The organism is Acinetobacter johnsonii CIP 64.6 (assembly GCF_000368045.1).
Taxonomy (GTDB): domain Bacteria; phylum Pseudomonadota; class Gammaproteobacteria; order Pseudomonadales; family Moraxellaceae; genus Acinetobacter; species Acinetobacter johnsonii.
This window is the reverse complement of record NZ_KB849229.1, coordinates 149824-206923: the sequence shown is the minus strand read 5'-3', so window position 1 is coordinate 206923 and position 57100 is coordinate 149824. Positions and strand designations below refer to the sequence as shown.

Below are 57100 nucleotides of genomic sequence, written 5' to 3'. Positions count from 1 at the left end.
GGCTCCCACTGCTTGTATGCATGCGGTTTCAGGATCTATTTCACTCCCCTCACAGGGGTTCTTTTCGCCTTTCCCTCACGGTACTGGTTCACTATCGGTCAGTCAGGAGTATTTAGCCTTGGAGGATGGTCCCCCCATATTCAGACAAGGTTTCACGTGCCCCGCCCTACTCGACATCATCATATAAGCCCTTTCGTGTACAGGACTATCACCCACTATGGTTGCACTTCCCAGAGCATTCCACTAGAACTTATATGACTTAATGGGCTTTTCCCCGTTCGCTCGCCGCTACTGAGGGAATCTCAATTGATTTCTTTTCCTAAGGGTACTGAGATGTTTCACTTCCCCTCGTTCGCCTCGTATGACTATGTATTCATCATACGATACCTGCCTTATGACAGGTGGGTTTCCCCATTCAGAAATCTCCGGATCACAGGATATTTGCCGCCTCCCCGGAGCTTATCGCAGGCTATTACGTCTTTCATCGCCTCTGACTGCCAAGGCATCCACCACATGCACTTAATTACTTGACTATACAACCCCAAACAGTCGTTAATCCCTACAAGTAGGATTAAGACAGTCTATGATGATTTCTCATCACTTCCTTACAGTTTGTTGTTCTGTGTACTTAAACACTGTACAGCTTCAATTCAATTCACATACCAAAACGCTTGATTCAGTTAATTTCGCTAGTAACTCATTTCTTCAACCTTCATCAATCAGTAATAAATCACTGTTAATGTCGATCTTAAAAACGAGTATGAACAAATTATTTCAACTCAAATATATTCTGTTAATGATTTTTCCAGCCTTCGTCAGGTCAGGAAACTGTGATAAATCACAGAAGTTAATAAAATGTAAACCAATATCTACTTCTTACTAATTTCTGTAATCCAACCTATCTGCGCGAAGCATAGCTTCTTGCTTAAATTTCAAGGAAAAACATTGTTTTTCTATTCTTGAAATTTGGTGGAGACTAGGAGAGTCGAACTCCTGACCTCCTGCGTGCAAAGCAGGCGCTCTACCAACTAAGCTAAGTCCCCAGCTTATCAATAAGTCAATGTCTCTGTTTTTCTGTATTCAGCATTTAACAATGCTTGTTAGTCAGATTTGGTGGGTCTGACAAGACTTGAACTTGTGACCCCACGCTTATCAAGCGTGTGCTCTAACCAACTGAGCTACAGACCCTCAGATACATCGTCATGAAGAACAACTTGTTGTGGATTCTTACCAATCGTCAATCTTTCGTTAAGGAGGTGATCCAGCCGCAGGTTCCCCTACGGCTACCTTGTTACGACTTCACCCCAGTCATCGGCCACACCGTGGTAAGCGTCCTCCTTGCGGTTAGACTACCTACTTCTGGTGCAACAAATTCCCATGGTGTGACGGGCGGTGTGTACAAGGCCCGGGAACGTATTCACCGCGGCATTCTGATCCGCGATTACTAGCGATTCCGACTTCATGGAGTCGAGTTGCAGACTCCAATCCGGACTACGATCGGCTTTTTGAGATTAGCATCCTATCGCTAGGTAGCAACCCTTTGTACCGACCATTGTAGCACGTGTGTAGCCCTGGTCGTAAGGGCCATGATGACTTGACGTCGTCCCCGCCTTCCTCCAGTTTGTCACTGGCAGTATCCTTAAAGTTCCCGGCTTAACCCGCTGGCAAATAAGGAAAAGGGTTGCGCTCGTTGCGGGACTTAACCCAACATCTCACGACACGAGCTGACGACAGCCATGCAGCACCTGTATGTAAGTTCCCGAAGGCACCAATCCATCTCTGGAAAGTTCTTACTATGTCAAGACCAGGTAAGGTTCTTCGCGTTGCATCGAATTAAACCACATGCTCCACCGCTTGTGCGGGCCCCCGTCAATTCATTTGAGTTTTAGTCTTGCGACCGTACTCCCCAGGCGGTCTACTTATCGCGTTAGCTGCGCCACTAAAGCCTCAAAGGCCCCAACGGCTAGTAGACATCGTTTACGGCATGGACTACCAGGGTATCTAATCCTGTTTGCTCCCCATGCTTTCGTACCTCAGCGTCAGTATTAGGCCAGATGGCTGCCTTCGCCATCGGTATTCCTCCAGATCTCTACGCATTTCACCGCTACACCTGGAATTCTACCATCCTCTCCCATACTCTAGCTTCCCAGTATCGAATGCAATTCCTAAGTTAAGCTCAGGGATTTCACATCCGACTTAAAAAGCCGCCTACGCACGCTTTACGCCCAGTAAATCCGATTAACGCTCGCACCCTCTGTATTACCGCGGCTGCTGGCACAGAGTTAGCCGGTGCTTATTCTGCGAGTAACGTCCACTATCCTAGAGTATTAACCCCGGTAGCCTCCTCCTCGCTTAAAGTGCTTTACAACCAAAAGGCCTTCTTCACACACGCGGCATGGCTGGATCAGGCTTTCGCCCATTGTCCAATATTCCCCACTGCTGCCTCCCGTAGGAGTCTGGGCCGTGTCTCAGTCCCAGTGTGGCGGATCATCCTCTCAGACCCGCTACAGATCGTCGCCTTGGTAGGCCTTTACCCCACCAACTAGCTAATCTGACTTAGGCTCATCTATTAGCGCAAGGTCCGAAGATCCCCTGCTTTCCCCCGTAGGGCGTATGCGGTATTAGCATTCCTTTCGGAATGTTGTCCCCCACTAATAGGCAGATTCCTAAGCATTACTCACCCGTCCGCCGCTAGGTTAGGTAGCAAGCTACCTTTCCCCGCTCGACTTGCATGTGTTAAGCCTGCCGCCAGCGTTCAATCTGAGCCATGATCAAACTCTTCAGTTAAAAATCATTAGTAGCTTATGGCTACAAATCTTGGCTCATCAATTTTCTGACAAATATTTCTCAAATAAACTTCGAGTAATTTCTACCATCAATCAATGAAATATTTTCGATCGATCAATCAGTAAAAATCCACACAAGTTGTTCTTCATAATCTCTTAATGATCTTCTTGCTGATTCGTCATCAGCAAGCTAGGTCGGCTATACTACTCTCTCTCCAGAGAAAGTCAACTGGTTTTGTTAATTATTTTAAACTTACTCAAGACTCTCAGATTCTACCGCTTGGGCTAAATCCTTGTTTATCAACAAGTTTTAATCAACATCACCGCCGATGGATGTGCATTCTACAGTATTTCTAATCCCTTGCAACACCTTTTCTCAATAAATATTTCTGCATGTTTATTTTTCAAACTCATAAAGATATAAGTATTTGTTATTTATGTAAAATATTTTTTAATAAATTTACCTACTTCCTAGTTAGCGCCATAAACCGCACCATCACATTCGCACAAATTAAACTTAATATATTGTTTTAATTAATTTAAATAAAAATATATCGAAATAATATTTAAATATTTTATTTAAATCGCTGTTTCTTTCTACTTTTTATGGTGAATATCCACTCACAATGCTGTTTTCTCAGTCAATTTCTATCTTAGAACCCAAAATAGCCATTCTATTTCTAGAATAGCTGTTTCCAATCACCAGAATATATTTAGAACTTCATACTGATACGCGCCCAATAATTACGTCCAATATTGTTGAATTGTTCTGTTGCAGCATAACCAAAGCCTGAACTTCCAAGTTTATTCAAATGCTCGGCATAGTTTTTATTCAGCACATTATCTATTCCGACTGAAAGGTCTAGATCTTTTTGGATATTATAAGTCCCATTTAAAGACAAAGTTCCAAAACCTTTACTGTCTTCTAAATCGTATCCAATGATATTGCCTTCTCGATAGCTGGTACGATCTTGTGCTGCCACCACACGCCATAACAAACCGAGATTATATTTCTCTTGCACATAGCGTAGATTGAAACGCCCTTCTAATGGTGCAATTTGCGGTAAAGCGGTGTGATCCGTTATATTTTCACCCCACGCATACATGGCACTGATGTCCGCTTGAATTTGATCCGTCAACTGGTAAGCCACACCTGCTTCAGCACCTGCAATGGTTGCATCGACATTTCGGCTTTTGGCTTCCAACCGCCCCATTGAACCTGTCGGAGTATATGCCACCAATATATAGTCTTGAATCAAACCTGCATAAACTGAAGCCCATGATTTAAATGCACCCTGTTCATATTGATAACCTGCATCAAACTGCGCGGTTTTTTCATTCTCTAAATCAGCAAAGGTCGTACCTGTACTTTGATGGTATTTGGTACTAAACAATTCCCAATAATCAGGCACACGCTCTACATAACCCAAACCTGCGTAAGTTTTAACATGTTCCGCAAGTTCACTTTCAATTCGAACAAAACCACTTGGCAGGGTTTCTTTACGTTCTGTATCAGTGGCTAAGTTATCGATCTTCGCTTGATCGACGCGTGCACCTGTCACCAGTTTATGCTGATCATTGAATGCATAACTCAGCTCACCGAAAGCCCCATAAGACTCAAATTCCATATTGGTTTTAAAGGGAGAATTCATACTCGGCATAGCATACATAATCATATTGCCGCCATGTTTATTGCTCTGCGAGTCTATTCCTGTCATCAGGCTGACTTTGTCCCATTCAGAAGTCATTGCAGCGCGTGCATTCAAAGTACGGCGCGTTACTTCCATTTCCATCTTATTCGGCACAGTCATCTGCATACCATGCATCGTCATGGTCGTTGTCGGTGGCGTTCTTAAACTAAAATTATCCATGACATGATCGTTATAGCTATAGTCCACCTGCGCTTCGACTTTCTTGATCACCTCACTAATGTTTTTCTTTTCAACATGTAAACCTAGACTTTCACGAGCAAACTTAGAGCCATCCATGCTACGTCCAGCATAGACTGCCTCACCATCACTCTTCCCACCTTTCAGCTCTATCCATGTGTCCTCATTTGGAGTCCAGCCCAGCGCAAGATCTGCATTCCACTTTTCCCAATCGGACGGAACCGTATTGCCAGCTCCATCTTGATAGCTATCTGCAATCGAACGGTTGGCATTTAAACGTGCGTATTTCGTTTCATCACCAACAGCGGCTTCAACATTCTGATCCAAGCGACCATAAGAGCCAAGCATGACACTGGCTTGTCCGCGATAGGGTTTCACCGAAGTGAGCTGTTCAGGTTCACGTTCAAAAATAACAGTTGCGGCTGAGCCAGTATGTGCATACTGAACAGTTTGTGGCCCTTTTACGACTGTGATTTTGTCGTAGCTTTCAGGGGAGACATAAGAAGCTGGATTATCCATACGACCTGGGCATGCGCCTAAATTTTCCGTACCATCTGTGAGGATTTTAATACGTGAGCCAAACATACCGCGGAAGGTGACATCACCATTCGCCCCACCATTTTTGATTTGGTTAAAACCCACAATACTTTGTAGGTAGGCTGCACCATCAACCGCAGGAATTGGCTGAGTGGGTTGTTTAGGGTCAGCATGTACAATCAGACCATGGGCATCATTGCCCTGCTGAGCCGTCACCACGATAGGTGCTAAAATGTGTGCACTGTCTGCTTCAGCGGCAAATACGACGCTTGAAAAACAAGCAAGGGAAATCGCAGCCGCAAGAGGCTGTAAAAAGAATGTAGGCTGAGCCATTTTTATTCTCACTGAATCTATAAATACAACTAGGCTAGAGTCCGTTAAGACCCGAAAAATATATGTCTAGGTTTATACAAACAGTGGCGGTGCTCGCCCTTGAGGTAGTAAAAAGAGTTGTTGCAGTGCAAACCAAACATGCGCAAAGGCTTTTTGGAATGCAATTAAACGGACTTGAATACGGTCAAGTACCGCTTTTAACTCTAAATCAGGCGGCAGCACGAGATTGCCATATACCGTACAGTATTGGCATTGATGACTTGCATCATGATGATTGTGTTCGGCATGTTGTGAACTGAGTTCATGCTGATGTGTTGAATGCTTTTCAGCATGAGAACTGAGATGTTCAACTGGTTTGAGTAAAAGCGCACGCGAAATGGTTTCACAGACCGGCGCAATTTGATATTGCGTCGGTAGTAAAGGCTGTAAAAAAACAGCAATCTGTAAAAACACAGCTACACAAGACAGTAGCAACGCAGCTCTAAAAAACAATCCATTCCATCCGAATTGAGAACGCGGCCAGTATAACAAAGCCCAATTGAAATTGGGCTCACTTTAAAGATGATTTTTAAGCAAAAAAACTTAACCGCGTTTCACAGCTACTTTGTCTTTTTGGCGCTGACGAGTCAATTTTTCTACTTTTTCACGTGCACGTTGACGCTTCAGTGGTGACAAATAGTCGACGAACAATTTGCCATTTAAGTGATCCATTTCATGTTGAATACAAACAGCGAGAAGTTCGTCAGCTTCGATCTCAAATGCTTGACCTTCAAGGTTAATTGCTTCGATCTTTACGCGTGACGGGCGCTCAACTTTGTCGTATATTTGGGGAACTGATAGGCAGCCTTCTTCATAGGGCTGCGTTTCTTCAGTCAATGGGGTAACTTTGGGGTTAATGAATACCAAAGGTTGATCTTTATGTTCAGACAAGTCCATGACAATCAACTGAATATGACGATCAACTTGTGTCGCGGCAAGTCCAATGCCTGGCGCTTCATACATGGTTTCAAACATATCTGCAGCCAGCTGACGAATTTCATCAGTAACTTCTTCGACGGGTTCTGCAATGGTACGAAGACGGGGATCAGGAAAACTTAAAATAGGTAATAAGGCCATACTGCGTCCTCAATTATGCCATTGATCAAAAAACCAAATGAAGGGAATGCTTGATCAAAAAAATGTGTGTAATATCGTTATTATAACGCAACTACATACATAATTTTAGGAATTATGATAATGAAAAAGGTTTTTATGGGCATGCCATCTTTTAGTGCCTTGGGGTTTAAGCAACACATGTTAGCACTTGCGGTTTGCGTAAGTGTTGGCGCAGGCGTCATTTCAACAGCTCAAGCGGCGCCTACACGAAATTACAATCCACCTGCTTTAAAAGCCAATGCACCGAATGTTTATGTGGTGAAAAAAGGCGATACCCTGTGGGATATTTCTAAACGTTTCCTAAACAATCCTGTGCGTTGGCCTGAAATTTGGGCCAGCAATAGACACGTCAAAAATCCACATTGGATTTTCCCGGGTGACCGCTTACTGATGTGTACTCATGAAGGCCGTCCAATTATTGGTAAAGACGAAGGCGATGGCTGTGAAGGGATTATTCGTCGTTATACAGGCGGCACTAAACTTCAACCTCAAGCACGCGTTGAGTCTTTAAACAATGCCATTCCTGTCATTCCACTGGAATACATTAAAAACTGGCTTGAACACAGCACTATTCTTTCAGAGGAATCTCTGGAAGGTACACCATATATCGTTGGTGCTGCCGATCAGCGTGTCATTGCAGGTAAAGGTCAAACCGTTTATGCACGTGGCCAAGGCATTGAAGTCGGTCAACGCTACGCGATTTACCGTGAAGGCGAACCGTACATTGTGACGGATGCAGAGGGTAAAAAACAAAATCTAGGTCTAGAATTGACTCAGGTTGGCTCAGCCATTGCCATTCGTGGTGAAAATGACATGTCCACTTTAGAAATCACAGATTCGTATAATTCTGAAGTACGTCGTGGTTATCGCGTACTGCCTGAATACGACGCCATGCTTCCAACCTTGTTCTACCCAACACATGCACAAGATGTGACTGGGGGTGGACAAGTGATTCGTGTTCAAGGTTCGATTGGTCTAGCTGCGAAGCATTCAGTTGTAACCATTGATCGTGGCACAGTGGATGGCGTTCAATCGGGTTATGTGTTCTCGGTTAGTCAAAAGGGTCAAGAAATTCGTGATCCGAAAACCAATGAAAAACTGACCCTTCCAACGGAGCGTATCGGCAACATCATGGTATTTAAAACCTTTGACCGTGTCAGCTATGCTTATGTGCTCGACAGCGAACTACCAATGAACTTGGGCGCGAAACTTTCTCCCTCTGTCGTGGATGAATAATCCGTTGCTTTAAGGTGTATATATGCTGAACTCTTTATCACATGAACAGATTGCAACAATCACCCTGTGGTATTTAGTTCAGCATTCTTTATCGAGCTTTCAAAAACTACAGCAGCATTTTGGCACAAGCACAAAAGCTGTTGCTGCCTCCAATCTTCAGATCTGGCCAAATCTCGGCTTACACAAAAGCCATCTACAACGTGTCGCAGAAATCCAAACACCTGCTGGACAAACCAAATTACAAACTTTATTGCATGACGTCCAATCCAGTTGTGATTTTATTTTGCTTGATAGTGAAAGTCATTATCCCTCGCAGCTGCTGCCCTATGCTGACCGACCACCGATTTTATTTGGTCAGGGCAATCCACAAAGTTTACTCCAACCTCAAGTTGCTATCGTCGGTAGTCGAAAACCCAGTCCGCACGGCAAACAAGTGGCTTATGACTTTGCTTATTACCTCGCCGAAAAAGGCTTTTATATTTGCAGTGGTTTAGCTGAAGGCATTGATGCAGCGGCACATCAGGGCGGCTTAAAACATCAACGCACTATTGCGGTGATGGGCACGGGCTTAGATCTCACTTACCCTTCCCAACATCAAGCCCTGCGTACGCAAATATTAGAAAATAATGGCTGTATCATTACTGAATTTTTACCACATACACCGCCTTTACAGCATAATTTTCCACGGCGCAACCGCATCGTCAGTGCATTGAGTTTAGGGGTTGTGGTTGCAGAAGCCGCACTCAAAAGTGGCTCTCTTGGCACAGCCAAAACTGCTGCTGAACAAGGCAAGACGATTTTTGCGATTCCCGGTCATATTTACAGTGAGCACCATCAAGGTTGTCATCAACTAATCCGAGAAGGGGCGATTTTAGTCGATCATCCTGAACAAATCATTGAAGACTTGGCACTCCCCACTCAATGGCATAGCCAATCCCAGTCACAAGAAACCACCCCAAGCGCTAGTATTGAGATCCCATCTAATTTACTCGAACTTTATAATCAACTGGATTGGGTGGGACAAAATATGGATCAACTTAATTTCAAACTTAACACCGATATTGCCACACTCACTAGCCAGTTAATGGAACTGGAAATTTTGGGGCTTGCACAACAACAGGCTGGCAATTATCTGCGTTGCCGTTCCAGCCAATAAGGTTCACAATAACCCTTTATAAATCAATAAAAGGTACAAAGTGTAATGATTACCACCTCTGTGACTGAAGCGGCGCAATGTTTAAAACAAGGTCAAGTTTTAGCATATCCAACAGAAGCAGTATGGGGTTTAGGCTGTGATCCGTATAACGAACAGGCTTTTCTAGATATTTTGCAGATTAAGCAACGCCCGATTGAAAAAGGGGTAATTTTACTGGCTGGGCAAATTGCTCAAGTTGAACCGCTTTTAGAACATTTAGATCCCCACATCCGTCAACAAGTGATCGACAGCTGGAGCGATCGCAGTCCATCAGAACGCGCAACCACGTGGTTGTTACCTGCAAATGAACATATTCCAACATGGATTAAAGGCAATCACCCTAAAGTTGCTGTACGGGTAACCACACATCCGATTTGTGTGGCGCTTTGCAATGCCTTTCAAGGCTTCATAGTCTCAACCAGTGCCAACCCTGCTGGATTATCACCTGCCCGCTCATTACAAGATGCCAACCAATACTTTGCGCAACAAGTGAATTATCTAAATGGTGACCTAGGCTTGAGCCAAGAACCGAGTCGCATACTCGATGCCGAAACTGGCGCAGTGGTTCGTGCCTAAAAGCGTGCTATTTCTCAGGATTTTTACTGAAAAATAGAAAAAAAAAAGCTCAGCCATATAGGGATGGCTGAGCATGAAAAAGGATGTGTAATCACATCCAGAGGGTCTGAAAACTGATGAGCAAACACTTAATGTCCGTTTTGACATTCGCCTAAGTTTGCAGTGGACGTATTATGTAACAAATTACTTTTCTAAACAAATAGATTTTTTATATTAAAAACAGCGTTAAAACGCTGATTAATGGAGATAATTAAATTATAATTCAAATTATCTACCTATTTTTAATCAGCTTTTACATACATTAAATACATTAATCATCTAAAATAGCATTAATAAATCAACTTATTAATAAATTATTCTATTAAAAAAATAATTTAAATGATCGATTTTCAACCAAAATTAATCCATCGAGTTTACTAAAGGTGCCGTTTTTAAAGCTGTTTTACGCTGTGCCAGTAAAATGCCACAGATAATGACCACACCACCGACCGTATGATAAACCGTCCACGCCTCTTTCAACCAGACATAGGCAATCACTGCGGTAAAGACTGGCATCAAGTTCATGAAAATACTGGTTCGATTCGGCCCTAAATGGGTAATGGCCAACATCCACAGTAAAGGCGCAACCAAAGAAGGGAAAATGCTGGCATACATAACACTTGCCGCATTTTGACTATTGATTGAATCGAGACCGAAATAGGCAATAAAAGGTAAATGGTAAAGCAGTGCAAAAAAGATCTGCACATAGAGGCTCAACATCAAGGGAATTTGCAATTGCCACTTTTTCAAAAATACCCCATAAAAGGCATAGAAGAATACCGCAACCACCATCAGGACATCTCCCAAATGCCCGCCCGATTGAACTAGCCCTGCAAGATTGCCCTGCCCAATGATATAAACCAAACCTGCAAAAGATAAAATACTACCAATCATCGCAAAACGATTTGGAATATCTTTTAAAATCAGCAGTGAAACAAAAATGGTGAAGATCGGAATAAAGGCATTAATCAATCCCATATTGGTCGCAGTCGTATAGTGCGCTGCGGTGTAGGCTAAGCCCTGATACAACACCAGACCAAATGCACTTAGCACTGCCAACTGACCCAGATGCGCTCGAATTAATGCCCACTGCCGACATAAAGGTCGCACGACAAAAGGCGTTAACAGAATGAAGGCAAAGAACCACCGATAAAAACTAATACTGACTGGCGAAATGAAATCAGCTACATAACGCGTAACGACAATATTGATCGACCAAATGAGTACGGCAATGATAGGGAGACTCAAAGCCCAATACATACGTTGTGGTGTGGTACTCATTCTTTTTCCCGTTTAGCTTTTGTTTGCAAAATTTAAATGAATGGTAAAACATTTTTATGATTTATTCGAATATCATTTGGGTATCACACATAATTGATACATTTATCTTAAAATATAAACTTCATAAAAAACATAATATTAAGACAATATAAAACTATACATTTCAATAAATTGATGTATTTCAGCAGCTTCACTCTACAAAAACACCATAGAACAATGTCAACAATCTCTGCATCGTATTGATGCTGTTCTAGCGAACGTATTTTTTAATTGATTGGTCATTGCTCTTAAACTCTGGCCTACAAAAACATATTTCCCGATAGAAGGATGTCGTTATGAAAAAGTTACTTTTAACCACAGTTTGTATGGCCACACTTACTTTGGCTGCGTGCGAAAAAAAAGGAACTGAGCCAGCCGTTGAACAAACGACGTCTGCATCTGAAGCGACCTCAACCGAAGCAACTACTATCGTTGCTAATCATAGCAATAACAATATTGCCGATATTCAAGCCGATTTGTTAGCCGTACAAACGCTATCGAATGCCAAAGCTCAAGAAGCCGCCGGGTTTCAAAAAGAAGTGAGTGCAACCTTAGAGAAAAAGGATCCCGCTCAAATTAAAAATATGGTTGAAAAAACAGAAACCTATGTGAAGCAATTTAATGATGAATTAGATGCCTTAACCTTAAAAAGCGCTGAAGTAGATGCTTTACGTGAAAAAATGCAGGACGCCAATGATCTGGGTGTCGAGCTCACCAAAGAAAGTACAAAAACAACACCAGATAGCGCGAAAATCACCGAACTTCAAAACAAAGCCACTGAATTGCAGAAATCGATCATTGCTGACGTAACGGCTTTGGAAGCGAAAGTCAAAGCGGCTCCAGCGTCTTAATGACCTCCCTACCCTTTAAAGCAAGCCTTGGCTTGCTTTTTTGTTGCGATCAATCCGCAAATGGGCGTGACTTTGTCGAACGCTTCCAACACAATAAAATGCACATCGTATAAGGACACGCAAATGAGCACTTCGATTTATAATATTCCAGTCAAATCCATTCAGGGCGAAGAAGAGGTGGTCCCACTTGTTTGAACAACTAAAAGCGTATTTATAAGTGATATTCCGCTCTAGTTAAGCCACCTTGTTTTGTTGGGGTAGCTGATCATAGTAAAACTCATTTGGTGTCATTTTGTCTAGACTCGAATGAGGTCGTTTCAAATTATAAAACTCAAAATATGCACTTAATTGCTTTTTCGCATCTGTGACACTGCTATAAGCTTTGAGATACACCTCTTCATATTTAACGCTCCGCCATAATCGTTCAACCATCACATTATCTACCCATCGACCTTTACCATCCATACTGATTTGAATGCCATTTGATTTCAATACATCAATAAATGCATCACTGGTAAACTGGCTGCCTTGGTCTGTATTAAATATTTCAGGTCGACCATATTTTTCAATCGCTTCATTTAAAGCCGAAATACAAAAATCCACCTCCATACTAATCGATACCCTATGCGCAAGTACCTTGCGGCTATGCCAATCAATCACAGCACATAAATAAACAAAGCCTTTTGCCATAGGGATATACGTTATATCCGTAGACCACACTTGATTACTGCGCTGAATAGCCAACCCTTTGAGCAGATATGGATATTTACGGTGAGCTTGATTAGCCTGGCTTAAATTTGGTTTGCAATATAACGCCTGAATACCCATTTTCTTCATTAAAGTACGTGTATGACGTCGTCCTATATGATGTCCTTGACGATTCAACAAATCACGCATCATACGACTGCCTGCAAAAGGATATTGCATATGTAATTCATCAATACATCGCATCAGCTTCAGATCTGATGCACTCACAGGTTTTGGGCGATAGTAATAACAACCACGGGAGACTTTCAGCAGCTTAGCTTGCTTAGATACTGAAATCTGAAGTGAGTCGTCGATTAACTTTTGTGGTTGAAGCGGCCCAGTTTCTTCAACACACCTTCTAAAAAATCAATTTCTAATGCCTGCTCACCGATTTTTGCATGTAGTTTTTTTAGATCGATGGGTGGTTCTGTTGGAGCTTTTGATTGATCGAAAGCTTGCGAGGAAGCTGAGATCAATTGATTTTTCCAGTCAATAATTTGGTTTTGATGAACATCAAACTCAGCACTCAATTCAGCAAGTGTTTTTTCTGCTTTAATCGCAGCAAGTGCTACCTTAGCTTTAAAATCATTTGAATGATTTCTTCTTGGTCTACGTGCCATAAAATACTCCATATATTGATGTTTATAACATCATTTGAGGAGCAGAATATCACTTATAGGAGTTGTTCAAATTTACGGATCCATCTCTAAGACATCAACTTAAACCAATACCAAGGTAAAGTTCTCTTGGTGGTGAATGTGGCATCTAAATGTGGCCTCACACCGCAGTACGAAGGTTTAGAAAAACTCTATCAAGACAAAAAATCACAGGGTTTAGAGATTCTAGGTTTTCCTGCCAACAATTTCTTGGCACAAGAACCGGGTTCAGACGCTGAAATTCAAGAATTCTGCTCTTTAAACTATCAAGTGGATTTCCCGCTTTTTTCAAAAATCTCGGTTGCTGGGGATGATAAGCATCCGTTATATGAAACGCTCACCCAAGCGGTGCCTGAACGCATTGGTGAAGGCCCTTGGTGGAAAGACTTGGTGGACTATGGTTTAACACCGAACGAACCACCTGAAGTGCTGTGGAACTTTGAGAAATTCTTAATCAATAAAAATGGCGAAGTGGTTGCGCGTTTTGCACCGGACATTACGGCCAATGATCCGCGTATTGTCGATGCTATCAATGCCGAATTGGCCAAATAAGCCGGAAGCTGTTTATAAGCAGTCGAATTTAACGGCTGCTTATATTTTATTTTTTTAAATGAGTAATGACACTCGAATCGGTTCGATCTTCATGATTTCTTCTTTATTTTGATAATTTTACAACATTTCATTCACGATCAATCAAACACTTCACTCTATGATGCATCTATCCGCTCAAGACAACCCGAAGTGAAGCTCATAAATACATTTATAAAAGCAGCAGTTTTATCTATCTCAACCGCATTGATTGCCCTGCCTGCACTAGCAGCACCACAAGAACAACATCAGCAACATCAAACCGCTCAGTCACATGGACATGCGCAAAAGCACACATCAAATGGACATCAACAACCCATGCCACTGTCAAAAAAGCCAACCGTCCATCTCAAGACTGGAAAGCAGGTCAAAAACTCCCAAGCGCTTACCATAGCAATGCCTATAAAGTAGATCACCAAAAATACAAAAAACTCAGCAAACCCGGTAAAAACCAACAGTGGATTAAAGTGAATGGCGACTATGTACTGACAGACATTCGCAATCATTCCATTATTAAAATCATTGCTGGTTAAACTACTGTAAATGAAGAGTGCTCAGGCACTCTTTTTTTTATTTTAAAAAGTTTTGTTATGACTTTGAAACCCAGCATTTTATCTACACATTTTGCCCTTATATTAAAAAACACATAGCCCAATATTGATTTGATGATGAAAAAGCTTTTACAAAACTTAGTTCTTCCTTTTGCACTGTTTAGTTCAGGCATTCTACTCATTGGCTGTGAGCAAGCAACAGAGCCGAATCAGCAAGACATCCAGACTGAGACCTCTGAGCAAAACCAATCTGCGAATACACAAAGCCCTGAAAAAGCTGAACTGAAAAGTGGCAACATGCTCTATATCGTGCGTGATGTGGCAGATATGCAATTAAAAGCAGGTGAATACGTCACTCAGCTGCAAGAAACCCAAAGTGACTTGCAGGCCGCAATTGAACAGCATGATCAACAACAGTTGCAACACGCCGCGACAGCTTTGCAGCAACAGCTCACAGGTTTCAATAATGCCTTGAATGGCCTGAATCTTAAAACACAAGAAATCAATGATATCCGTGAAAAACTACTGTCTGCCAACCAACAAGTTTTAGCTTCGCCTTTTTTAAATGGACAGGTGGATTTCAGCCAAGTCGACTTTAAAAAGATGCAACAGCAAATGGGTACAATCCAATCTGAAATGTTGAAATTGGCTGCAATGATGATTCCTCAGCAAGCTGAGAATGATAGTTCAAACACAAACCAATCTTAAAACATTTAAATAGTGGTGCTTTCAGCAATAGAGTAGGAGAAAATGACTGCAACCATTTTCTCCTAATTTGATTGAGGCACGATTTCTCACATGCAGCTGATTATTTTTATGGGCATCCAAGCTTCGGGAAAATCGAGCTATTATCTGCTGAATTTGGCACATAGCCATTTGCGCATCAACCTTGATATGCTGAAAACACGGCATCGTGAAAAAATCATTTTTGAAGCAGGACTGGCCTCAAAAACCAAAATGGTGATTGATAATACCAACCCTACGCCAGCCGATCGTGCGCGTTATATTGCCAGTGCTCAGGCCGCAGGCTTTGAAATTGTTGGCTATTTCTTTGAGACTGAGCTTAAAGGTGCACTGGAACGCAACCACTTACGTGAAGGCAAAGCCTGCATTCCTGAAATCGGAATCAGAGCCACCGCTCAAAAATTTGAACCTCCACACTACGCTGAAGGCTTTGATGCATTGTATAAAGTTCGTATTCTCGGGCAAGGTGAATTTTCAATTTCACCCATACCGATTTGAAGCTTTAATGAAAAAACATTAACTATTTCTCATTTTTAAGCTACCATGTACAAATAAGAAACACAGAAAAACATTTTTATAATGAAAAAAGTCATTCTTGTGATCGCCTGTTTAGCAATCATCGTCTTTGGCGGGATGCACTTTTTAATGCCTGAAAAAACCACGCCACACTTAACCCAGTTTTTTTCTAAAGAGCATAAAGAAGTTCAACGTATTCAGGACTGGCTCAAATACAAACAACAGCAGCAGTTACTTTTGGTCGATGTTGTAAGCCCTGTCAGCCACAAACAACAAGGTGCTTATGCTGAATATATCAAACAAAAAATTGAGTTCAACCAGCAAAATATTCAGCGCCTGCAGCTCAGCCGCTATCAAAGCAAAGCGTTTAAAGAGCTACAACAGCTCGAAATTCATGCGCTAGAGCAATGGAATACCTTATTTCAAACGCATATTGTAGATGCCTTCGTTGAACAGCAGCATTTCACTGAAATTCCAGTTGAAGAATACCAACAATTTGATGCTGAAGCGCGCTATGCCTTACAAAAGCAAGAAATTTTGGTTCTCGAACACTTACAACAATTGCTGCAACAAAACAGCCCATATCTGTCTGACATCGATCATAGCCTACTCAGCGATTGGCTTTATTACCAACTGATGCAACATGAAATTCATCCGGTTTTCTCTGAATGGTTGGAAGTCGAAACAGATATGCCTGATCGAAGCCGTCAAGATGCGATGCAAGACTTAAGGCTTTATAAGCGGTTTAACCCCAATACCGATGAATATAAGTACATCATGTCACTCGAAACACAGCTTTGGCAGAACGAACACCCATCTTCAAATTTGCTTGCACAGCCGTCCAATACCATGTCCAATTCGGATATCGAAATCGATCCAGAGATTGTGATTCCTGAAGATAAACCTCAAGTTGAGCAAATCAAAAAGTTGATTGAGACTCAACACAATAGCGTTAGCCGCATGATGTTCAGCCAATTGCGTCAAAGCTTTTTGCAATAAATTTAAAATAATGCTTTGAGCTCACACCTCATCAAAACGAAGACTGTTCCTGAGTTTTGCTCTGTGCTAACCATTCTTTAAAAGCCTTTTGCATGGCGTGACGCTCATATGGCTTGGCTAAACGTGCTTCCATCATTGAAAAATCACCCTTATAAGCTGCTTCAATCATGGCTTTGGTCAGCTCCTGAATACTCTCGCGACCTCGATGTTCATATTGTAATATTTCTTCTGAAGTCAGTACCAAGTCCCAACATGACACCACTGAACTCATATCGACTGCGATACTCAGATAATAATGCTCAAAATCTTGGTAAAGTTCCCAAAAGTGGGATTCATGCGCAATCAGGTTCATCTTCATCTACCCTCACAGAGAAGTATTCAAAATATAACTTCTGTTGAATAAAAGATATGCAACTTTAGATAGTCGTGCCCCTGCTAAACGAAATATATCAAGCATAGGAGCGCTGGTTCAGCTGAATTTTAAAAATTGTGTATTCAAAGTATTCTACAAGCCAGCGTACAGTTAAAAGACGAAGGACTATCATGCAAAACAAAGATTGCATGTATGCAGCAGACCAATCCAGTCCATTTGAACAATGACAACTAAGAAACCAACAAACTCATCATGAAATAAGCAATTGACGCCTTTTTATCAACTGACATAAAAAAAGCCACCTTTCGGTGGCTTTTTTTAATCTCAAACCGTCTCTTATTGAGCGCGGTTTTTGATTTTGCGGATGGTTTCCAACTGAGCAGCAGTTTCTGCAAGAGCAGCCAAAGCAGCAGCCGAGTCCAAGTCGCTCTTTTGATTCGCGAGCAATTGTTCAGCGTGTTTACGCGCTTCAAGAATTGCTGCTTCATCTAAGTTTTCTGCACGGACTGCAGTATCTGCAAGAACCGTAACAACATGCGGTTGAACTTCTAAAACACCACCAGATACATAGATTAACTCTTCTGTACCGTTTTCAAGCAGAACACGGATTGTACCCGGCTTGAGTAAAGTTACTAGTGGCGCGTGACCAGGCATAATACCTAATTCACCACCAGCACCTTTAGCAATTAGCATCGTTACAGCGCCAGAGTACAAAGACTCTTGAACACTTACAACATCACACTGCATAGTCGACATGAGAATCTCCTAAATTAGGTAACTAATTAAAGTTTCTCAGCTTTAGCAATTACTTCGTCAATACCACCAACCATATAGAACGCTTGTTCTGGAATGTGGTCATATTCACCAGCTAAAAGACCTTTAAAGCCACGAATCGTTTCTTTAAGCGGTACAAGTTTACCAGGAGCACCAGTAAACACTTCAGCTACGTGGAACGGTTGAGAGAAGAAACGTTGGATTTTACGCGCACGGTAAACAGTCAACTTATCTTCTTCTGCAAGTTCGTCCATACCAAGAATCGCGATGATGTCTTTCAATTCTTTATAACGTTGAAGAACGTTTTGAACTGAACGAGCAATCTCGTAATGCTCAGCACCCACTACTAGTGGATCTAACTGACGTGAAGTTGAGTCAAGTGGATCGATCGCTGGGTAAATACCAGAAGATGCGATGTCACGGCTCAATACTACAGTTGCATCTAAGTGAGCAAACGTAGTTGCAGGCGATGGATCTGTTAAGTCATCGGCAGGTACGTATACCGCTTGGATTGACGTAATAGAACCAGACTTAGTCGATGTAATACGTTCTTGAAGAACACCCATCTCTTCTGCAAGTGTCGGTTGGTAACCTACTGCAGATGGCATACGACCTAGAAGTGCTGATACTTCAGTACCTGCTAGTGTATAACGGTAAATGTTATCTACGAACAATAGTACGTCACGACCTTTGCCGTTTTCGTCTTTCTCGTCACGGAAGTACTCAGCCATGGTCAAACCAGTCAACGCTACGCGTAAACGGTTACCCGGTGGCTCGTTCATCTGACCGTAGACCATTGCTACTTTGTCTAGAACGTTTGAGTCTTTCATCTCGTGATAGAAGTCGTTACCTTCACGAGTACGCTCACCAACACCAGCGAACACAGATAAACCTGAGTGCGCTTTAGCGATGTTGTTGATCAACTCCATCATGTTTACAGTTTTACCAACACCGGCACCACCGAACAGACCAACTTTACCACCTTTAGCGAACGGGCATAGTAAGTCGATGACTTTAATACCAGTTTCTAAAAGGTCAGTAGAAGCTGCTTGTTCAGCATAAGAAGGTGCTTGACGGTGAATCGGCAAACGCGCTTCCGTCGCAACTGGACCAGCTTCGTCGATTGGGCGACCAAGAACGTCCATGATACGACCCAAAGTCGCTGTACCCACTGGTACAGAGATTGGAGCGTTAGTATTCGTTACGTTCAAACCACGCTTAAGGCCTTCAGTAGAACCCATTGCAATAGTACGAACTACGCCATCACCAAGTTGTTGCTGAACTTCTAATGTAGTTTCAGTACCATCAACATGGAGAGCGTCATAGATCTTAGGAACGCTGTTACGTTCAAACTCGACGTCGATAACCGCGCCGATGATCTGAATGATACGACCGCTACTCATTGCTGTCTCCTCAATTCAAAATAATGTTAAACGGCAGCGGCACCACCAACGATCTCAGAAATTTCCTGAGTAATCGCGGCTTGACGCAGCTTGTTATAAATAAGTTGTAGGCTCTTGATCAAATCACCTGCGTTATCCGTTGCAGCTTTCATTGCAACCATACGAGCTGACTGCTCACACGCGATGTTTTCGATCACGCCTTGATATACCACAGACTCGATATAACGAACCAATAAGCCATTTAAAAGCTGTTCAGCTTCAGGCTCATAGATATAATCCCAACCGTATTGACGGTTAAGGGTCTTGTTTTCTTCAGCAGTTGCTAAAGGAACAAGTTGTTCGATTTTTTGATTTTGAGTCATGGCATTGACAAAGCCGTTTGACACGAGATAAATACGATCTAACTCGCCTTTATCAAATGCGTCTAACATCACCTGTACAGAACCAGATAACTGTTCAAGGCTTGGTGTATCACCGACATTTGTCGTAGCACCCAGCACTTTACCGCCGTAGTTTTTAAAAAACGAAACCGCTTTTTGACCAATTAAAGCAAATTGAACTTCAATTGACTGCTCTTGTTGCTGTTGTACGTGTTTAACCACTTTTTTGAACAAGTTAATGTTCAAACCACCAGCAAGGCCGCGATCTGAAGACACAATGATATAGCCAACGCGCTTTACAGGGCGTTCAACCATATAACGGTGTTTGTATTCAGGATTCGCTTGAACCAAGTGAGCAATTACACGGTGCATATTTTCGGCATACGGACGGCCTTGAGCCATGCGCTCTTGCGCACGACGCATCTTAGAAGCTGCTACCATCTGCATCGCGCGAGTAATTTTCTGCGTGCTTTTGATACTAGCTACTTTGGCGCGAATTTCTTTTAAATTTGCCATACGCTTAACCTAGTATTCGAAGGCCCTTTCGAGCCCTCGAAGGTTGATTCCGTGAACCAAACCAAAACTAAATCCAACTGAAGTTGAAATTAGTAAGTTTGAGTCGCTTTAAAGCTTTCAATACCTGCTTTAATTGCAGCTTCGATGTCTTTGTTGTAATCACCAGTTTCATCGATGTTTTGCATTAACGCAGCATTTTCTGAACGGAAGTAAGAGATTAACGCAGCATCAAAGTCTACGATTTTCTTCACTTCAACGTCAGCCATGTAGCCTTCGTTAGATGCATAAATTGAAACAGCTTGGTCAGCAATTGAATATGGAGCATATTGTTTTTGCTTCATTAATTCAGTTACACGTTGACCATGTTCAAGTTGCTTACGAGTTGCTTCATCAAGGTCAGAAGCGAACTGAGCAAACGCTGCCAATTCACGGTATTGCGCCAAAGCAGTACGGATACCACCAGACAATTTTTTGATGATCTTAGTCTGCGCTGAACCACCAACACGAGATACAGAGATACCCGCGTTCACAGCAGGACGAATACCTGCGTTGAATAATGATGTTTCAAGGAAGATCTGACCGTCAGTGATCGAAATTACGTTCGTTGGTACGAATGCAGATACGTCACCCGCTTGAGTTTCAATGATTGGTAATGCAGTTAATGAACCAGTTTGGCCTTTAACTTCACCATTCGTGAATTTCTCAACGTAGTCAGCAGAAACGCGCGAAGCACGCTCAAGAAGACGAGAGTGAAGATAGAATACGTCACCTGGATACGCTTCACGACCTGGTGGACGACGTAATAACAATGAAATTTGACGGTAAGCAACAGCTTGCTTAGACAAATCATCATAAATAATGAGTGCGTCTTCACCGCGGTCACGGAAGTATTCGCCCATTGTACAGCCAGAGTATGGAGCCAAGTACAACATTGCTGCTGGATCGGCTGCAGCTGCTGCTACAACAGTGGTATACGCCATAGCGCCAGTTTCTTCTAGCTTGCGCACAACGTTAGCAATAGTCGATTGTTTTTGACCAATAGCTACGTATACACATTTAATGCCAGAGTTTTTCTGAGCGATGATCGCATCGATCGCCATCGCTGTTTTACCAGTTTGACGGTCACCAATGATCAACTCACGCTGACCACGGCCTACAGGGATCATTGTATCTACTGATTTATAACCAGTTTGTACAGGTTGATCCACTGATTGACGCCAAATTACGCCTGGTGCTACTTTTTCAACAGCATCAGTTAATTTTGCATCAATTGGGCCTTTACCATCAATTGGGTTACCCAAAGCATCTACTACACGGCCTAAAAGTTCTGGACCAACCGGAACTTCTAATACACGACCTGTGCAACGCGCTTTTTGACCTTCTTGAAGGCTTAAGTAGTTACCTAAAACAACGACGCCCACTGAATCCTGTTCTAGGTTCAGTGCCATACCGTATAAGCCGCCGTCGAATTCGATCATTTCACCGTACATTGCATCAGCAAGGCCGTGAATACGCACAATACCGTCGGAAACCATAACAATGGTCCCTTCGTTTTTAGCGGTCGCGCTGGTGTCCAGATCGCCGATACGCTGTTTAATGAGCGCACTGATCTCGGATGGATTCAGTTGTTGCATTGCGCTATACCTCAATCTTTTTAAAGTTCAGTCTTCATATGCAATTAAGCAAGAAGACGAGTCCGCATTTTTTCTAGCTTGTTAAGCGCAGAATCATCTATCACTTGGTCGCCTGCACGAATAACAACACCAGCAATAAGCTCTGGTTTAACTTCTACAGAAACATTTACCGCAGCTTCGAATTTTTTCTCTAAAGCATGTGCAAGTAATTGTTCTTGTACAGAAGTCAATGGGAATGCAGATTCAATCACTACATCCACAGTATTGTTATTCTGTGATTTGAGCTGCTCGTATTCAGCAGAAATTTCAGGAAGAAGCACCAAACGGTTGTTTTCAGCAAGCAATGTCAAAAAGTTTGACACTGCTGCAGTTTGGTCTTCGCCTAATACTTTTGCAAAAAGACTTACCTGCTCAGCAGGAGTAAGCTCAGGGCGAGTTAAGAAAGCTGAAAATGCTTCGTCTTGCACCGCAGCACTGAGCAAGTTCAATGCAGATGACCAAGAGTCAGTTGCATTTTGCTCAGAAGCGTAAGCAAATGCTGCTTTAGCGTACGGGCGTGCCAACGTCAAGAGTTCAGCCATAATCCGCCTCTCTTAAAGTTTAGCAGCCAGCTGAGTCAGCATGGCATTGTGAGCTTCAGCATCAACTTTTTGGCTAAGAATTTTCTCAGCACCTGTTACTGCAAGATCAGCAACTTGTTGACGTAATTCTTCACGAGCAGAATTGATTTCTGTATCAACAGCTTCTTTTGCTTGTTGACGAATACGCTCACCTTCAGCTGACGCTTGAGTACGAGCTTCTTCTACCAATTGTGCACCGCGACGGTTCGCTTGTTCGATCAATTGAGCCGCTTGCGCTTTCGCTGCATCTAATTCAGCTTTCACTTGAGCTTGCGCATCCGCAAGATCAGCTTTTGCTTTTTCAGCAGCGTTTAAGCCATCAGCGATTTTACGCTGACGCTCACTAATCGCATTGATTAGTGGTGGCCATACAAATTTCATGCAGAATGCGACAAACATCGCAAATGCAATCGCTTGGCCAATCAATGTGAGGTTGATATTCATTGCTATTCCTCAATAGTTTAATTTAGGAATTAAGCTGATTAACCTACAAATGGATTAGCAAAGATGAAGAACAAGCCAATACCAACACCGATCATAGGCACAGCATCAAGAAGACCCGCGATTAAGAACATACGAGTTTGAAGTTGTGGAGCCAATTCTGGTTGACGTGCAACAGCTTCAAGGAAGCGACCGCCTAAAAGACCAAAACCAATCGCAGTACCTAAAGCACCAAAAGCGATCAAGATAGCAGATGCAATTGCAACTAGACCTAAAGTGAGTTCCATGATAATTCCTCAGAGGTTAGGTTTATACCAAATTAAATTAAAAAATTATGCGCCCAACCATCCAGTGATAGTTGGGCATTACCATTAATGCTTTTCGCTTGCCATGCTCAAGTATACGATAGTCAGCATCATAAAGATGAATGCTTGTAGCGTGATAACAAGAATGTGGAAGATCGCCCAAGGCACAGACAACGCCCATTGGATCCAGAACGGTAATAATGCGATAAGGATGAAGATTAACTCACCTGCATACATGTTACCGAAAAGTCGCAGAGCCAATGAAACTGGACGTGCAAGGAATGTTACTAATTCAAGAATTAAGTTCACTGGAATCAATAACGCTTTTGCAACTGGGTTACTTGGGTTAAATGGGTTAAGTGCTAATTCGCCAACGAAACCACCAATCCCCTTTTCGCGAATACTGTAGAACAAGATCAGTACAAATACAGATAAAGACATACCTAGGGTAATGTTTGGATCTGTAGAAGGTACAACCTTGAAGTAAACGTGATGAGGATCCATACCAAATACACTTGCACCAATCAGTTGAGCTGTATACGGAATAAAGTCAACTGGGATTAAGTCCATTGCGTTCATGAGGAAAATCCACACGAAAATGGTCAATGCAAGTGGCGCAATTAAGCGTGATTTGCCATGGAAAGTATCGCGAACACTTGAGTCCACAAACTCAATGATCATTTCAATTGCAGACTGGAACTTGGTTGGAACACCAGAGTTTGCAGCTTTCGCTACGCACCAGAACAACAAACAGAAAATCACACCAAGAGTGATAGACCAACCCATTGAATCCAAGTGAATAGCAGTGAACCCCATCTGTTGAGCTTCTTCAGCAGTCTCAGCCAACTTCCATGAACCGTCTGGCATTTTGCCATAAGTCATATTCGTCAAGTGATGCTTGATATACTCGGTCGAAGTAAGGGCATGTTCTTCAGCAGCCATAAATCACACCTGGTCAATGTCAAATACAAATAGAGAGAACGAACATCGCGTGCTGCTTGATATCTCGTTCATCCCCTAAAAAACTTTTCAATTTTTTGTAGTGCTTATTAAACTCGTTTTTGTTGACGCGACACCCAAAATGGAGCAACCCACGTCATGGTTTGAACGAGCATAAAACCACAAAACAACGCCACCGCTGACAACGGTTTGACATTGCTTAAAATTAAAATGAAACCAACAATCACAATTGCAAACTTACCCATCATGCCTTTATACATGTTCGCAAGAACTTGTTTAGAAGCGCGAGCTCCTGCTGCTCGAAACGACTGCCATGAAAAATAGCAAGTCGCAAGCCAACACACGAGCGCACCTAATGCTGCACTCAGGGCTGCGGTTGAGTCTTTCACGACCCAGCCGATCAAGGCTGAAACAGGAATCATACATGCTTGTAAGAGGACTAAAGCTTTCGCTAATCGTCGGTCAATCAAGCGACTAGTTCGGCTCATTATTTATTCACTCACAACAATCATGCTTGACAAGTTTAGCTGATGATTATTTTTAATCGCAGGCATTATAGAGTTACACCCCTGAACATGCAATCTTTTCCCGACCTAAGTCGAGTTTTTTTCTATGTTTAAATTGCTTTTAAACTAATCAATTATTGTTTAATTTTTGCGTCACTTTCGCGCATTTAGCACACATTTATGCACATGATCGGCCAATTGCTTCCACGCGCTGACAAAATCCCCCGCCCCAGTCATGCTTTCATCAACAGCTTGGAAAACCAATGGGTTCAACTTTTGATATTGTGCTTGACTGGCATGCACTTCGGCCAAAAGGCACATCTTTGAATAAGGGCGGCTGTCATTTAAGTATTTGATTTGCGCAACCGTAGGGGCAATATGTGGGTCATCTGTCAAAGCGCCTGCAAAGCGTAAATTTAAAGGTCGCTCTAAGTATTGATAGGCATCATGAAAAGACCAATATGGGCGCGCTTGGGTACTTTGACTATATATAGCTGAAGCTTGCAACATTTTCTGAGCAAAGAGTTTGGCATTGTTCCAGTAGCGCTCCTTATACTCAGGCATCTGCTGTGAACGCAGGCCTGCAATAAAGAAACCAATGCGTACCGCATTGTTTGGGTCAAGCCAAACATGGGTATCGATGGTATTTTTTAAGGCATCACCACGGGTATTGCGTAGTGGTAAAGCATTGATAATGCCTGAATCTAAAATAGAAACTGCTTTATCATTGGGGGTCAGGAGTTTATCCAGCGGTGCTTCATGTGCTCGTCCCAACCAAATAACCAAACCTGCATCCTGAATAATTTTACGATGCATTGGGGTCAAACTCACATCATGTCCAGATTGATCGGCCAATAATAAGGTTGGTTTTTCAATGCCTTTCGTCACTTCCTGTGCAATCAAGTAAATCGGCTGTGTAGAGACAACCAAGTCTTGCGTCCAAGCAACACTACTAAACAGCGCAAACGCAAAAAAAGCCAAGAAACGGGACATGGGGAGCAATCACTAGAAATACAATTAGTGTTATAATATAACAAATCGACAAAAATACCTATGCCTAATCGAAACTCTCTGCGCTTCATGTTAAGATTTAATGTCGTTTTTCTTTTATAAATTTTGCACTTGAGGTTTGTTATGAGCGCTTGTTCTCACGAACACCACCATGCTTTACATGATGTGCATGGTCATCACAACGTTGAGACGCGTTTGGCTGAAGCAGAAGTCTTGTGCGCAGGAACTGGTGCGCGCCTAACCCCCTTAAGAAAAGAAGTCTTGGCACTGATCCTGAATGCGACAGGCCCGATGGGTGCGTATGACTTGTTGGCTAAAATTAAAAGCAATGCCGATCGCCCTGCTGCCCCACCGACGGTGTACCGCACCCTAGACTTTTTATTAGAAAAGGGCCTCATTCACCGCCTCACCTCGATTAATGCCTATATTCCGTGTTGCCATCCCCGCGAAGGCCATCAAGCCGCCTTTCTCATTTGTACTGATTGCAAATCAGTGACAGAGGCCTCTGCTCAAGGATTATTACAACAACTCGATGCACTTTCCGCAGCCGATGGTTTTACGGCACAACATAGCATTATCGAAATTTCAGGAATTTGTCAGCAGTGTCGCCACAAATAAGCCTCGATCCTGTTCTGGTCGAACTCTCCCAAATTAGTGTTCGTATCGATGAACGCGAGATTTTAAAGCATGTCGATTTTGTCTTACATGAACGGGAAATTGTGACCCTGATTGGCCCAAATGGTGCAGGGAAATCCACGCTTATTAAAGTGTTGTTGGGTATTGTGCACCCTAATGCTGGCGACATTAAAACAACAAAGCCACTCAAGTTTTCTTATGTACCCCAAAAGTTTAATCCCTCACATAGCCTACCGCTTAGGGTGAAAGACCTTTTGGCTTTGGAAAAATGCGATCCTGTAATCAAGCAAGAAATTATCCACGATACTGGGATCAGCAAACTTGAAAACTCTAAAGTACAGCAGCTTTCAGGTGGAGAACGACAACGCGTTTTACTGGCTCGTGCGCTGTTACGTCAACCCGATATTTTAGTTCTCGATGAACCGATGCAAGGCTTAGACATTCAGTCTGAGGCTGAGCTGTACGACTATGTGCGCAGTTTACCCGCCAAATATGGTTGTGCTGTGCTCATGGTTTCACATGATTTGCAGTGGGTCATGCAAGGAACTCATCGTGTGGTGTGTTTGAATAAACACATTTGTTGTAGTGGCCTGCCTGAAAGTGTGCAACAACACCCTGAGTATCAAGCCATTTTTGGTACTAACCGCGTGTTCTATCAACATCATCATGATCACTGCGCACATGGTGATAGTGCAACGCCTTGTCAGCATGACGCTCGCCCACACATTCACCCCGAACCGGAAGCTTAAGTCATGATGGAATGGTTACAACTGCTATTACCTGCATGGATTATGGGTACGTTGCTGGTCTTTTTGACTGCACCACTGGGCTGTTTGATGCTATGGCGCCGCATGTCATTCTTTGCCGACACCATGGCACATGGCACGTTACTGGGTGTCGCGATTGCAGGAGCAATGGCATTGCCCCTGTGGATGGGTGTGGCTTTTATTGCGGGCTTGTTGGTGGCGATCCTTTGGGTTTTGCATGATCCACGGTTACCGAATGACGCCTTACTCGCACTCTGTTCTGCGACCTTGCTCTGCTCGGGTCTGATGTTTATTCAACATATTCCAAGCTTAAGACCTGAGTTACTCAGCTATTTATTTGGTGATTTGCTCACGATCACATGGGCAGACCTGCCCGTTTTTGCCACTGTTATTGTTGTTGCGTTGGCAGTGCTTTATAAGAGTTGGCAGGCTCAAATTCAAATCGCGATCGATCCTGATATGGCCGTCAGTGAAGGCGTCAGTGCGAAATGGCAACGTTTGATTTTTATGTTGCTACTGGCTTTATTTACCATTTTAGCGCTTCGTGCAGTGGGTTCTTTACTGATGGGTGCCTTGCTTGTCATTCCAGCACTCACCGCTCGACTGCTTGCCCACTCTCCAAAACAAATGGTGATTTGGGCCTTTGTGATTGCGCAAATTGGGGTGACGGTTGGTTTATGGTCCAGTGCAGGACTGAATACCTCTACAGGGCTCAGCATTGTTTTAACCATGTCGACTCTGTTTGCGTTGATTTTTATCGCGCAGAAGTTTAAAAAATTGACATAACTAAATGAGTCATCAACGTTATTTTATCAGTGCATGTCTACTCGGACAAAAAGTCCGTTATGACGGCAAAGACTGCCTAGTCTCTCAGTTAGTTCAAGCTTTGCTCGATAAAAATTATGTCAGCTTATGTCCTGAAGTCAGTGCAGGACTTCCAACCCCGCGTCCCGCAGCAGAAATTCGCCATGGGTCAGGTGCTGATGTTTTATTAGGCAAAGCACAGGTTTTTTCCTCAGATGACCATCAGGTTAGCGAGGTCTTTCTTCAAGGTGCTTACAAAGCTTTAGCATTGGCCCAAGCCAATCACGTTACCCATGCTGTACTCAAAGCCAATAGTCCATCCTGTGGCAGCGATGGTATTTATGATGGCTCATTTACTGGACAAAAAATTGCAGGGGAAGGAGTTACTGCCGCCCTATTTCGTCAGCACGATATACATGTGGTTACCGAACAACAATTTTTAGCAGAACTGACGCAGACTAAACTTACTGATGAACCAAACTAAGCAATCCCGCCGCACAACTAAATAACACTGCAAAAGTACGATTTAGATATTTTTGCTGTCGCGGGGATTTTAAGAGTTTTAAAACTTTCGCTGCCAATCCCGTATATCCTGCCATCACAATCAAATCAATCGTAACCATCGTGACGGCCATCACCGCATATTGACTCCACTGCGGCTTAGACAAATCTAAAAATTGCGGTAAAACTGCCAATAAAAATACGATTGCTTTGGGATTGCTCATATTGATCAAAAAGCCATACATCACCAATTTAGAGCGTGATTTAGTCGGTTGTTCTTGTTGAATTTCAATCGATTGGATGGGTTCCATCCATTGTAAATAAGCCAAATACAACAAATAAGCCACACCAAACCACTTCACGGCCCAAAATGCCCACGGCGTTGTGGCAAAAAGTACCCCTACCCCAGCCGCCACAATACCGATCTGTACCAACAAGGCGAGTTGTAAACCCAGCGCATTCCAATAGCCATGCCGAAAACCGTAGTTAAGGCCACTCGACATTGACGCAATGGCCCCTGCCCCTGGAGAAATACTAATGATCCAACATGCGAGTACAAAGCCCAGCCAAATTTGAAATGACATAGTGGTATTGAGAAAAAAATGACCTTTAGATTATATGATCTTTCATGCTTTTAGAGTTTATTATTCATCAATGAATTTATCACTTAAGGCTATGAAGCTGAAACTGCATAAGGCACAATAAGTACAGCCAATAGAAATAACAATTTTTTTAGGAGCCATGAATGACCGCCCAATCTGTAATTCTACCATTACCTTCAGATCATGCCCGTTTTATTGTTTTACGTTTAAAAGATTTAAGTATTGAAGAACTTAAAGAAAAATTAGAAGATTTATTTTCAACTCGTGATCGTCTTATTACCCAACATCCACATGCGCAAATTAAAACAGCGGTTGCTTTTGGCCCTGAACTTTGGGCACAACTTCATCCTACAGCGCCTGTAGGGTTTAAACAGCTAGAGCCCATTTATGGCTCTTTCAATATGCCTGTTTCACCTGCGGATGTTTTAATTCATATTGCGTCTCAGCGTACCGATATTTGTTTTGCCCTTAGCCAATCCTTCTTTGAAGGCATCCAAGATAAAGTTGATGTTTTAGATGAACGAGTCTGTTTCCGCAATTTTGATGGTCGAGATTTGACTGGTTTTATTGATGGTACTGAAAACCCGCAGTTTCCCGATGATCGTGCTGCAACGACATTATTAAGTGAAGATGCAGGAGTATTCGCAGATGGTTCTTTTATCTTTGCACAGCGCTATTGCCATGATTTGGAAAAGTGGAAAAAGCTAAAGGTTGATGCTCAAGAGCAAGTCTTTGGACGGACAAAACTTGAAAGTATTGAACTAGATGATGACGTTAAACCTGAAAATTCTCACGTTGCACGTGTCGTGGTTGAAGATGATAAAGGAGAGGAAATGGAAATCCTACGTCACTCTCTTCCATATGGCGATGGTAAAGGTGAGCAAGGTTTATTTTTTATTGCCTATACGAAAGATTTAAACATTATTGATGCGATGTTACTGCGTATGTTCGGCACCAGTGGTGATGGAATTCATGACCGTATGCTTCATTTTGTGACTCCAGTGGATGGTGCTTATTATTTTGCGCCGAGTGAGGAGTTGTTGGAAGAAGTGTTGGAAGGGTGATTTTTAAAATCAGTATCTAAAGTTGAAAATTTTTCCTCACAAACTTAATCTTACCCAAATTTTTACATAATAAGTAAGATTAAGTTTTAGCTACATTAACTAAGCACAACCTTCCATTAAAGTTAAGTTGCTATTTCCAACCTTAATACCGACAACAACACCATTTTCAACATCATAACGTGTTCCTAATTTTTTAGCGCTATCATTCCAATGAATAAGCGAATAGTCTTTTTTAGGATCACCATAGGGATTTGTTCTCTTATCTAAATTCTTAGCTGTATATTTTTCATATATCTCTTCTTCTGGCGCACCTACCTTTATGCCATTATAGGATCTTCTATTACTGTCTATAGAGGAAATAATTGAAATTCTATTATTCATAATTTGAAATTCTATATCCTCATTCTTATTATCCTTTGCAATAAAACAATCACCTACACGACTACCATCAACCTCTGTCAAATTTTTACTATTATCTCCAATTTTAAAATTCTCAAATCCGTCTTCACTAAAACTACTTAAAGAATTCCCATTTTTATCAAAAGTATTACATGCAGATAATAAAAAACAGAAACACACCATTTTTAAAAGTCTATCTTCTTTTATATATCTCATTAAAAACATTATATATCCTCTAAATTTGGATTAAAATTATGCAGGTGAACATGGTTATTATGTCCACTCCAACTCTTGGAATGTGGTAACAATTTATTTTCTTTAATTTTAACAGGATTAGAACCAAATAATTTATATCCAAATTTATATAAAGCATTTAAGAAACCAACATTTTTATCCCAATCAAAATGTTTATGGCTTGTATAAGTTAGTTCATTCATATGTCTATTATTAATAGCAATATACCTAAAGTCCCCATTTTCACCATTTAAGTGAGAGACACTATCTCCCGGTGACCCATCTTTACAGCTAAACCCTGAACCTGTATATTCAGCATACCCAAGGCTACACATAGCACCTAATACTGCAGAAAGAGCAGCTCCAGAAAGATAATATCTTCCATCTCCACTGTCTATTCTCCATAAATAACCTATATTCCCATTTTTGTACTGTTTATGCTTTCTTTGATCAATCAAATATACCGAGCCTACCCCTTTAACTTTTTTAGAGCTCCATCTATTAGCTACATTAAAATTTGATTTTCCTAAATTATGAATTCCACCATTCTGATCATAATAAATAAATTCAGCAAAGCCTGTTGCTGCTTTATTCTCCCTTTTGATGACTCCACTATAATAAATATGATATCGAGTAGTATCACTTGTTACTGATGATTGACTGCTTACTGCAGTTAATGGCTTTCCTCCATTTTCAGTGTACGTATCGTTTTGCTTTGCTTGATTTTTCTTATCAGTCTCACTCTTAGCACTTTCTGCTTTTTCTTTCGCTTTCTTTTCTTGATCTTCTTTTTGTTTTTGCTGGTTTTTTAAATCTTCTACTTGCTTGAATTTTGCATCCGCAATTTCATACATTTTTGATGCTTGTATAGCATCATTATTAACTGTAAAATTTTGTATCTTAATTGATTTTTCAACCCGGCTTAAAACTAGACTTTTCCCTTTGACTCCAAAACCAAAAACAAAACCTGTTAACATTCGAATATTGATAATGCCAAGGCTATTTGTTCGTTTAGGAATTTCACGCCCCCTATAAAAAATACTAAATAGTGTATTTGGAATAGCATTACCATCATGTATAACTGAAACCTCAAAAGTATGTACGGGCAATTTTACTTTAATCGTTTGATTTTTTAATGCAGCACTGACTCTAAAGTGATGTATGACCTGTTTTTTCCCACTTCCTTCGACAGAAACCTCAATATCACGTCCTTCTTCTGCAATAATCCCTTGTTTAACGCCAGTACCATCAGCTGTATGCTTTTTAATATTACCCTTATAAGTAAGATAAAAATTCATATTTGAAATTGGCTTAGCAGAGTCACCTTCGACAATTTGAATATTAAAACTAACATTTTTTTGTATCGAATTTTTATCAGTTTCATCTTTAGAGGTAGAAGACTGTGCTTGTTCATTTCTTACTTCTTGAGGTGTTTTATTAGTCTGAGGTCTTGGGTGAGGGGTATTATTTTCTTCTAGAACAGTAGGGTAACTAGCAACTTTAAAATCATTTAAAATTGCCTTTTGCTTCTCATTTGCTTTTTGAATAATGCTATTTGACTCTTTTCCGTCAGCGACAATTTTTATTGCAGTGTCAGGATTTCTAACAATAACTGGCAAGTTACCATTTTCATCACTATTAACTCTAACTCTTGTTTCCCCCGAAATATATTTACCATTATTTTGAGAGACGATGGTCACTTTTTTATTTTTCAGCTCTAAACCAGAGCTATCTTTTAAAGTAATATAGATTTTTCTTTTGCAACAATTTTCTAAGTCAAAACCTCCAAACATCGATATATATGAGGAAATATGCGTACCATTTGCATCAGATACAGCAGATTTTTGCTTAAATTGAGGTGAACCAAGAAAAGTAGCCAACCCTCCTTCTCCCATCAAGTGTGCACCAGCAATTGCTCCCGACTCTGTTACCTCAACCCCATTAATAATTTGTCCATAATATTGGTTAAAATCTAACATCCTCATACGTTTACACAAATGATTAATCCAATCATTTACTGCCATTAATTGTAATTCAGGTTTTGTAAGAAAATCATTAAGTGAATAGATTCCATTTTTACCAGACCACTCTCCTTTCCAGTCATTTTTACCAAAAGTTGATCTAATAGTATTTATTTTCCCCCGCTCTTTTTCTGGGTTTAACTTTCTAAAATCTACACCTAGATCCCCTAAGTAATATCCTGTTTCAAATAATGCAGATTCACCCATTTGAAAAAATCCACGGTGCCCCCCTGCACTTTTTTTAGCTGAAGCTATTATATTTATCTTATGATTTGGACTTAACTTTAAATCAGCACTAGACTCTTTATAACTAACAGCTTGTATAAAACCATTTCTATTCAAATTAAAATCTTGCACCGTACCATCTTTAAATCTTATTATTTTATTCATCACTTAAACCTATCATACATTTTATATTTTAAAATATTACTAATAGATGTTTCTTTAAATATATAACCATTTAGAACTGATGCAATTTTTATATCATCACCTATTTTTCCGCAAGATAAATTCACATCAACCTGATCTTCTTTTCTAAATCCATTTTTAATATTTTTTTGGTCTATCTTCCTTGAATAAGCAAATGAATTACCCTCATTATAAATCATAATAAGATCAGTTCTATCATCCTTCATATCAGCCCAGTAAATATAGTAATCTTTATTTTTATATTGGATATGATTACATATCCCTGTAGACATCCAATTTTTATCTTTGAGATTAAAACCAATTTTTCTTGCTACTTTTTTATTCTCATTACTAAAACCTTCTTCCCAGATATCGAAACATTGCACATCTGGTAGAACACGTATTTGTACAGCTGGCTCACTCCAATATTTCATACACTCGTTAACGTTTTCCGCATATAAATTCATGCTATTCAATAGAATATATGAACCTAGCACTATCTTTAACGTCTTCATTTTAACTTAATCCTTGAGCCCAAAATTTTCAAAATCTAATTTCAAATCATCATCTTCATTTAACTCTTCAGCAATCTGCCTATTGTTATGATCATGTTCATCATCACCGCCACAACAGGTTTCATCCGGAAACTTACTTTGGTCTTCTGTAATTTTCTCCTCTATAAGCTGTAATTTATCGGAGCTATTATTACTCTTACCAAGTAGAAGAATTTCAACGTTATCCGGATTATCACTAAAGATCCTTTCTGTCCTTGCAAACTGATCAAGAAAACCGATGTATTCTGTTTTCTTTGCATGATTAATAACTTTATATTTGAACCCGTCTTTCAACAGATCATTATTAATCAACTCACTGAAATCAAAGCGTCGACTAAAGATTCCACTCTCAGGCATTTTAGGTAATTCAGCATTTACTATGGCCCCCCCCACAAAACTATGCTGCCCCGCCTTACTTTCAAACTTTCCACCTGTTGTCGTAAAAATCCCATCCCCATTAATTTTGAGCTGTGAACCACCAGCAGTCAGTACAATTTCTTTCGGACTGGTTATTTCTATTTTATCTTCTGTTGAAATTAACTTAATCACCTTACGCGCAATCGCCTCTATCGCATCATCTTGTGCCTGTAATTCAACTTTTCCTTTTGCAGCAAATGCTTTTAGCCCTTTTTGTGCAGCAAATAAGCTCACTTTATCCTGTGCATGCGCAATAATATTCTTCTGAGCACTTAAGTTGATGGACCCCTGTGCACTTTCAGCGATGTCTTGAGAAGCCTGTAAAACAATATCTTCAGGTGTAGTTAAGGCAATACCATTGGGGGAAGCCAGCAGCATTAAAGCCTGACGAAAGATCTTCGCTTGAGCTTGATTCTGAGTATCCTGCGTTTGCTCTGCCTCTTGAGCATATGTCTCCATAAAGCCTTGCATGGAGCCCAATGCCTGCATGGGATTAACATTCAGTTTGCTGCCTTTATTAAAGCTTCCGCAGGCACTGGTCAGGTCAAAGTCTTTCATCTCAACATTGGCAATCACTTTGCCTACATCTTTTAAAGCGGCGAATGGATCTGCGTTCAATTTTTCTTTAACGCCTTGCAACTGACTTTTCAAAGCATCTGTGCCATGTTCTTCGAGGTTATCGATAAAGGCTTTTAAATTGCCTATTGAAGCCTCTGCATCCCGAAAATAGTCTTTAAATTCATTGATCAAATTGTCCGTATCTTGACCAAATTTTTGAATATCCTCAAGAAAACCACCGCACGTTTTTAATGCCGAAATCGGATCCTGACTAACTGCGGTTTTAAATAAACCAACGGTTGCTTGGAGTGCTTGATTAGCGCCTTTTAACTCTACAGACTGAATCAATTTAGGCAGACGATTGACCACATTCAATGCATCAGTCTGTTGTTTAACAGCCAAAGTACTTAGCATGTGCATACTGTCATGACCTTGCTGCAAGATGGACTGGGCTTCTGATGCAGCCAAATGATCCGCAACCGCTTGATCCTGTGCATAGGTACTAATCAAGAGACCTTTGCCTGCGCGCATGGCTCCCCATTGATCCGTTCTTAACTCAAAACCCTCACCACGCCCATCACTGTTCTCAGTTTCTTTTGGATGACTGAGATTGCCAAGGTTGAGCTGACTCGCTCCATGACTGCTGTGTAGCTGCACACTAATTTGCCCTGTCGTATCATCAAAACGCAGTTGGTTAAAGCCTTGCCCTGCAACCTCTTGTGAACGAATCCCACTGAGTTTTTTTGTCGCAGGTAATGCCCCCTTCACATCAAACATGGTTTGATGGCGCTCGGCCTCATGAATACGCCCTACGACAAAGGGTCGATCAACATCTCCCTCAAAGAAGTCTATGACCACAATTTCTCCAACACGCGGATGAAAACGTGCGCCATACCCCTCACCCGCCCATGGAGTCAATACATCGACCCATGCCGAGTCCGTGTCATTATCATTTGCACCCGCGCCACCATCATGGGCATGATCATCACTACGCGTAAACATAAAGCGAACTTTAATCCGTCCCCAAGCATCCACATAAATTTCTTCCCCTTCAGGCCCGACTACTTTGGCACGTAAAGGATAGGCTGCTGGACGGTGTATCCACGCTTGATATTCAGGAACAATTTTGACCTCACGGCGTACGACAAAGAGTTCATTGGCTTGCCGTTCCTCATTCAGACCTTGCCAGCGACTTCCTTTTAATAACAGATTGATTTGCTGTAATAACTCTTTGGGTAAATTATTTTGGTTATAAAAAACTTTGCCTAAAATGAGAAATTCACGCTCTGCGGACACATGCTGTTCTATTTCAGGATGATCCACCATTTCAAACCAATAGCCCACTTGCGCATCTCGAACGCTACTTTTTGCTGTGAAATATTTGGCCTGAAGCTCATGATATTGGTTCAGTTGTTGGTTGAGACGATCTAGTTGACTGCTATTGGCAGACGTGGCCTGATCCTCACCCTGTAGATCAGCTGTCCATGCTGGACTGACACACCAGACTTGTTCCAGACCCAAGCTTTCATTGTCTTGTTGATCACTGTGCTGATGCACACTCAATACAGCTTGACTCTGATCTTGAACTAAATGTTGCGCTTGCCAACGTTGCGTCTGTACCGTGGTGGATTGTAAGTGACGTTCAGCAATAAAACTGGTGATGCTATCAAAAGGTTCAGTGGCATGGCTGCGGTGGAAACGAATCTTTCGGCGGCCCAGTGCTGTAAAAGCTTGATTATCATCCATCAAACGAAGTTGCTGTGCCTGAATCGGTTCCGACGAACTGAGCACCATCGGAGCTTGTTCATCGATCAACCAATTAATACCTTCACTCCGCCATAGTCGAGTGAGAAACTCAGCGTCGGTTTCATTAGACTGCATGACAAAAGGGCGTACATCATAATCACGACTCAAACCGTCTAAGTTTAGGCTTAAGCTGGCTGCAAATAATGTACTGTGACTTTGCCATTCGCTAAACAGAGTTTCAGTGATTTCACGAACACTTTTACTCATAAACACGCGACTGTTTCTGCGCTTATGCCACAGCGCAGTTGCATCTTCAATCGTCAGTTTATAAACAGTTAATGCGCCATCACTTTGCCCCTGACTAGCACTGGTAATCACCCCCGTCAGACGAGAAAGCTGCCCCACATCCGTGACCTGATCAACCGCGACTCGCCCACCAATGAACTGTTTTAAAGGCAAATAAGCATTGGTCGATAGGCATAGAATTTCAGCTTTTAGGCCCTGATTAATGCGATGTTCACCCTCAATGCGCTGAATAAACACCTGTGTGTTCAAAGCCGGATTGGAAAAATGAATATGCAAAGCACGTTTTTGCGAGCCAAACCCAAAGGATTCCAGCATTTTATAAATAGAATTGAACATGATCATTGTTAAGTTATTGGTTTTTATACTTGTGCGCGGAGTGTACAAAATGTCTTTTTTTTAATCTAGTAAAATAATGTTAATGAAGACGCAGCTCTCAAAAAACAAAAAGGAGCATTACGCTCCTTTTTGTTCAATCTCATTTTCAGCTTTAGAAGGCAACACGTTTATAGTGACGATACTCTGGCTTCCAGAAGTTTTTATCAATCGCGTGTTGCAATTGCTCATCACTAATAATCGGGGCTACACCTGCATCCATTGCTGCTTTGGCCACTTTAAAGGCTATCAGCTTAGAGACTTTCTGAATTTCATCAATCTCAGGCAATAAATCTGCTGTAGGGTTCACGAGCATCGGTGAGCAATCTGCCAAAGCATTACTCGATGCAATTAGCATCGAATCGGTCACACGGGTTGCATTGGCCGCAATCACACCCAGCCCAATGCCCGGGAAGATATACGAGTTATTGCACTGTGAAATATTATAAATTTTGCCTTGATAATTGACAGGGGCAAAAGGACTGCCTGTCGCAATCAAAGCCTTGCCATCCGTCCAGTGAATAATATCTGCTGGCACGGCTTCGACACGCGAAGTGGGATTAGACAGTGGCAATACAATCGGACGATCACAGTTCGAAGCCAAAGTGCGAATCACTTCTTCAGTAAATAAGCCCGGCTGACCCGATACCCCAATCAACACAGTAGGTTTGGCATTTTTCACGACATCGAGCAGTGAAATCACCTCTTCAGCATTGCCCCATTCCGCAATCACGTCTGGCTTTTGCGCCAATTTACGTTGGAAATCGAGTAGATTCGGCTGATTTTCAGTGATTAAACCAAAACGATCGACCATATACACGCATGCACGCGCTTCGGCATCAGTTAAACCTTCAACTTTCATCTGCGCAACAATTTGCTCAGCAATCCCACAGCCTGCTGAACCCGCACCTAAGAAGGCAACGGTTTGATCTTTGAGCTGTTTACCTGCCGCACGTGATGCAGCAATCAAACTGCCCACAGAAACGGCTGCGGTACCTTGAATATCATCATTAAAACAACAGATTTCATCACGGTACTTATTCAATAACGGCATGGCATTATTTTGCGCGAAGTCTTCAAATTGAATTAAGGCTTTCGGCCAACGACGCTTGATCGCAGCAATCACTTCATCGACAAAAGCATAGTACTCATCACCACTGATACGTGGTTGATTCCAACCCATATAAATCGGGTCATTCAGTAACTGCTGATTATTGGTCCCGACATCGAGGGTAATTGGTAAAGTATAAGCTGGGCTAATACCACCACACGCGGTATAGAGCGACAACTTTCCAATCGGAATACCCATCCCGCCAATGCCTTGGTCTCCCAAGCCTAAAATACGCTCGCCATCGGTAATCACAATGACTTTGACATTTTTCTTGTTGATGTTATGCAAGATGTCATCAATATGCGCACGGTCTGGATAAGAAATAAATGTGCCACGATGGCGGCGATAAATATCCGAGAAACGCTGACAGGCCTCACCCACCGTTGGCGTATAGATAATTGGCATCATCTCACTTAAATGGTTTTCAATGAGGTGATAGAACAAAGTTTCGTTGGTGTCTTGAATGTTACGCAAGTAAATGTGCTTATTGATCGCATCATTAAAAGCACAGTACTGTTGATAAGAACGCTGACTTTGTTCTTCAATGCTTTCTTCAACATGTGGAATTAAACCATGCAAGTTGAAGCGAGTGCGCTCTTCTTCCGTAAACGCCGATCCTTTATTTAACAGCGGCAACTCAAGTAAGGTATTGCCCGCATAAGGGATGTATAAGGGTTGTTTTGTCTTTAAATATTCTGTCGTCATTACCTATCTCGTTATACATAGATTTAGATGAACCTATGGGGAGAATCTATGCATCTAATTCGGCTACTAGCTTAGCGCCATTTGCGCGTCTTTTGATATTTATAAACGTGATGCAATTATCAAAGCGATTTAGTCTGAAAATAAAAATCAAACCGACTCAACGTAAAAATGACGTTTACGGCAGTCTTTCAATCAAATAGCATATGGATAAAATTTGAACTTGAATAAAGCTCAAGCTAAGCTAGCGCTTTTATTTCTTCTTTATATTAAAAATGATCATCAAAAAACTGATGTTGTTGAGCCTTACGTGTCTTTGCCTCACACAAATTACAGCATGCCAATCCATTGCTACAACGCAAAAGACAGTGAGTGATAAAATTACAGGACTATTTGGTCATAACGAAAAACTGCCTGAAATCGATCCCAAAGGCATTGTCGATATCAGTAAAGCCACCATCGAGCAATATGAACAACTCAGTGCAAATTTACCCTTGAATCAATGGGTCTATTTGGAGAATGAAAAACAAGGGATTTATCAGCTACAAAACAAATCGACCGAAGGCTTTGTGCTCTCGCTACGTCTGAATTGTAAAATCAGCAGTCATCCGCCTACCTTTGAGCTTCAAGATGCACAAGGCAAACGTATTTTATATGGCTATGATAAAGAAGCAGGACAGATTCAGTTTTTACTCGACAACAAAAACTACGGCAATCCCTTTGATCCATTTCAACGCCAAACCCTAAGTCGTTTTCAACAACAGCTTGCCAGCGCCCAAGTGATTAAGCTCTTTCATGCCGGCAAACTGTATCGTTTTCAAAACCAAAATGCGGAACTCCTAAGCAAACCTGTCTCATGCCGTGAAAATAGCTAAAATGGGGCTTATTTGGGTGGGTTCAAATGTGACATATCGACAAATACACCGGTCAAACGGCGCACAATCGGCAGTACAATGAGCACTACAGGATAGGCCACCACCCAAGACATCATCCATGCGGACAGCCAAACCTGTAGGAAATTGTCCACCCAGCCCAAATTGCGCCAAAGATTGATCATCGAGATAATGCCACTCATAAAAAATGAGATAAAAAACGGCAAAATAAACATTGCATATTTTGCTGGTAACTTGGGAATATTGCCAATGATCATCGGCCGCTGTTCAGACACGTTTTATCCTTAAAAGTATGCGTTTTGGTTCTCATCATACTGCGCTTTTCATGTTTATTGCAGCGCAATCGTTAGCAGTTTTTGAACATTTTTTATTCTAAAAAAATGGATTCACCTAAAGACGTCGAAATTTGCTATATTTAGCGTTTTTCTGCGACATCAAATTTTCGACTGAATATGAACACGGCAATCCAAGCAGCTCTCGAGCACGCAGTGCAAAACCTTCAAGCTGAAGGCGTCCTTCCAGCAGACTGGAACAACAGCAGTACTTTGACGCGTACCAAAGACCGAAGCCATGGTGACTTCGCGTCCAATATCGCGATGATTGCCTCTAAAGCTGCGGGTATGAAGCCACGTGATTTAGCCGAAAAAATTCTTGCTGCACTGCCTGAAGTGGCGGACATCAGCAAAGCAGAAATCGCAGGCCCTGGCTTTATTAACTTCTTTTTAAATGCTGACCAACGCTTTGCTGTACTTGATCAAATTCAAGCGCAAGGCAATCAGTTTGGTCGCACTCAAGCCAATGCTGCGAAGAAAATCCAAGTAGAATTCGTTTCTGCCAACCCAACGTCTAGCTTGCACGTTGGTCATGGTCGTGGCGCAGCATATGGGATGACGGTTGCAACCTTGCTTGAGGCAACAGGTGCAACGGTAGACCGTGAATATTATGTGAATGATGCAGGCCGTCAAATGGACATCCTTGCAACATCTACCTATTTGCGCTACCTCGAATTAACAGGCCAAGCACTGGTTTTCCCTAAAAATGCCTATCAAGGCGATTATGTTAAAGAAATCGCGCAAAGTATTATCGATGCTGATGGCGATGCCTACGTCCGCCCTGTAGCAGACGTCTATAAAGATGTCCCTGAAGATGTGCAATATGCAGAAGAACTCGATGCCGAAGGCAATAAAGTTGTCCTTTCAGGCGACAAAGAAAAGCACATTGATGGTTTAATCCATAATTCACAAAGCTTAATCGGTGAAGCTTACCGCGTATTCCACCAAGCAGCGCTGAATGCGATCTTAGATGACATCAAAGATGACTTGGGCGAGTTTGGTGTAACCTTTAACCAATGGTTCAGCGAAGCCTCATTGACAGACAAAATTGATGAAGCTTTAGAAACTTTAGAACAACGCGGTTTCTTATACGAAAAAGACGGCAACATTTGGTTCAAATCGACTGAATTTGGCGATGAAAAAGACCGTGTTGTGAAGCGTCGTAATGGACAAACCACTTACTTTGCTTCTGACATTGCGTATCATCTGAATAAATTACAACGTGGCTATACCGATATTATTGATATCTGGGGCTCAGACCACCATGGCTATATTTCACGGGTTAAAGCCGCGATTGATGCCTTGGGGTATGACTCGAAAAAACTCACCGTTCTATTGGTTCAGTTCGTCAGCCTATGGCGTGGTGGCGAGATGGTACAAATGTCATCTCGTTCTGGTCAGTTCGTGACTTTACGTGACCTACGTAAAGAAGTGGGCAACGATGCTGCGCGTTTCTACTACGTGATGCGTAAGTCTGAGCAACACATTGACTTTGACTTAGACCTTGCAGTTTCACAAAGCAAAGACAATGCGGTGTATTACATCCAATATGCACATGCACGTGTCAATCGTATGGTCGATGTGAAAGCACCTGAAAAAGGCATTAGTTTTGATCGTAGCAAAGCAGCTGATTACGATGCGACCTTATTAACTCTTGACGCTGAAACTGAAATTCTTGCCAAACTTGCAGCCTATCCAGAAATTGTGCTTCGTGCTGCAAATAGCTATGAACCTCACCAAGTGGGTAACTATTTGAAAGAACTCGCAGCGTTATTCCATGGTTGGTATAACTTGGATAATACAAGAATTATCGACGAACAGAATATTGCCCTTTCGCAAGCCCGTTTATTACTTTCAATAAACGTACAACAAGTTTTGCGTAATGGTTTAGAGTTACTAGGTGTGTCTGCACCTGAGACGATGTAAATAGCAAAGCAACGCTTTGCACATTGTCGCAAGACGAAGGGCTATGCCCGAAGTAACTATGTAATAAGTGAAGCAAAGCTTCACACATGGCTGCAAGACCGAAAGCTATGCTTGAGGTAGCGATGTAAAAAAGCAATGCTTTGCACATCGTCGCAAGATGAAGGGCTATGCCCGAAGTAGCCATATCAACCCTGATGTATTGCTCGCTTTGCGAAACTTGAATTTTGCAAAGCGATTCTTTATTTTACGATGACGCCTCTTTTAATTCCTTGAGGCCAAGTATTAAAATAAAGAAAAGAATGGGCCTGTCCCTCATATTGATTAGAAGAAAAGAGGTTTCCACGTGTTTGGAAAAACGCAGCGCGGTGTATCTGAAAGACCGAACAAACCCAAAAAGCCACTGATTCCAGCTTGGCTCGGTACACTTGTGGTCATTTTAATCGTGCTCTGTTTTGCTGTAGCACTGTTACTGTGGAAGCCTTGGGCACCAGTGAAGCCGAAAGGTCAAATCACTTCGGAACATTATCAAGAAGAAACCAATAAAGACTACCGTTTCTATGACCTACTGCCACAGCAGCAAGTGACGCCGATTCCAGATCAAGCCATTCCTGAAACCAAAGATAATCCAAGCACCGTGGTGATTGTTGAAGCACCTGCTGCCGAAGAAAGCACCCCTGCTGAACCAGGTTTAACCGAAGCAGCACCGACACCGCAAGCGCCAAGTTTTATATTACAAGTGCGTAGTTATCCTGACCCAGACAGTGCCGATGCACGTCGTGCAGAAATTATCTTAAATGGTCTCTCTGCCGATGTCGTCAAAACCGTTGAAGGCGGCCAAACATGGTATCGCGTGATTTCAGGGCCATATGACTCGCAAGAAGCCGCGGTGATTGCGCAACAAACCCTACAACATAGTGGCATTGACTCAATTGTGGTCAAACGCTAGAAAAATAAAAGGATGCCTCGGCATCCTTTTTTTATACTCTGAGTTTGACGAGAAAATTTTGAATCAATTGCGCAACATGCTCTGCATGCACATAAGCTAAATCATGTTGTCCCTGTGACACGATGTGCAATTCTGCATGTGGTATTTGACGGTGTAAGAACTGCCCCACTGCAACAGGACTAATCGGATCTGCATCGCCCCAAATCAGCAGAACTGGACACTGGATACGCTCCAGACTCCCCGTCAAATCAGACTGATGCTGAACAAACCAATCAGGAACCGTAAAGCTCTGTTGATAATCCTCTCTCCAATCTGCCACTTGAAAAGGACTTAAATCAATGCCACCTGAGGTTGCCACGAGCACCAAGGCCTGCACCTGTTCAGGCTTTTGTAAGGCAGCTTGTACTGCAAAAATGCCACCCATCGATTGTGCAACGACCACAGAAGGCTGTTGGATTTGATTCAACACATAGGCTTGTAAGCCTTCAAAACTCTGTACATCCACATCATCAGGATAGTCACCAAAGCTCGGATAAGCGACGACCATGGTTGAATCGTCCTGAGGAAGGCGCTGGATGATAGGTTGCCAAAATGCCGTATTGCCCGACGCACCGGGCAAAAAAATCAGGTTCAAACTATCCCCCTACTAGAATCCACTGAGTTCTTTGGCTTTTTTAAATGCTGGCCGCTGCTGAATGCGCTGTACATACGCCACCATTTGAGGATTATGGGCTTTTACCCGCTCTTGCATCGCCACCACAGGAAAGCTCATTTGGATATCGGCAAAGGAAAAATCACCTGCAAAATAGTCATGTTGAGATAAATAATTTTCCAAATATGCACTGTGCTCTTTCAAGCGTGGATTAATAAAACCGCCTTTCACCCCATCACAAATTTTATTGGCAAACGGTTTAATTAGAAATGGAACATGCTTGGGTACATTACTCATCACCAAGGTCATAACCAAATATGGCATCAACGAGCCTTCGGCATAATGCATCCAGTAGTTGTATTGCATTAAGTCCTTTGGATTTTGCGGTTTAAACTTGTGCTCCGTATCGTAGGTAGCTTGCAGGTATTCCAAAATCACTGCAGATTCTGCTATGACCAAATCACCATCGGTCAAAACAGGAGCTTTGCCTAAGGGATGAATGTTTTTTAACTCAGGTGGCGCAGCATAGGTCGGCAGACGTTTATAAAACTTCACCTCATACTCCAACCCTAACTCTTCCAAAGCCCATAAAATGCGTAAAGAGCGTGAATGTTCCAAATGGTGCAGGGTAATCATTGTTGTGCCTTTTGTTTTAATTGAAATCTAGCACTCACTTTACGCTAAAATTTGGATTTTGCACCTGTTGATATACATGAATACCCAGTCGCGCAAAATCCTTTACCACCTATAAAAAACCGTCAAGCGAGTTAAACAATTGAGGTTTCAATCTCGACGGAACGTAATAAAGTTTTAGTAACTGGTGTTTTTTGACAGATGTCTAAGATTTTTTGGCGTGCTTCTTCTGTCAATGTTTGCTCAAACGACAAACGACGGCTGATCCATTCTCGGCCTTCTTTATTGGCATTAAAATCTGCTTCGACACTAAAAGCCCCCCACTCAATACCTTTGTGCTGTGCATACATCCGTAGGGTAATCATGGTGCAGGAAATCAAACCTGTACAAATAAAATCATAAGGTGCTGGGCCTTTGTCCTGACCGCCAAAAGACGCTGGTTTATCGGTGATGAATTGATGTCGCCCACTGCTTACTTGACCAGACCATGCTTCGACGCATGTTTTGACTTCCGCATTCGCAATTATTGCCATTTTTTATTATCCTATTTTTCATTGATATTATTTTGAATAGGTTTCAAGTATTGAAACTGTCCACCTATTCTGTTGTTGAACGACTTGCGCAGTATTCAATTTATTTTGAAGCACGCATTTGGTCTGGAAATGCCGGAGCTTCCAAGCGCGGGCCTTCATAGTCAGGAATGGAACCAAAACGTTCATCTTGTGCAATCCACTGATCACGCGCAATTTTCAATTCTTCTTGAGTACGACCCACAAAATTCCACCACAGTAGAATTGGACTTTCAAATGGCTCACCACCTAACAGTAACAAGCGACTGCCAGCATGAATTTCAATTTCAATCGCACTTACACCCTGCTCGAGCACCACCATATTGTCTTCAGTCAGTTCGTGCCCATTGACCGTGGCCGTTCCTTCTAAAGCCATAAAGCCATATTCAAAGTTTGGATTAAGTGTTAAACGGGTTTTGGTGCTTTCTGCCGCACTTAAGTCCACCCCTAACAGCTCGGTATAAACGCTCACAGGTGAAGTGGTATTTAAAAACTCTCCGACCAAAACAGTAAACTCCACCCCATCATTTTCCACCACTGGCAGTTCTGGATAATGATCGAAACGAGGTTCAACAGCAATTTGTGCATCGGGCAATGCAATCCACAATTGTGCCGCATGCATTTTGGTTTCCGTATCTGGTGCGACTTCCGTATGGGAAATCCCGTGTCCTGCGGTCATGAGGTTGACCTGTTTTGGACGAATCAACTGTTTGCTACCCAAACTATCGGTATGCATCATGGTGCCTTCAATCATCCATGTAAAGGTTTGCAAACCGATATGTGGATGTGGGCCAACATCTAAACCGTCCCCTTGAGGGAAGGTTACAGGGCCTGCGTGATCTAAGAAACACCATGCACCAATCATTCGTTTATGGCGACTTGGGAGCGCGCGTTTGATGACCGTCCCTTGGCCTATTTCAGCACTTCTCAGTGGAAACTCTTGAATGAATTGATTTACGTATTTTTCACAGTCATCCGAATGTGAAAGTTCAGTATAGTTATTATTCGTCATATGCTTACTCATTACAGATCCATATGCCCTAGATCATAACAAGCAGATTCCCAACTGCACATCCCTAAAAATAGAATGCTGATTCTTAAACTTGGGACAATATCTTGTGTTTTCAAAACGTAACTACAAGGCAATGCGTGGATGTAAAAATGTTGTTACATCTTTATAAGGTGTGTTTTTGCTCTGCAAAAGTGTTTTAGAAGTGATGGAAAGCCATCACTCAGGAAAATCAAAAGTTTTCTTCATCAAAACGATCTTGATCAATTTTATAGATATGGAAACTACGCTCCACTTGAACGCCTAAACCAAATTCAATCATGAGAGCTGTTAATTTATTACCATCAATTAAAACAATGCCTGATTTTTTAGCCGATTCCATCGCCTCTTTACTAAAATTGGAAGTTGTAATAAAGACACCTTTCTTAGCTACTTGATCTGCCAGTGCACCTTTAAATTGCTGTATCTCAGGCCGACCCACTGTATTTTCCCAGCGTTTAGCCTGAATATAAATTTTGTCTAAACCTAAACGGTCTTCACTAATAATTCCATCGATACCACCATCACTAGTTTTGCCAATCGCTTGAGCGGCATCTTGATGCGATCCTCCATAACCCATAGCAACAAGTAAATCGACAACTAGTCTTTCAAAAAATGATGAGGAATTGTTTTTAATTAAATTTAATAGCTCATCTTTCAAATCATTATTTAATATTTTTGATTGCTGGTAAATAATCTCAGGAGGTGTTAATTCCTCAGAATCTGAACTATCTTTCTGTGTATTTTCAATTTTTTGCACTTTTTCATTTTTTGAATTTATTTTTCTAAACTCATTAAAACTATCAAATCTGGATAAATATTTCTTATCTATTTTTTCAACTTTTCTTAAGTCTAAATCTCTTCCCATATTCGATAAATTAAAATGTGCTCTTTTAGAATAATCTATTAATCCTGCTTTCTTTAGATAAGTTTTCGCCCATTGTAAACGATAAAAGATGATGTTTCTCCCATCTTCCATCGTTTCATTACGTTCTTCTTCTGGACATTTTAACTCTTGCAGTAATGCTTCATAAGCCTCTTTTAAGCTATATGTCACATCATGTGATTGCATAATACGTAGTAAAGGCAACATTAAATCATAATGCGTATACATAAAAATTCAAATTTGAATCCTAATTTTCGTTCAGTATAAAATAAAAAAGAGCGCCTAAGCGCTCTTTTTTTAACATAATTTTCGTCAACTGCCGCGAGCATAGCTCTTGGCGTAATTTAGGCAAGAAGCTTCGCTTCTTGAAAGCCTTTTTGCCGCATACGTAGCCTTTGGCGTAAAACTGGCATGAAGCGTTGCTTCATGAAAGCCCAGTTTTACTCCCATTCAATCGTTGCTGGTGGCTTAGACGATACGTCATAAACCACACGAGAAACATCTTTAATTTCGTTCATGATACGAGTCGAAATTTTATCAACCAAATCATAAGGAAGATGTGCGAAGCGTGCTGTCATAAAGTCAACCGTTTCAACAGCACGAAGTGCAATCACCCATGCATAACGACGGCCATCACCGACGACGCCAACAGATTTCACAGGTTGGAATACAGCAAAGGCTTGTGCAGTTTTATCATACCAACCGCTAGCACGAAGCTCTTGCATAAAGATATCATCTGCAAGACGTAAAATGTCTGCATATTCTTTCTTCACTTCACCCAAAATACGCACGCCCAAACCTGGACCTGGGAATGGATGGCGATAAAGCATTTCAAACGGTAAACCTAAAGTTGTACCTAAACGACGTACTTCATCTTTAAACAAATCACGGATTGGCTCAACCAATTCAAAAGCCAAGTCATCTGGTAAACCGCCCACATTGTGGTGAGATTTAATCACATGAGCTTTACCATTTTTGGTTGCAGCAGATTCGATCACGTCTGGGTAAATCGTACCTTGAGCAAGGAAGTTTACGCCATCAAGTTTACGCGCTTCTTCAGCAAAAACTTCGATGAACTCACGGCCAATGATTTTACGTTTTTTCTCAGGATCAACTTCACCTGCTAAAGCAGTCAAGAAACGCTCTTCAGCATCGGCACGAATCACTCGGATACCCATGTTTTTCGCAAACATGTCCATCACTTGTTCGCCTTCGTTCAAACGAAGCAGACCATTATCAACGAATACACAAGTCAATTGATCGCCAATCGCACGGTGTAAAAGCGCAGCAACCACTGATGAATCAACTCCACCAGACAGACCTAAAAGAACTTTTTGATCGCCAATTTGTTGACGTAATTGTTCAACGCGTAGGTCGATGATGTTTTCAGAGTTCCACAGGCTACGGCAGCCACAAATGCTGTGTACAAAGTTAGATAATAACTCTGCACCTTTTGCAGTGTGCGTTACTTCTGGGTGGAACTGAATACCGTAGAAACGACGAGTTTCATCAGAAACCATCGCAACTGGACAGCTTGGTGTGCTTGCAGTGATTTGGAAACCTTCAGGAATCGCTGTCACTTTATCGCCATGGCTCATCCAAACTTTAAGTTGGTCTTTGGTGTCTTCAAGATCACCAATCAACTTGTCACGAACTTGGATGTTTACTTCGGCATAACCGAATTCATGTACAGTACCCGGCTCAACTTTACCGCCAAGCTGTGCAGACATGGTTTGTAAGCCATAGCAAATACCCAAAACTGGTACACCTAAGTTGAACACAACTTCTGGCGCACGTGGGCTGCCTTCTTCGTGTACGCTCTCAGGACCACCTGATAAGATGATACCGTTTGGATTAAATGCACGAATGTCTTCTTCAGACATGTCATAGGCATACATTTCAGAATATACGCCAGCTTCACGTACGCGGCGTGCAATAAGCTGGCTATATTGAGAACCGAAATCCAAAATAAGGATACGATCTTCAGTAATTTGAGTATTGGTAGTCATGACAAACAACTATGAAAGGCAAACGAATATAAGCGCCGTATTCTAGCATTTTTCCGCGCATAACGCACATAATTCGGACAAGCTTTATACAACACTTAAAACCCAATGGTTTTTATATCAAAAAGCACGCTTTCGCGTGCCTGATGTTTATTTCAAAACTTTTTCTATTTTAACAACTTCAATATCGGTCGGTTTATAACGATGTGTATCCACCTCACCGACCACTTGTACTTTATCGCCTGCTTTAATATTGGATGCTTTCCATAAATCGTCATCAATATCCAGCAAAATATCCCCTATACCATCGCTGAACTCGTAGTGGTCTTCATTGAGATGTTTCAGCAGTGTCCCTTTTAAAGTGACCGCAGTTTCATCTTTGAGCTTTGCAATCGCTGACACAGAGACATGGTTCTTTGCAGCTTCTTGTAAAATGATATGATCATCTTTGGCCCATGCACCAGCGGCAAGACTTAAACTTGTAATACATAACCCTATTTTAAAAAGATTTTTTCATCTTATTTTCCTCATGTTTTATTGATCTTGATCAAAAAAAAGAACGTCCACACCGTACTTTCTTGTAAATAAAAAAAGCAGCATCGCAAATGCTGCTTTTCATTTTGAATTATTTTTCAATCAGATGATCTAGGCTCATTTTTCCTGCACCATGCAGGATTAGAAACAATAGACCACCTGCCATGGCAAAGTTTTTCATAAAATTAATACTGTCTTGTGTGCCATCATGAAAGATAAAAGCGGTAATCACACTAAATAGACCCAAACCAAACGCAGCAAAGCGGGCTTGAAAACCAAATAACAGCGCTAAGCCACCACCAAACTCAACTAAAATGGTTAAAGGTAATAGCGCTCCAAGTCCCCATAGACTCCATATACCCTAAAGTTACGCTATAAGCTGAAATTTTTCCCCAGCCTGCAACAAGGAAAATATAAGCCATCAATACACGGGGAATTAAAGCTAAAACTACATCTGTATTGGGTTGATTGATAATATTTTTGGCCACAACATTTCGATTAAATATTTTTACACCTTTAAATACGTTTTATTTGAAGTTGTAGCTATCTTAATGTTCTCTATTTTTAGAATAAATATCCATTTTCATCACACATACTTTTAAGATAAGAACACTGATAGCTAAATTTATTTACGTTTTAATACTGACTTCTGATAACGAGACTGCTAGGATTTCCGCACTCTTTTGCTTATTTGTGCCCCATGGAACTGATTGATTTTATATTACATGTCGATGACCATTTGCTTGAGTTTATCACCAACTATGGGGTTTGGATTTATGCAATTTTGTTTCTCATCATCTTTGTGGAAACAGGTTTGGTGGTCATGCCGTTCCTACCCGGCGACAGCTTATTGTTTGCCGCAGGTGCTTTAGCAGCATCCACAGGTGCAATGAATCCGTGGACTCTTGGTGTTTTACTTTTTATCGCGGCCGTACTGGGCGATACGCTGAATTATCACATTGGTCGTTATATTGGACCGCGCGTTTTTGAAATCGAATCCCGTTTCATCAATAAACAACATCTGATTAATACACAAAAATTCTTTGAAAAACATGGTGGTAAAACTATTATTTTTGCACGTTTTATTCCTTTTGCGCGGACTTTTGCACCTTTTGTAGCAGGTGCAGGAAAAATGGACTACAAATTTTTCCTGTCTTATAACCTGATTGGTGCATTCTGCTGGATTGGATCATTCATTACTTTAGGCTATATTTTTGGCAATGTGCCTGTGGTCAAAGACAATTTCACGCATCTGATTTTCGGCATTATTATTATTAGTGTCTTGCCCGGGATTATTGGTTTTATTCGGGCCAAATTAAAGAAAAAATCAACCACTGAAGCTTAAGCAAAAAAGCGTAGAATCACGGGAAACATACACACCACCAACAACATGGCCGATCCTTTATATAAGAGATCGGCTTTTATTTGTTTGGACTCGCCCGATAAAGTGGCACGGCCAAAAGACATCCAGAACAGTGCCGTTGGCAATAACACCAGACTAAACACGGCAAAGACCAAAAAGAAATTGGTGGGATTATCCCAGGCTTCATAGGGAAAAATACCCGCAGCAAATAAGACCGCTTTCGGATTTTTCAAAGTAGAAAAAAACAATTGTTTAGGTCGAATCGAGGTAAAACGTTGATTATGTTTTTCTAAGTGCGAGCTTTTCCACAAATGAAAAGCCAGCCAGAACACATAGACTGCACTGAGTGCATGTAAAAGGTCTATCAGATAAGGCCAAGTCGGTGTACTGAGATGAATCAGAAGTGCCCATAAATTGATGGCATAGAAATACCCAAACAGTTCTGCGGGTACAAGTAAGCTGGTCTTCGCCAGACCTTGCTGATGTGCAGAGCTTGCGAGTAAAGCATTGGTTGGTCCCGGAATCATCAAGACAGCAATCATTGCCAATACAAACAGCCAACTCTCAATCATAGACATCCAACAACAGCATTAAAGATGCGCAATTTAGCCGAAAAAGAGCGGTTTCCTCAAGTCAAAGCGGAAAAAAACACAGAACCCATGAGGTAGAAAAGTGTGTGTTAAAATGATAATCCATTGTTTTCTTGAAATTATTTTAGAAACATTTTGCTAAGATTTTAATGACTGCTGAAAGGTGAACCCTTCAGCAGGATGAATAAATGCGGTATTAATTCGTCTTATTTTGCACGGTAATCGCACAGCCTTTGAATTTTGCAGCCTGTACAATCGCCTCTTGCTGACCCAAAAGTCGTGAAATTTCAGTTTTTTTGGTATTCGATGATTGTCCCATATTCACTGAAACGCTTGGACCAAAGCCCCAACCGCCACCATGACTCCATCCACCACCCAGACCTAGCCCCACGCCAACACCCGTGCGTTTCGCAGTAGGTACACCTTCATCTAAATGTTGCTGAATCCGATTATATTCTGCTTGTAACTGTTGGCAGTTCAAAGCTTGATACTGTGTAGGAGAGACATAAGTCGGTTTAACCGTTGTGGCACAGGCGCTCAATAACAGCGTACTGCCCACTAAAAAAGCAATTGTGATCTTTTTCATGCTGAATCTCGCAATTTATTATTCTCAATCTCATTGAACAATGATTGATAGGCCTGCGTCAATTTATGATCGTGTGCCAAATGAATCAAAGGTAAATTTTTGTGGTGCGATTCTTTCATCAGCACCGATGGGGGCAACATACTTTCTAGTACAGGAAGACCTTCATCCTTCAGCTGTTGCACCACTTCACGTGGAAGTTTGGCCTGCGCTTGGAACTGATTCACCACAATGCCTTCAATTTCCAAATGATCATTATGATCGTCTTGAGTTTCGAGCACATTTTCGATCAAAGTTTGCAGTGCACGTTTAGAAAAGACATCACAATCAAACGGAATCAGGACTTTATTGGCTGCAATCAGTGCCGACAAAGTAAAGAAGTTAAAGGCTGGTGGTGTATCGATATAGACACGATCATATTTTCCGGCAAGCTGTTGTAACGCATCACGCAGTTTATAAATTTTATGTTTTGACTCTAAAGCATAAGCCAATGCCCCGAGGCTTGGGCTGGCTGGAATCACATCCAAATTTTTAAAAGGGGATTGGTGCACATAACTTTCTAAGCCTTTAGCACGCCCTTTGAGGATCGAACCAATGGCACTGCCCAATAGACTTTTATTTTGAGTCGTTCCAAGTACTTCTTCAAAATAGTTTTCAATATTGGGTTCTAAGGCTGGCTTGTCTGCCGAATACGTTGCGTCATCGCCCAATACATACTGGCTCGAATTCGCTTGCGGATCGAGATCAATCAGTAAGGTTTTTAAGCCTTGATGTGCACTAATTGCCGCTAAATTCACTGCAATACTGGATTTGCCGACACCACCTTTTTGATTAAATACCACACGTGTATGCATAAAATCCCCTCCATCTTGTTATTTTTCCGCTATAGATAGCAGTGTAGCGCAGAACAATCGCTGTGCCGATGATTATGTCTAACAATTAGCCAAAGTTTGGTTTAATCATGACTAAACCTAAAATGGATATCATCGCTACCACCGCCAAGAATAACCCCACTCGGCGCTGTGTAAGTAAAATGCTGTCTTCTTTTTTATAAGCTTTCGACAAAGAAGATAACATCACTAAAAATAAAACCACTTTGGCATAAAACCATGTTTGCACATCAAAGTTTTTCATCACTAAAAGTGCAACCCCAGTCAGTACAATCACCAGCATGCTTAAGTGCTGAAGAGCAACAAAAACTGTTCGACCTGCTGGATTGGGTTGATTGCCTTGAACGCCTTTAAATAATGTCAGGGCACGCGCCAAAATCACGACACATGCCAAGCTGACCGCACACATATGCACGATCTTAATCAATAATTGTGTTTCCATAACTGAATCTCTGCTTAGCTTTTCGGGGCATGTACGCAATTTGGACTAGAAGTGTCTTGTCCTTGCCATTCTTCAGGTAGAAAGGCATGAATAGCTAAAGCATGAATTTTACCTGGACTGAGTAAGTCTCCTGCTACCGCATAAATTTTTTGATGGCGCTGAACTAAACGTAATCCCTCAAAAATATCACTCACCACGATTACTTTAAAATGTGACTCTTTCCCTGGAAAATAACCGCCATGACCAGAAGATTCATTCACAACTTCTAAATATGATGAGGAAAGCTGTTGTAAGCGTTCAATCAATTGCTGCTCCAAGCTCATACCTGTCTCCAAAAATAATGATTCGTTCAGAGTATACCTGTTCCTTCGAGATGTTGAATGCGTAAAACTCTTTTCACTAACATGAGGCACAACGTTTCGTGAACAAAAGTTAAAAAAGCTCAATACGCAGTCTAAAACTGGCTTTATTTTATGCAATTAAACTCAGCTTTTTCATAAAGCTATTGACCCTGAACTTGCTTGCTGTATCATACAGCGCTATGCGGGAATAGCTCAGTTGGTAGAGCACAACCTTGCCAAGGTTGGGGTCGCGAGTTCGAGTCTCGTTTCCCGCTCCAAATTTTTTTCAGTGTAAGTTTTAGCAAAAACTGCTCAATACGCGGGAATAGCTCAGTTGGTAGAGCACAACCTTGCCAAGGTTGGGGTCGCGAGTTCGAGTCTCGTTTCCCGCTCCATTTTTTAGTGTAAGTTTTTATAAAAACTGCTCAATACGCGGGAATAGCTCAGTTGGTAGAGCACAACCTTGCCAAGGTTGGGGTCGCGAGTTCGAGTCTCGTTTCCCGCTCCAAATTTTTTTCAGTGTAAGTTTTAGCAAAAACTGCTCAATACGCGGGAATAGCTCAGTTGGTAGAGCACAACCTTGCCAAGGTTGGGGTCGCGAGTTCGAGTCTCGTTTCCCGCTCCAAATTCAGAAAGCCCTCATCGAAAGATGGGGGCTTTTTTATTGTTGATTTTATTAGATTTTTTAAAACAAGAAAGATTTTTAGACTGCTTTCAAATAACGTCTATCCCAACGTCTTCAATTTGCAGGTGACCATAAGTGACCAAAAAGTGCCTTCAATAAATCAAAAAGATAAGAACCCCTTTCTAAAACTGCTTAAAAAATTATTCCATCGAAAATTTCTATGTCATTAGACTTCTATTATTTTCAATTCAATATTTTTACAAGATCAAATAGGATCGTGACCAAATTTGGTCACGCAATAAAAATATCGACAAATACTAATCATTTCTAGTTTCAAAAACTCTGCCCAAAGAGCCAGATTTAACGACTGTTCTCACAATTAAAAATACTTCAAAAAAGGAAGGTGACCAAATTTGGTCACCTTATTTTTATTAATATTTCATTAACTTAGTCTTCATCAGCTTGTAATTTTAGAAGCTCCCCTACTTCTACATTTAGCAATAAGCAGAGCTTTTCAATAGTTTCAAAATCAATACGCGTCGATTGACCATTATAGAGTTTATGCAGAGTAGTTTTACTCATCCCTGTTTCACGCGCAACATCCGCAACCTTCATTCTGCGCTCAGCTAATAAGACTGGTAAATTGCAAACTATCATTAATTACCACCATTGTGTAATAAAGTACTTGCATGATGTATTAAATGCTTATAGTATTGCATTGTGATCTTAAATAACATCATTGTGATACTTTTTAAAAGGATATACATATGAACTTCACGTATCTTACTACAAAAGAACTGTCGGAACGAATTCATTACAACGAGCGTACTATCCGAAATCAACTCAAAGATAGTGTTTTACTCGAAGGCGTTCATTACATTCGCCCATTTGGTGGACGCAAAATTCTTTTTGTTTGGGAACGTATTGAGGAAGACATGACTAAAACCTCGTTCGGTTCTCTACATAGCCTACAACTACAATAGGAGTTTCAAGCCAATGGCTTCAATCCGTACTAGATACGGCAAGCTTACAATCGATTTTCGGTACTTAAATAAGCGTTGCCGTGAAACAACTGCAATGGAGGACACACCTAACAATCGCAAAAAACTTGAAAAAGCGATTGAACGTATGGAAGCTGAAATGCTCTTAGGTGTATTTGATTATGCAAAATATTTTCCCAAAAGTGCTCGACTGGCAGAAATTAAAGCTGCTGAAAACCAAATCAATGCAGTGAGTTCTAAAGCACCTGTTTTTTCTAAGTACTGTGAAATATGGGTTGCTGATAAAGAAATAGAATGGCGTAGCAGCTACGCAGAAAAAATTAGGATTGTTATTCGAAAATATTTAACTCCATATTTCGGAACAATTTCTGTTATTAACATCAAAAAGTCAGACATCCTTGGATTCCGTTCATCCCTCGCCAAAGTGACATACGGAAATAACCAAGAATGCCTTTCACCATCACGAATCAACCAGATTATGACAGTACTTCGTATGATACTAGATAGCGCATCCGAACGATATGATTTTGATAGCCCTTACAAAAACATAAAAAGTTTGAAAGAAGGTCGGATTGAAGTCACGCCTTTCTCTCTTGAAGAAGTTCAGCGAATTATTACATCTGTTCGTGACGACTTTAAACCTTATTACACCATCCGCTTTTTTACGGGTATGCGCACCAGTGAAATCGATGGCCTTCAATGGAAAAATATCGACTTGCAACGTCGTGAGATCCATATCCGTGAAGCGTTAGTGAATGGTGTTCTTGGTGGAACCAAAACGTATGGTTCTGACCGCACGATCCAGATGAATGACCGGGTGTACCAAGCCTTTCTGCAACAGAAAAGCCTCAACAACGGAAAATCGGACTTCGTCTTCTGCAACCGTGATGGTGGTCCTCTAGACTACCGTTTAGTTAATAAGCGTGTATGGCACCCTATCCTGCGTTTTTTAGGATTAACGCCTCGTCGTGCTTATCAAACACGTCACACAGCTGCCACACTTTGGTTATCTGCGGGTGAAAATCCTGAATGGATTGCACGTCAGCTAGGTCATTCGACCACTGAAATGCTGTTCCGTGTTTACAGCCGCTATATTCCCAATGTTACGCGTCGCGATGGCAGTGCATTTGAAGCCATGCTGGAAAGACTAAATACAGAGGAGCTTGCACATGAATAGTAAAGCTTTCTTTGGTGGTGTAGTCGTTAGCCCAGAAGCAGATATGGTCGCGCGTGAACTCATTCATGAGTTACACATTCCCAAACTGCACAATCTGGCCTTTTTGCTGGAAATCAATAAATGCTTCGATGATCACCAGGCGTTGAGACTTTGGCTACAGCGAATGCTGGATGATGGACAAGCCCATTACGACGACCTGGCCCAACAGGCTCGCCTCCGGTTAATGAGCTTAGCTCCCTGATCTAATAAATATACAAGGTCGTCCAATCGATGACCTTAGCCCCTCTATACCTATAAAAAAGGTGAACACATGCATAAAGATATTTCAATTTGGATGCCACTCTATATTGGCGACTTACAGGCAAAATTTGCACGAATGACTGCAGAGCAAATCGGTGCATCACTGCTGTTAATGATGGATTTCTGGAAAAATGGAACTATTCCTCATGATTTAGCAACGGTATGCAGCATCACGAAATTACCGCAGCATACCAAGGCTAAAACTTTGTTGAATACGCTGACAGCATTGGAATTATTTGAAGTCGAATCTGAACAAATTCTTTCAAGTTTTTTAACCAGTTTAAAAAACCAAGCATTGCAAAATCAACAGATGAAATCTGATAAAGCTAAAAATGCAGCTCAAGCACGCTGGAATAAATCTGCAAGTAATGCTCAAGCATCAACTATGCAACGAAAAGTAAATGCTCAAGCAGCTCTAGAGAAGAGCCTGAGTATTACTCAAGTCATGCTTGAACCATGCCCTTCATCTTCATCTTCATCTTCATCTTCATCTTCATCTTCATCTTCATCTTCATCTTCA

Annotated in this window: 59 protein-coding genes, 6 tRNA genes, 2 rRNA genes and 1 pseudogene; 27 read left to right on the top strand and 41 right to left on the bottom strand. The window is 41.5% G+C overall.

Features of this window, described 5'->3' with window-relative positions; genetic code table 11:
- From F986_RS01010 to def, 7 genes are all read right to left on the bottom strand, one after another.
- Positions 1-533: ribosomal RNA gene (locus F986_RS01010) — 23S ribosomal RNA — on the bottom strand; the annotation flags it as partial.
- A 434-nt stretch (positions 534-967) separates the two neighbouring features.
- Positions 968-1043: transfer RNA gene (locus F986_RS01005), tRNA-Ala, on the bottom strand.
- Between the two features lie 68 nt (positions 1044-1111).
- Positions 1112-1188: transfer RNA gene (locus tag F986_RS01000), tRNA-Ile, on the bottom strand.
- A gap of 61 nt (positions 1189-1249) precedes the next feature.
- Positions 1250-2787 (bottom strand): 16S ribosomal RNA (locus F986_RS00995).
- Positions 2788-3499: 712 nt separating this feature from the next.
- A complete protein-coding gene (locus tag F986_RS00990) occupies positions 3500-5545 on the bottom strand; it encodes a TonB-dependent copper receptor (RefSeq protein WP_004684454.1) in 2046 nt (681 codons plus the stop codon).
- A gap of 72 nt (positions 5546-5617) precedes the next feature.
- A complete protein-coding gene (locus tag F986_RS00985) occupies positions 5618-6037 on the bottom strand; it encodes a DUF2946 family protein (RefSeq protein WP_004684453.1) in 420 nt (139 codons plus the stop codon).
- 90 nt (positions 6038-6127) lie between these two features.
- On the bottom strand, positions 6128-6661 hold the full coding sequence (gene def, locus F986_RS00980) for a peptide deformylase (RefSeq protein ID WP_004684452.1): 534 nt from the start codon (positions 6659-6661) through the stop codon (positions 6128-6130).
- Between the two features lie 120 nt (positions 6662-6781).
- Here def and F986_RS00975 point away from each other — a divergent pair, with 120 nt between their 5' ends.
- Genes F986_RS00975 through F986_RS00965 form a run of 3 tightly spaced genes read left to right on the top strand, consistent with a single transcriptional unit; the run spans position 6782 to position 9707 of the window.
- Entirely contained in the window at positions 6782-7936 is a 1155-nt protein-coding gene (locus F986_RS00975) for a LysM peptidoglycan-binding domain-containing protein (protein ID WP_004684451.1), read from the top strand.
- Between the two features lie 22 nt (positions 7937-7958).
- Positions 7959-9092, top strand: a complete 1134-nt coding sequence (gene dprA, locus F986_RS00970) for a DNA-processing protein DprA (RefSeq protein ID WP_004684449.1) — start codon at positions 7959-7961, stop codon at positions 9090-9092.
- A gap of 45 nt (positions 9093-9137) precedes the next feature.
- Complete coding sequence (locus F986_RS00965; protein WP_004684448.1) at positions 9138-9707, top strand: L-threonylcarbamoyladenylate synthase type 1 TsaC; 570 nt, start codon at positions 9138-9140, stop codon at positions 9705-9707.
- 399 nt (positions 9708-10106) lie between these two features.
- Here F986_RS00965 and F986_RS00960 read toward each other — a convergent pair whose 3' ends face one another.
- A complete protein-coding gene (locus tag F986_RS00960; RefSeq protein ID WP_004684446.1) occupies positions 10107-11027 on the bottom strand; it encodes a DMT family transporter in 921 nt (306 codons plus the stop codon).
- A 335-nt stretch (positions 11028-11362) separates the two neighbouring features.
- Between F986_RS00960 and F986_RS00955 the strand changes: the two genes are divergently transcribed.
- Entirely contained in the window at positions 11363-11917 is a 555-nt protein-coding gene (locus F986_RS00955) for a hypothetical protein (protein WP_004684444.1), read from the top strand.
- A 234-nt stretch (positions 11918-12151) separates the two neighbouring features.
- Here F986_RS00955 and F986_RS17665 read toward each other — a convergent pair.
- Positions 12152-13284, bottom strand: a protein-coding gene (locus F986_RS17665; protein WP_223155595.1) for an IS3-like element ISAba14 family transposase whose coding sequence is annotated in 2 segments (ribosomal slippage) — positions 12152-13032 and positions 13032-13284 — 1134 coding nt in all. Because the reading frame shifts where the segments join, the coding sequence is not laid out codon by codon here.
- 93 nt (positions 13285-13377) lie between these two features.
- On the opposite strand from F986_RS17665, the gene F986_RS00940 reads away from it, so the two are divergent.
- The 6 genes from F986_RS00940 to F986_RS00920 all read left to right on the top strand — a co-directional run bounded on the left by F986_RS00940 (position 13378) and on the right by F986_RS00920 (position 16718).
- Complete coding sequence (locus F986_RS00940) at positions 13378-13872, top strand: glutathione peroxidase (RefSeq protein ID WP_045015060.1); 495 nt, start codon at positions 13378-13380, stop codon at positions 13870-13872.
- A gap of 189 nt (positions 13873-14061) precedes the next feature.
- A complete protein-coding gene (locus F986_RS18485) occupies positions 14062-14319 on the top strand; it encodes a hypothetical protein (RefSeq protein ID WP_017396938.1) in 258 nt (85 codons plus the stop codon).
- Positions 14205-14441, top strand: a complete 237-nt coding sequence (locus tag F986_RS18480; protein WP_080593160.1) for an RcnB family protein — start codon at positions 14205-14207, stop codon at positions 14439-14441. The genes F986_RS18485 and F986_RS18480 overlap by 115 nt, the downstream gene beginning before the upstream one ends.
- Positions 14442-14576: 135 nt before the next feature.
- The gene (locus tag F986_RS00930; RefSeq protein WP_017396937.1) at positions 14577-15167 is read left to right on the top strand and encodes a hypothetical protein; all 591 of its coding nucleotides are present in this window, start codon (positions 14577-14579) and stop codon (positions 15165-15167) included.
- Positions 15168-15257: 90 nt separating this feature from the next.
- Positions 15258-15701 (top strand): AAA family ATPase, encoded by a 444-nt coding sequence (locus F986_RS00925; protein ID WP_004684437.1) that lies wholly within the window; start codon positions 15258-15260, stop codon positions 15699-15701.
- 81 nt (positions 15702-15782) lie between these two features.
- Positions 15783-16718 carry a hypothetical protein gene (locus F986_RS00920; RefSeq protein ID WP_004684436.1) on the top strand — a complete coding sequence of 312 codons (936 nt, stop codon included), beginning with the start codon at positions 15783-15785 and terminating at the stop codon, positions 16716-16718.
- Between the two features lie 31 nt (positions 16719-16749).
- Here the strand turns inward: F986_RS00920 and F986_RS00915 are convergent, their stop codons facing one another.
- The 11 genes from F986_RS00915 to F986_RS00865 all read right to left on the bottom strand — a co-directional run bounded on the left by F986_RS00915 (position 16750) and on the right by F986_RS00865 (position 25623).
- Positions 16750-17070 carry a hypothetical protein gene (locus F986_RS00915; protein ID WP_004684433.1) on the bottom strand — a complete coding sequence of 107 codons (321 nt, stop codon included), beginning with the start codon at positions 17068-17070 and terminating at the stop codon, positions 16750-16752.
- Positions 17071-17427: 357 nt separating this feature from the next.
- Positions 17428-17847 (bottom strand): F0F1 ATP synthase subunit epsilon, encoded by a 420-nt coding sequence (locus F986_RS00910; RefSeq protein ID WP_004684427.1) that lies wholly within the window; start codon positions 17845-17847, stop codon positions 17428-17430.
- A 26-nt stretch (positions 17848-17873) separates the two neighbouring features.
- Complete coding sequence (gene atpD / locus F986_RS00905) at positions 17874-19268, bottom strand: F0F1 ATP synthase subunit beta (RefSeq protein ID WP_004684425.1); 1395 nt, start codon at positions 19266-19268, stop codon at positions 17874-17876.
- 26 nt (positions 19269-19294) lie between these two features.
- Complete coding sequence (gene atpG / locus F986_RS00900) at positions 19295-20164, bottom strand: F0F1 ATP synthase subunit gamma (RefSeq protein WP_004684424.1); 870 nt, start codon at positions 20162-20164, stop codon at positions 19295-19297.
- Positions 20165-20253: 89 nt separating this feature from the next.
- Positions 20254-21798: a F0F1 ATP synthase subunit alpha gene (gene atpA / locus F986_RS00895; protein ID WP_004684423.1), complete on the bottom strand. Its 1545-nt coding sequence runs from the start codon at positions 21796-21798 to the stop codon at positions 20254-20256.
- A 44-nt stretch (positions 21799-21842) separates the two neighbouring features.
- Positions 21843-22379, bottom strand: coding sequence for a F0F1 ATP synthase subunit delta (locus tag F986_RS00890; RefSeq protein WP_004684422.1), 537 nt, complete (start codon positions 22377-22379; stop codon positions 21843-21845).
- Positions 22380-22391: 12 nt separating this feature from the next.
- Positions 22392-22862 (bottom strand): F0F1 ATP synthase subunit B, encoded by a 471-nt coding sequence (locus tag F986_RS00885; RefSeq protein WP_004684420.1) that lies wholly within the window; start codon positions 22860-22862, stop codon positions 22392-22394.
- Positions 22863-22900: 38 nt separating this feature from the next.
- Entirely contained in the window at positions 22901-23146 is a 246-nt protein-coding gene (gene atpE / locus F986_RS00880) for a F0F1 ATP synthase subunit C (RefSeq protein ID WP_000424060.1), read from the bottom strand.
- 84 nt (positions 23147-23230) lie between these two features.
- Entirely contained in the window at positions 23231-24106 is an 876-nt protein-coding gene (gene atpB, locus F986_RS00875) for a F0F1 ATP synthase subunit A (RefSeq protein WP_004684418.1), read from the bottom strand.
- Between the two features lie 107 nt (positions 24107-24213).
- On the bottom strand, positions 24214-24612 hold the full coding sequence (locus F986_RS00870; protein WP_004684416.1) for an ATP synthase subunit I: 399 nt from the start codon (positions 24610-24612) through the stop codon (positions 24214-24216).
- A 171-nt stretch (positions 24613-24783) separates the two neighbouring features.
- Complete coding sequence (locus tag F986_RS00865) at positions 24784-25623, bottom strand: metal ABC transporter solute-binding protein, Zn/Mn family (protein WP_004684414.1); 840 nt, start codon at positions 25621-25623, stop codon at positions 24784-24786.
- A gap of 141 nt (positions 25624-25764) precedes the next feature.
- Between F986_RS00865 and F986_RS00860 the strand changes: the two genes are divergently transcribed.
- The 4 genes from F986_RS00860 to F986_RS00845 are packed head-to-tail and all read left to right on the top strand — an operon-like array spanning position 25765 to position 28332.
- Positions 25765-26259 (top strand): transcriptional repressor, encoded by a 495-nt coding sequence (locus F986_RS00860; RefSeq protein ID WP_004684412.1) that lies wholly within the window; start codon positions 25765-25767, stop codon positions 26257-26259.
- The gene (gene znuC, locus F986_RS00855; RefSeq protein ID WP_004684411.1) at positions 26244-27026 is read left to right on the top strand and encodes a zinc ABC transporter ATP-binding protein ZnuC; all 783 of its coding nucleotides are present in this window, start codon (positions 26244-26246) and stop codon (positions 27024-27026) included. The genes F986_RS00860 and znuC overlap by 16 nt, the downstream gene beginning before the upstream one ends.
- Before the next feature lie 3 nt (positions 27027-27029).
- Entirely contained in the window at positions 27030-27830 is an 801-nt protein-coding gene (gene znuB / locus F986_RS00850) for a zinc ABC transporter permease subunit ZnuB (protein ID WP_004684410.1), read from the top strand.
- A 4-nt stretch (positions 27831-27834) separates the two neighbouring features.
- Positions 27835-28332, top strand: coding sequence for a 2-thiouracil desulfurase family protein (locus F986_RS00845; protein ID WP_004684409.1), 498 nt, complete (start codon positions 27835-27837; stop codon positions 28330-28332).
- Here the strand turns inward: F986_RS00845 and F986_RS00840 are convergent.
- Positions 28313-28933: a LysE family transporter gene (locus F986_RS00840; protein ID WP_004684407.1), complete on the bottom strand. Its 621-nt coding sequence runs from the start codon at positions 28931-28933 to the stop codon at positions 28313-28315. The two genes, F986_RS00845 and F986_RS00840, sit on opposite strands and share 20 nt — an antisense overlap.
- A 161-nt stretch (positions 28934-29094) precedes the next feature.
- Here F986_RS00840 and F986_RS00835 point away from each other — a divergent pair, with 161 nt between their 5' ends.
- Complete coding sequence (locus F986_RS00835) at positions 29095-30015, top strand: Dyp-type peroxidase (RefSeq protein ID WP_004684406.1); 921 nt, start codon at positions 29095-29097, stop codon at positions 30013-30015.
- A gap of 99 nt (positions 30016-30114) precedes the next feature.
- Here F986_RS00835 and F986_RS00830 read toward each other — a convergent pair whose 3' ends face one another.
- The 5 genes from F986_RS00830 to F986_RS00810 form a co-directional block, all read right to left on the bottom strand.
- The gene (locus F986_RS00830) at positions 30115-30639 is read right to left on the bottom strand and encodes a hypothetical protein (protein WP_004684404.1); all 525 of its coding nucleotides are present in this window, start codon (positions 30637-30639) and stop codon (positions 30115-30117) included.
- Positions 30639-33059: a hypothetical protein gene (locus F986_RS00825; RefSeq protein WP_004684403.1), complete on the bottom strand. Its 2421-nt coding sequence runs from the start codon at positions 33057-33059 to the stop codon at positions 30639-30641. Before F986_RS00825 ends, F986_RS00830 begins: the two co-directional genes overlap by 1 nt.
- Positions 33059-33592: a hypothetical protein gene (locus F986_RS00820; RefSeq protein ID WP_004684400.1), complete on the bottom strand. Its 534-nt coding sequence runs from the start codon at positions 33590-33592 to the stop codon at positions 33059-33061. Before F986_RS00820 ends, F986_RS00825 begins: the two co-directional genes overlap by 1 nt.
- A 6-nt stretch (positions 33593-33598) precedes the next feature.
- Positions 33599-36994 (bottom strand): type VI secretion system Vgr family protein, encoded by a 3396-nt coding sequence (locus F986_RS00815; protein ID WP_019509678.1) that lies wholly within the window; start codon positions 36992-36994, stop codon positions 33599-33601.
- Positions 36995-37145: 151 nt separating this feature from the next.
- Positions 37146-38846, bottom strand: coding sequence for an NAD-dependent malic enzyme (locus F986_RS00810; RefSeq protein ID WP_004684395.1), 1701 nt, complete (start codon positions 38844-38846; stop codon positions 37146-37148).
- A gap of 272 nt (positions 38847-39118) precedes the next feature.
- Between F986_RS00810 and F986_RS00805 the strand changes: the two genes are divergently transcribed.
- Positions 39119-39718, top strand: a complete 600-nt coding sequence (locus F986_RS00805) for a hypothetical protein (RefSeq protein WP_017396935.1) — start codon at positions 39119-39121, stop codon at positions 39716-39718.
- An 8-nt stretch (positions 39719-39726) separates the two neighbouring features.
- Here F986_RS00805 and F986_RS00800 read toward each other — a convergent pair whose 3' ends face one another.
- A complete protein-coding gene (locus tag F986_RS00800; RefSeq protein ID WP_004684392.1) occupies positions 39727-40011 on the bottom strand; it encodes a DUF2798 domain-containing protein in 285 nt (94 codons plus the stop codon).
- A 177-nt stretch (positions 40012-40188) separates the two neighbouring features.
- Here F986_RS00800 and argS point away from each other — a divergent pair, with 177 nt between their 5' ends.
- Positions 40189-41994: an arginine--tRNA ligase gene (argS, locus tag F986_RS00795; protein WP_004684391.1), complete on the top strand. Its 1806-nt coding sequence runs from the start codon at positions 40189-40191 to the stop codon at positions 41992-41994.
- A gap of 343 nt (positions 41995-42337) precedes the next feature.
- Positions 42338-42940, top strand: a complete 603-nt coding sequence (locus F986_RS00790; protein WP_004684390.1) for an SPOR domain-containing protein — start codon at positions 42338-42340, stop codon at positions 42938-42940.
- Between the two features lie 31 nt (positions 42941-42971).
- Here F986_RS00790 and F986_RS00785 read toward each other — a convergent pair whose 3' ends face one another.
- The 8 genes and pseudogenes from F986_RS00785 to F986_RS00750 form a co-directional block, all read right to left on the bottom strand.
- On the bottom strand, positions 42972-43574 hold the full coding sequence (locus F986_RS00785) for an alpha/beta fold hydrolase (RefSeq protein ID WP_017396934.1): 603 nt from the start codon (positions 43572-43574) through the stop codon (positions 42972-42974).
- Positions 43575-43586: 12 nt separating this feature from the next.
- Complete coding sequence (locus F986_RS00780) at positions 43587-44228, bottom strand: glutathione S-transferase family protein (RefSeq protein ID WP_004684386.1); 642 nt, start codon at positions 44226-44228, stop codon at positions 43587-43589.
- Positions 44229-44359: 131 nt separating this feature from the next.
- On the bottom strand, positions 44360-44758 hold the full coding sequence (locus tag F986_RS00775) for an OsmC family protein (RefSeq protein ID WP_004684384.1): 399 nt from the start codon (positions 44756-44758) through the stop codon (positions 44360-44362).
- Positions 44759-44858: 100 nt separating this feature from the next.
- On the bottom strand, positions 44859-45806 hold the full coding sequence (locus F986_RS00770; protein WP_017396933.1) for a pirin family protein: 948 nt from the start codon (positions 45804-45806) through the stop codon (positions 44859-44861).
- Between the two features lie 229 nt (positions 45807-46035).
- On the bottom strand, positions 46036-46956 hold the full coding sequence (locus F986_RS00765) for a restriction endonuclease (RefSeq protein WP_004684382.1): 921 nt from the start codon (positions 46954-46956) through the stop codon (positions 46036-46038).
- Positions 46957-47168: 212 nt separating this feature from the next.
- Positions 47169-48737: a glutamine-hydrolyzing GMP synthase gene (gene guaA, locus F986_RS00760; RefSeq protein ID WP_004684379.1), complete on the bottom strand. Its 1569-nt coding sequence runs from the start codon at positions 48735-48737 to the stop codon at positions 47169-47171.
- Positions 48738-48884: 147 nt separating this feature from the next.
- Positions 48885-49232 (bottom strand): NirD/YgiW/YdeI family stress tolerance protein, encoded by a 348-nt coding sequence (locus F986_RS00755; RefSeq protein WP_026056430.1) that lies wholly within the window; start codon positions 49230-49232, stop codon positions 48885-48887.
- 127 nt (positions 49233-49359) lie between these two features.
- A pseudogene (locus tag F986_RS00750) lies at positions 49360-49774 on the bottom strand (DoxX family protein).
- 194 nt (positions 49775-49968) lie between these two features.
- Here F986_RS00750 and F986_RS00745 point away from each other — a divergent pair.
- On the top strand, positions 49969-50613 hold the full coding sequence (locus F986_RS00745; protein ID WP_004684377.1) for a DedA family protein: 645 nt from the start codon (positions 49969-49971) through the stop codon (positions 50611-50613).
- Here F986_RS00745 and F986_RS00740 read toward each other — a convergent pair.
- From F986_RS00740 to F986_RS00720, 5 genes are all read right to left on the bottom strand, one after another.
- Positions 50610-51203, bottom strand: coding sequence for a LysE family translocator (locus F986_RS00740; RefSeq protein WP_004684375.1), 594 nt, complete (start codon positions 51201-51203; stop codon positions 50610-50612). The two genes, F986_RS00745 and F986_RS00740, sit on opposite strands and share 4 nt — an antisense overlap.
- 214 nt (positions 51204-51417) lie before the next feature.
- Positions 51418-51807, bottom strand: coding sequence for a YqhG/Tai3 family protein (locus F986_RS00735; RefSeq protein WP_004684374.1), 390 nt, complete (start codon positions 51805-51807; stop codon positions 51418-51420).
- On the bottom strand, positions 51804-52658 hold the full coding sequence (locus F986_RS00730; RefSeq protein ID WP_004684373.1) for a ParA family protein: 855 nt from the start codon (positions 52656-52658) through the stop codon (positions 51804-51806). Before F986_RS00730 ends, F986_RS00735 begins: the two co-directional genes overlap by 4 nt.
- Positions 52659-52743: 85 nt before the next feature.
- Entirely contained in the window at positions 52744-53136 is a 393-nt protein-coding gene (locus F986_RS00725) for a SirB2 family protein (protein WP_004684372.1), read from the bottom strand.
- Positions 53137-53150: 14 nt separating this feature from the next.
- Complete coding sequence (locus F986_RS00720; protein WP_004684371.1) at positions 53151-53459, bottom strand: BolA family protein; 309 nt, start codon at positions 53457-53459, stop codon at positions 53151-53153.
- A gap of 220 nt (positions 53460-53679) precedes the next feature.
- Between F986_RS00720 and F986_RS00715 the strand changes: the two genes are divergently transcribed.
- From F986_RS00715 to F986_RS00700, 4 genes are all read left to right on the top strand, one after another.
- Positions 53680-53755, top strand: a tRNA-Gly gene (locus F986_RS00715).
- A 41-nt stretch (positions 53756-53796) separates the two neighbouring features.
- Positions 53797-53872 (top strand) — tRNA-Gly (locus tag F986_RS00710).
- 37 nt (positions 53873-53909) lie between these two features.
- Positions 53910-53985 (top strand) — tRNA-Gly (locus tag F986_RS00705).
- Positions 53986-54026: 41 nt separating this feature from the next.
- Positions 54027-54102 (top strand) — tRNA-Gly (locus tag F986_RS00700).
- A 447-nt stretch (positions 54103-54549) separates the two neighbouring features.
- Here the strand turns inward: F986_RS00700 and F986_RS00690 are convergent.
- Entirely contained in the window at positions 54550-54759 is a 210-nt protein-coding gene (locus F986_RS00690) for a helix-turn-helix domain-containing protein (protein WP_017396932.1), read from the bottom strand.
- 110 nt (positions 54760-54869) lie between these two features.
- Between F986_RS00690 and F986_RS00685 the strand changes: the two genes are divergently transcribed.
- The 4 genes from F986_RS00685 to F986_RS00670 all read left to right on the top strand — a co-directional run.
- Complete coding sequence (locus F986_RS00685) at positions 54870-55085, top strand: hypothetical protein (protein ID WP_004684369.1); 216 nt, start codon at positions 54870-54872, stop codon at positions 55083-55085.
- A gap of 13 nt (positions 55086-55098) precedes the next feature.
- Positions 55099-56280 carry an Arm DNA-binding domain-containing protein gene (locus tag F986_RS00680; protein ID WP_004684368.1) on the top strand — a complete coding sequence of 394 codons (1182 nt, stop codon included), beginning with the start codon at positions 55099-55101 and terminating at the stop codon, positions 56278-56280.
- Complete coding sequence (locus tag F986_RS00675) at positions 56273-56521, top strand: hypothetical protein (RefSeq protein ID WP_004684367.1); 249 nt, start codon at positions 56273-56275, stop codon at positions 56519-56521. The genes F986_RS00680 and F986_RS00675 overlap by 8 nt, the downstream gene beginning before the upstream one ends.
- Positions 56522-56590: 69 nt before the next feature.
- Positions 56591-57100, top strand: a 510-nt coding sequence (locus tag F986_RS00670) for a DUF1376 domain-containing protein (RefSeq protein WP_004684366.1), incomplete at its 3' end; no start/stop codon positions are given.

Coding starts and splice junctions, on each gene's coding strand:
- F986_RS00990 (WP_004684454.1), bottom strand. CDS start 5,545: ATGGCTCAGCCTACATTCTTTTTACAGCCTCTTGCGGCTGCGATTTCC.
- def (WP_004684452.1), bottom strand. CDS start 6,661: ATGGCCTTATTACCTATTTTAAGTTTTCCTGATCCCCGTCTTCGTACC.
- F986_RS00975 (WP_004684451.1), top strand. CDS start 6,782: ATGAAAAAGGTTTTTATGGGCATGCCATCTTTTAGTGCCTTGGGGTTT.
- dprA (WP_004684449.1), top strand. CDS start 7,959: ATGCTGAACTCTTTATCACATGAACAGATTGCAACAATCACCCTGTGG.
- F986_RS00965 (WP_004684448.1), top strand. CDS start 9,138: ATGATTACCACCTCTGTGACTGAAGCGGCGCAATGTTTAAAACAAGGT.
- F986_RS00960 (WP_004684446.1), bottom strand. CDS start 11,027: ATGAGTACCACACCACAACGTATGTATTGGGCTTTGAGTCTCCCTATC.
- F986_RS00955 (WP_004684444.1), top strand. CDS start 11,363: ATGAAAAAGTTACTTTTAACCACAGTTTGTATGGCCACACTTACTTTG.
- F986_RS00930 (WP_017396937.1), top strand. CDS start 14,577: ATGAAAAAGCTTTTACAAAACTTAGTTCTTCCTTTTGCACTGTTTAGT.
- F986_RS00925 (WP_004684437.1), top strand. CDS start 15,258: ATGCAGCTGATTATTTTTATGGGCATCCAAGCTTCGGGAAAATCGAGC.
- F986_RS00920 (WP_004684436.1), top strand. CDS start 15,783: ATGAAAAAAGTCATTCTTGTGATCGCCTGTTTAGCAATCATCGTCTTT.
- F986_RS00915 (WP_004684433.1), bottom strand. CDS start 17,070: ATGAACCTGATTGCGCATGAATCCCACTTTTGGGAACTTTACCAAGAT.
- F986_RS00910 (WP_004684427.1), bottom strand. CDS start 17,847: ATGTCGACTATGCAGTGTGATGTTGTAAGTGTTCAAGAGTCTTTGTAC.
- atpD (WP_004684425.1), bottom strand. CDS start 19,268: ATGAGTAGCGGTCGTATCATTCAGATCATCGGCGCGGTTATCGACGTC.
- atpG (WP_004684424.1), bottom strand. CDS start 20,164: ATGGCAAATTTAAAAGAAATTCGCGCCAAAGTAGCTAGTATCAAAAGC.
- atpA (WP_004684423.1), bottom strand. CDS start 21,798: ATGCAACAACTGAATCCATCCGAGATCAGTGCGCTCATTAAACAGCGT.
- F986_RS00890 (WP_004684422.1), bottom strand. CDS start 22,379: ATGGCTGAACTCTTGACGTTGGCACGCCCGTACGCTAAAGCAGCATTT.
- F986_RS00885 (WP_004684420.1), bottom strand. CDS start 22,862: ATGAATATCAACCTCACATTGATTGGCCAAGCGATTGCATTTGCGATG.
- atpE (WP_000424060.1), bottom strand. CDS start 23,146: ATGGAACTCACTTTAGGTCTAGTTGCAATTGCATCTGCTATCTTGATC.
- atpB (WP_004684418.1), bottom strand. CDS start 24,106: ATGGCTGCTGAAGAACATGCCCTTACTTCGACCGAGTATATCAAGCAT.
- F986_RS00870 (WP_004684416.1), bottom strand. CDS start 24,612: ATGAGCCGAACTAGTCGCTTGATTGACCGACGATTAGCGAAAGCTTTA.
- F986_RS00865 (WP_004684414.1), bottom strand. CDS start 25,623: ATGTCCCGTTTCTTGGCTTTTTTTGCGTTTGCGCTGTTTAGTAGTGTT.
- F986_RS00860 (WP_004684412.1), top strand. CDS start 25,765: ATGAGCGCTTGTTCTCACGAACACCACCATGCTTTACATGATGTGCAT.
- znuB (WP_004684410.1), top strand. CDS start 27,030: ATGATGGAATGGTTACAACTGCTATTACCTGCATGGATTATGGGTACG.
- F986_RS00845 (WP_004684409.1), top strand. CDS start 27,835: ATGAGTCATCAACGTTATTTTATCAGTGCATGTCTACTCGGACAAAAA.
- F986_RS00840 (WP_004684407.1), bottom strand. CDS start 28,933: ATGTCATTTCAAATTTGGCTGGGCTTTGTACTCGCATGTTGGATCATT.
- F986_RS00835 (WP_004684406.1), top strand. CDS start 29,095: ATGACCGCCCAATCTGTAATTCTACCATTACCTTCAGATCATGCCCGT.
- F986_RS00830 (WP_004684404.1), bottom strand. CDS start 30,639: ATGTTTTTAATGAGATATATAAAAGAAGATAGACTTTTAAAAATGGTG.
- F986_RS00825 (WP_004684403.1), bottom strand. CDS start 33,059: ATGAATAAAATAATAAGATTTAAAGATGGTACGGTGCAAGATTTTAAT.
- F986_RS00820 (WP_004684400.1), bottom strand. CDS start 33,592: ATGAAGACGTTAAAGATAGTGCTAGGTTCATATATTCTATTGAATAGC.
- F986_RS00815 (WP_019509678.1), bottom strand. CDS start 36,994: ATGTTCAATTCTATTTATAAAATGCTGGAATCCTTTGGGTTTGGCTCG.
- F986_RS00810 (WP_004684395.1), bottom strand. CDS start 38,846: ATGACGACAGAATATTTAAAGACAAAACAACCCTTATACATCCCTTAT.
- F986_RS00805 (WP_017396935.1), top strand. CDS start 39,119: ATGATCATCAAAAAACTGATGTTGTTGAGCCTTACGTGTCTTTGCCTC.
- argS (WP_004684391.1), top strand. CDS start 40,189: ATGAACACGGCAATCCAAGCAGCTCTCGAGCACGCAGTGCAAAACCTT.
- F986_RS00780 (WP_004684386.1), bottom strand. CDS start 44,228: ATGATTACCCTGCACCATTTGGAACATTCACGCTCTTTACGCATTTTA.
- F986_RS00775 (WP_004684384.1), bottom strand. CDS start 44,758: ATGGCAATAATTGCGAATGCGGAAGTCAAAACATGCGTCGAAGCATGG.
- F986_RS00770 (WP_017396933.1), bottom strand. CDS start 45,806: ATGACGAATAATAACTATACTGAACTTTCACATTCGGATGACTGTGAA.
- F986_RS00765 (WP_004684382.1), bottom strand. CDS start 46,956: ATGTATACGCATTATGATTTAATGTTGCCTTTACTACGTATTATGCAA.
- guaA (WP_004684379.1), bottom strand. CDS start 48,737: ATGACTACCAATACTCAAATTACTGAAGATCGTATCCTTATTTTGGAT.
- F986_RS00745 (WP_004684377.1), top strand. CDS start 49,969: ATGGAACTGATTGATTTTATATTACATGTCGATGACCATTTGCTTGAG.
- F986_RS00740 (WP_004684375.1), bottom strand. CDS start 51,203: ATGATTGAGAGTTGGCTGTTTGTATTGGCAATGATTGCTGTCTTGATG.
- F986_RS00735 (WP_004684374.1), bottom strand. CDS start 51,807: ATGAAAAAGATCACAATTGCTTTTTTAGTGGGCAGTACGCTGTTATTG.
- F986_RS00730 (WP_004684373.1), bottom strand. CDS start 52,658: ATGCATACACGTGTGGTATTTAATCAAAAAGGTGGTGTCGGCAAATCC.
- F986_RS00725 (WP_004684372.1), bottom strand. CDS start 53,136: ATGGAAACACAATTATTGATTAAGATCGTGCATATGTGTGCGGTCAGC.
- F986_RS00720 (WP_004684371.1), bottom strand. CDS start 53,459: ATGAGCTTGGAGCAGCAATTGATTGAACGCTTACAACAGCTTTCCTCA.
- F986_RS00690 (WP_017396932.1), bottom strand. CDS start 54,759: ATGATAGTTTGCAATTTACCAGTCTTATTAGCTGAGCGCAGAATGAAG.
- F986_RS00685 (WP_004684369.1), top strand. CDS start 54,870: ATGAACTTCACGTATCTTACTACAAAAGAACTGTCGGAACGAATTCAT.
- F986_RS00680 (WP_004684368.1), top strand. CDS start 55,099: ATGGCTTCAATCCGTACTAGATACGGCAAGCTTACAATCGATTTTCGG.
- F986_RS00675 (WP_004684367.1), top strand. CDS start 56,273: ATGAATAGTAAAGCTTTCTTTGGTGGTGTAGTCGTTAGCCCAGAAGCA.